This is a genomic window from Rhodoferax sp. GW821-FHT09E07 (assembly GCF_059416145.1).
Genome location: NZ_JBWKOP010000004.1, coordinates 1 through 57,671 on the forward strand (window position 1 = coordinate 1; position 57,671 = coordinate 57,671).

52 protein-coding genes and 1 tRNA gene (1 of these 53 running past the window's edge) are annotated in these 57,671 nt (G+C 56.6%); 18 read left to right on the forward strand and 35 right to left on the reverse strand.

Features of this window, described 5'->3' with window-relative positions; translation table 11 throughout:
* Both AC07OE_RS08265 and AC07OE_RS08270 read left to right on the forward strand, forming a co-directional pair.
* Positions 1–512 (forward strand): IS3 family transposase (locus AC07OE_RS08265; protein ID WP_495070090.1); only part of this gene is annotated, 512 nt, incomplete at its 5' end.
* A gap of 55 nt (positions 513–567) precedes the next feature.
* Positions 568–1,881 carry a diguanylate cyclase domain-containing protein gene (locus AC07OE_RS08270; RefSeq protein ID WP_495070091.1) on the forward strand — a complete coding sequence of 438 codons (1,314 nt, stop codon included), beginning with the start codon at positions 568–570 and terminating at the stop codon, positions 1,879–1,881.
* A 31-nt stretch (positions 1,882–1,912) separates the two neighbouring features.
* On the opposite strand, the gene AC07OE_RS08275 is transcribed toward AC07OE_RS08270, so the two are convergent.
* Together AC07OE_RS08275 and AC07OE_RS08280 are read right to left on the reverse strand one after the other, a co-directional pair.
* Positions 1,913–2,731 carry an FTR1 family iron permease gene (locus AC07OE_RS08275; protein ID WP_495070092.1) on the reverse strand — a complete coding sequence of 273 codons (819 nt, stop codon included), beginning with the start codon at positions 2,729–2,731 and terminating at the stop codon, positions 1,913–1,915.
* Between the two features lie 17 nt (positions 2,732–2,748).
* On the reverse strand, positions 2,749–3,078 hold the full coding sequence (locus tag AC07OE_RS08280; protein WP_495070093.1) for a cupredoxin domain-containing protein: 330 nt from the start codon (positions 3,076–3,078) through the stop codon (positions 2,749–2,751).
* Between the two features lie 128 nt (positions 3,079–3,206).
* Between AC07OE_RS08280 and AC07OE_RS08285 the strand changes: the two genes are divergently transcribed.
* Positions 3,207–3,401: a hypothetical protein gene (locus AC07OE_RS08285; RefSeq protein WP_495070094.1), complete on the forward strand. Its 195-nt coding sequence runs from the start codon at positions 3,207–3,209 to the stop codon at positions 3,399–3,401.
* A 60-nt stretch (positions 3,402–3,461) separates the two neighbouring features.
* The gene (locus tag AC07OE_RS08290) at positions 3,462–4,370 is read left to right on the forward strand and encodes a helix-turn-helix transcriptional regulator (protein ID WP_495070095.1); all 909 of its coding nucleotides are present in this window, start codon (positions 3,462–3,464) and stop codon (positions 4,368–4,370) included.
* Positions 4,371–4,932: 562 nt separating this feature from the next.
* Here AC07OE_RS08290 and AC07OE_RS08295 read toward each other — a convergent pair.
* The 23 genes from AC07OE_RS08295 to AC07OE_RS08405 form a co-directional block, all read right to left on the reverse strand.
* Complete coding sequence (locus AC07OE_RS08295) at positions 4,933–6,063, reverse strand: substrate-binding domain-containing protein (RefSeq protein ID WP_495070096.1); 1,131 nt, start codon at positions 6,061–6,063, stop codon at positions 4,933–4,935.
* A gap of 57 nt (positions 6,064–6,120) precedes the next feature.
* Positions 6,121–7,671 carry a methyl-accepting chemotaxis protein gene (locus tag AC07OE_RS08300; RefSeq protein WP_495070097.1) on the reverse strand — a complete coding sequence of 517 codons (1,551 nt, stop codon included), beginning with the start codon at positions 7,669–7,671 and terminating at the stop codon, positions 6,121–6,123.
* A gap of 62 nt (positions 7,672–7,733) precedes the next feature.
* Positions 7,734–9,170, reverse strand: coding sequence for an aldehyde dehydrogenase family protein (locus tag AC07OE_RS08305; protein ID WP_495070098.1), 1,437 nt, complete (start codon positions 9,168–9,170; stop codon positions 7,734–7,736).
* A 40-nt stretch (positions 9,171–9,210) separates the two neighbouring features.
* Positions 9,211–10,125, reverse strand: a complete 915-nt coding sequence (locus tag AC07OE_RS08310; protein WP_495070099.1) for a dihydrodipicolinate synthase family protein — start codon at positions 10,123–10,125, stop codon at positions 9,211–9,213.
* A gap of 22 nt (positions 10,126–10,147) precedes the next feature.
* Positions 10,148–11,179 carry a c-type cytochrome gene (locus AC07OE_RS08315; RefSeq protein WP_495070100.1) on the reverse strand — a complete coding sequence of 344 codons (1,032 nt, stop codon included), beginning with the start codon at positions 11,177–11,179 and terminating at the stop codon, positions 10,148–10,150.
* A 4-nt stretch (positions 11,180–11,183) separates the two neighbouring features.
* Positions 11,184–12,380 carry an L-rhamnonate dehydratase gene (locus tag AC07OE_RS08320; protein WP_495070101.1) on the reverse strand — a complete coding sequence of 399 codons (1,197 nt, stop codon included), beginning with the start codon at positions 12,378–12,380 and terminating at the stop codon, positions 11,184–11,186.
* A gap of 38 nt (positions 12,381–12,418) precedes the next feature.
* Positions 12,419–13,453, reverse strand: coding sequence for a 4-hydroxythreonine-4-phosphate dehydrogenase PdxA (locus AC07OE_RS08325; RefSeq protein WP_495070102.1), 1,035 nt, complete (start codon positions 13,451–13,453; stop codon positions 12,419–12,421).
* 61 nt (positions 13,454–13,514) lie between these two features.
* Entirely contained in the window at positions 13,515–14,624 is a 1,110-nt protein-coding gene (locus tag AC07OE_RS08330; RefSeq protein ID WP_495070103.1) for an ABC transporter substrate-binding protein, read from the reverse strand.
* 46 nt (positions 14,625–14,670) lie between these two features.
* Positions 14,671–15,771: an ABC transporter permease gene (locus AC07OE_RS08335; protein ID WP_495070104.1), complete on the reverse strand. Its 1,101-nt coding sequence runs from the start codon at positions 15,769–15,771 to the stop codon at positions 14,671–14,673.
* A complete protein-coding gene (locus AC07OE_RS08340) occupies positions 15,768–17,303 on the reverse strand; it encodes a sugar ABC transporter ATP-binding protein (RefSeq protein ID WP_495070105.1) in 1,536 nt (511 codons plus the stop codon). Before AC07OE_RS08340 ends, AC07OE_RS08335 begins: the two co-directional genes overlap by 4 nt.
* Complete coding sequence (locus AC07OE_RS08345; protein WP_495070106.1) at positions 17,303–18,232, reverse strand: YncE family protein; 930 nt, start codon at positions 18,230–18,232, stop codon at positions 17,303–17,305. The genes AC07OE_RS08340 and AC07OE_RS08345 overlap by 1 nt, the downstream gene beginning before the upstream one ends.
* A gap of 8 nt (positions 18,233–18,240) precedes the next feature.
* On the reverse strand, positions 18,241–19,167 hold the full coding sequence (locus AC07OE_RS08350; protein WP_495070107.1) for an SMP-30/gluconolactonase/LRE family protein: 927 nt from the start codon (positions 19,165–19,167) through the stop codon (positions 18,241–18,243).
* Positions 19,168–19,169: 2 nt separating this feature from the next.
* Positions 19,170–19,892, reverse strand: coding sequence for a FadR/GntR family transcriptional regulator (locus AC07OE_RS08355; protein ID WP_495070108.1), 723 nt, complete (start codon positions 19,890–19,892; stop codon positions 19,170–19,172).
* A 502-nt stretch (positions 19,893–20,394) separates the two neighbouring features.
* Complete coding sequence (locus AC07OE_RS08360; protein ID WP_495070109.1) at positions 20,395–21,075, reverse strand: HAD family hydrolase; 681 nt, start codon at positions 21,073–21,075, stop codon at positions 20,395–20,397.
* A gap of 89 nt (positions 21,076–21,164) precedes the next feature.
* Positions 21,165–22,328, reverse strand: coding sequence for a porin (locus tag AC07OE_RS08365; protein ID WP_495070110.1), 1,164 nt, complete (start codon positions 22,326–22,328; stop codon positions 21,165–21,167).
* 1,263 nt (positions 22,329–23,591) lie between these two features.
* A complete protein-coding gene (locus tag AC07OE_RS08370) occupies positions 23,592–25,175 on the reverse strand; it encodes a methyl-accepting chemotaxis protein (protein WP_495070111.1) in 1,584 nt (527 codons plus the stop codon).
* A gap of 16 nt (positions 25,176–25,191) precedes the next feature.
* Positions 25,192–26,211, reverse strand: a complete 1,020-nt coding sequence (gene phnD, locus AC07OE_RS08375) for a phosphate/phosphite/phosphonate ABC transporter substrate-binding protein (protein ID WP_495070112.1) — start codon at positions 26,209–26,211, stop codon at positions 25,192–25,194.
* A gap of 28 nt (positions 26,212–26,239) precedes the next feature.
* Positions 26,240–27,286 carry an ABC transporter ATP-binding protein gene (locus tag AC07OE_RS08380; protein ID WP_495070113.1) on the reverse strand — a complete coding sequence of 349 codons (1,047 nt, stop codon included), beginning with the start codon at positions 27,284–27,286 and terminating at the stop codon, positions 26,240–26,242.
* 11 nt (positions 27,287–27,297) lie between these two features.
* Positions 27,298–29,508 carry an ABC transporter permease gene (locus tag AC07OE_RS08385; RefSeq protein WP_495070114.1) on the reverse strand — a complete coding sequence of 737 codons (2,211 nt, stop codon included), beginning with the start codon at positions 29,506–29,508 and terminating at the stop codon, positions 27,298–27,300.
* 33 nt (positions 29,509–29,541) lie between these two features.
* The gene (locus AC07OE_RS08390; RefSeq protein WP_495070115.1) at positions 29,542–30,564 is read right to left on the reverse strand and encodes an ABC transporter substrate-binding protein; all 1,023 of its coding nucleotides are present in this window, start codon (positions 30,562–30,564) and stop codon (positions 29,542–29,544) included.
* A 63-nt stretch (positions 30,565–30,627) separates the two neighbouring features.
* Positions 30,628–31,683 carry an ABC transporter ATP-binding protein gene (locus AC07OE_RS08395; RefSeq protein WP_495070116.1) on the reverse strand — a complete coding sequence of 352 codons (1,056 nt, stop codon included), beginning with the start codon at positions 31,681–31,683 and terminating at the stop codon, positions 30,628–30,630.
* Positions 31,676–32,848: a sensor histidine kinase gene (locus AC07OE_RS08400; RefSeq protein WP_495070117.1), complete on the reverse strand. Its 1,173-nt coding sequence runs from the start codon at positions 32,846–32,848 to the stop codon at positions 31,676–31,678. The genes AC07OE_RS08395 and AC07OE_RS08400 overlap by 8 nt, the downstream gene beginning before the upstream one ends.
* 2 nt (positions 32,849–32,850) lie before the next feature.
* On the reverse strand, positions 32,851–33,531 hold the full coding sequence (locus AC07OE_RS08405) for a response regulator transcription factor (RefSeq protein WP_495070118.1): 681 nt from the start codon (positions 33,529–33,531) through the stop codon (positions 32,851–32,853).
* A gap of 617 nt (positions 33,532–34,148) precedes the next feature.
* Here AC07OE_RS08405 and AC07OE_RS08410 point away from each other — a divergent pair.
* Together AC07OE_RS08410 and AC07OE_RS08415 are read left to right on the forward strand one after the other, a co-directional pair.
* Positions 34,149–34,457, forward strand: coding sequence for a hypothetical protein (locus AC07OE_RS08410; RefSeq protein ID WP_495070119.1), 309 nt, complete (start codon positions 34,149–34,151; stop codon positions 34,455–34,457).
* Positions 34,458–34,503: 46 nt separating this feature from the next.
* Complete coding sequence (locus AC07OE_RS08415) at positions 34,504–35,670, forward strand: hypothetical protein (RefSeq protein WP_495070120.1); 1,167 nt, start codon at positions 34,504–34,506, stop codon at positions 35,668–35,670.
* A 14-nt stretch (positions 35,671–35,684) separates the two neighbouring features.
* Here the strand turns inward: AC07OE_RS08415 and AC07OE_RS08420 are convergent, their stop codons facing one another.
* From AC07OE_RS08420 to AC07OE_RS08450, 7 genes are all read right to left on the reverse strand, one after another.
* Positions 35,685–36,266, reverse strand: a complete 582-nt coding sequence (locus AC07OE_RS08420) for an AbiJ-NTD4 domain-containing protein (RefSeq protein WP_495070121.1) — start codon at positions 36,264–36,266, stop codon at positions 35,685–35,687.
* Positions 36,248–36,424 (reverse strand): AbiJ-NTD4 domain-containing protein, encoded by a 177-nt coding sequence (locus AC07OE_RS08425; RefSeq protein ID WP_495070122.1) that lies wholly within the window; start codon positions 36,422–36,424, stop codon positions 36,248–36,250. Before AC07OE_RS08425 ends, AC07OE_RS08420 begins: the two co-directional genes overlap by 19 nt.
* Positions 36,425–36,566: 142 nt before the next feature.
* Positions 36,567–36,656, reverse strand: a tRNA-Ser gene (locus AC07OE_RS08430).
* An 84-nt stretch (positions 36,657–36,740) separates the two neighbouring features.
* Positions 36,741–37,934 (reverse strand): branched-chain amino acid ABC transporter substrate-binding protein, encoded by a 1,194-nt coding sequence (locus AC07OE_RS08435; RefSeq protein ID WP_495070123.1) that lies wholly within the window; start codon positions 37,932–37,934, stop codon positions 36,741–36,743.
* Positions 37,935–37,986: 52 nt separating this feature from the next.
* Complete coding sequence (locus AC07OE_RS08440) at positions 37,987–38,289, reverse strand: hypothetical protein (protein ID WP_495070124.1); 303 nt, start codon at positions 38,287–38,289, stop codon at positions 37,987–37,989.
* Positions 38,289–38,720 carry a DNA polymerase III subunit chi gene (locus AC07OE_RS08445; protein WP_495070125.1) on the reverse strand — a complete coding sequence of 144 codons (432 nt, stop codon included), beginning with the start codon at positions 38,718–38,720 and terminating at the stop codon, positions 38,289–38,291. The genes AC07OE_RS08440 and AC07OE_RS08445 overlap by 1 nt, the downstream gene beginning before the upstream one ends.
* Entirely contained in the window at positions 38,717–40,162 is a 1,446-nt protein-coding gene (locus AC07OE_RS08450; protein ID WP_495070126.1) for a leucyl aminopeptidase, read from the reverse strand. The genes AC07OE_RS08445 and AC07OE_RS08450 overlap by 4 nt, the downstream gene beginning before the upstream one ends.
* 23 nt (positions 40,163–40,185) lie before the next feature.
* Between AC07OE_RS08450 and lptF the strand changes: the two genes are divergently transcribed.
* The 7 genes from lptF to AC07OE_RS08485 all read left to right on the forward strand — a co-directional run bounded on the left by lptF (position 40,186) and on the right by AC07OE_RS08485 (position 46,458).
* Positions 40,186–41,301, forward strand: coding sequence for an LPS export ABC transporter permease LptF (gene lptF / locus AC07OE_RS08455; RefSeq protein WP_495070127.1), 1,116 nt, complete (start codon positions 40,186–40,188; stop codon positions 41,299–41,301).
* Entirely contained in the window at positions 41,298–42,404 is a 1,107-nt protein-coding gene (gene lptG / locus AC07OE_RS08460; protein WP_495070128.1) for an LPS export ABC transporter permease LptG, read from the forward strand. The genes lptF and lptG overlap by 4 nt, the downstream gene beginning before the upstream one ends.
* Positions 42,401–42,778 (forward strand): sirohydrochlorin chelatase, encoded by a 378-nt coding sequence (locus tag AC07OE_RS08465; protein ID WP_495070129.1) that lies wholly within the window; start codon positions 42,401–42,403, stop codon positions 42,776–42,778. Before lptG ends, AC07OE_RS08465 begins: the two co-directional genes overlap by 4 nt.
* A 50-nt stretch (positions 42,779–42,828) precedes the next feature.
* Positions 42,829–43,794 carry a CysB family HTH-type transcriptional regulator gene (locus AC07OE_RS08470; RefSeq protein WP_495070130.1) on the forward strand — a complete coding sequence of 322 codons (966 nt, stop codon included), beginning with the start codon at positions 42,829–42,831 and terminating at the stop codon, positions 43,792–43,794.
* Positions 43,784–44,953 carry a pyridoxal phosphate-dependent aminotransferase gene (locus AC07OE_RS08475; protein ID WP_495070131.1) on the forward strand — a complete coding sequence of 390 codons (1,170 nt, stop codon included), beginning with the start codon at positions 43,784–43,786 and terminating at the stop codon, positions 44,951–44,953. Before AC07OE_RS08470 ends, AC07OE_RS08475 begins: the two co-directional genes overlap by 11 nt.
* 162 nt (positions 44,954–45,115) lie before the next feature.
* Complete coding sequence (locus AC07OE_RS08480) at positions 45,116–45,640, forward strand: hypothetical protein (RefSeq protein ID WP_495070132.1); 525 nt, start codon at positions 45,116–45,118, stop codon at positions 45,638–45,640.
* 80 nt (positions 45,641–45,720) lie between these two features.
* The gene (locus tag AC07OE_RS08485; RefSeq protein ID WP_495070133.1) at positions 45,721–46,458 is read left to right on the forward strand and encodes a DUF1223 domain-containing protein; all 738 of its coding nucleotides are present in this window, start codon (positions 45,721–45,723) and stop codon (positions 46,456–46,458) included.
* Here the strand turns inward: AC07OE_RS08485 and AC07OE_RS08490 are convergent.
* Together AC07OE_RS08490 and hrpA are read right to left on the reverse strand one after the other, a co-directional pair.
* Complete coding sequence (locus AC07OE_RS08490) at positions 46,455–47,954, reverse strand: C13 family peptidase (protein WP_495070134.1); 1,500 nt, start codon at positions 47,952–47,954, stop codon at positions 46,455–46,457. The two genes, AC07OE_RS08485 and AC07OE_RS08490, sit on opposite strands and share 4 nt — an antisense overlap.
* Positions 47,955–47,967: 13 nt before the next feature.
* Positions 47,968–51,951 (reverse strand): ATP-dependent RNA helicase HrpA, encoded by a 3,984-nt coding sequence (gene hrpA, locus AC07OE_RS08495; RefSeq protein ID WP_495070479.1) that lies wholly within the window; start codon positions 51,949–51,951, stop codon positions 47,968–47,970.
* A 138-nt stretch (positions 51,952–52,089) separates the two neighbouring features.
* Between hrpA and argA the strand changes: the two genes are divergently transcribed.
* On the forward strand, positions 52,090–53,439 hold the full coding sequence (argA, locus tag AC07OE_RS08500; RefSeq protein WP_495070135.1) for an amino-acid N-acetyltransferase: 1,350 nt from the start codon (positions 52,090–52,092) through the stop codon (positions 53,437–53,439).
* 67 nt (positions 53,440–53,506) lie between these two features.
* Positions 53,507–54,160, forward strand: coding sequence for a DNA-3-methyladenine glycosylase I (locus AC07OE_RS08505; protein ID WP_495070136.1), 654 nt, complete (start codon positions 53,507–53,509; stop codon positions 54,158–54,160).
* A gap of 11 nt (positions 54,161–54,171) precedes the next feature.
* Here AC07OE_RS08505 and AC07OE_RS08510 read toward each other — a convergent pair whose 3' ends face one another.
* Complete coding sequence (locus tag AC07OE_RS08510) at positions 54,172–55,236, reverse strand: DMT family transporter (RefSeq protein ID WP_495070137.1); 1,065 nt, start codon at positions 55,234–55,236, stop codon at positions 54,172–54,174.
* 90 nt (positions 55,237–55,326) lie between these two features.
* On the opposite strand from AC07OE_RS08510, the gene AC07OE_RS08515 reads away from it, so the two are divergent.
* The 3 genes in view from AC07OE_RS08515 to AC07OE_RS08525 are tightly spaced (at most 8 nt apart) and all read left to right on the forward strand, a layout consistent with a single transcriptional unit that may run on beyond the window.
* Entirely contained in the window at positions 55,327–56,271 is a 945-nt protein-coding gene (locus AC07OE_RS08515; protein WP_495070138.1) for a chromate resistance protein ChrB domain-containing protein, read from the forward strand.
* Entirely contained in the window at positions 56,268–57,623 is a 1,356-nt protein-coding gene (gene chrA, locus AC07OE_RS08520) for a chromate efflux transporter (RefSeq protein WP_495070139.1), read from the forward strand. Before AC07OE_RS08515 ends, chrA begins: the two co-directional genes overlap by 4 nt.
* An 8-nt stretch (positions 57,624–57,631) precedes the next feature.
* On the forward strand, positions 57,632–57,671 hold the 5' portion of the coding sequence (locus AC07OE_RS08525; RefSeq protein ID WP_495070140.1) for a rhodanese-like domain-containing protein. The gene runs 608 nt beyond the window's last position; the window shows 40 of its 648 coding nt (coding positions 1–40); the start codon lies at positions 57,632–57,634; its stop codon lies beyond the right edge, outside the window.

The window sequence follows — 57,671 nt, forward strand, 5'->3', positions numbered from 1 at the left end:
TCCAGGCTGCGGTGCCCAACGAGAAGTGGCTCACGGACATTACAGAATTCCAGATCCCTGCGGGCAAGGTGTACCTGTCACCCATGATCGATTGCTTCGACGGGATGGTGGTGAGCTGGACTATTGGAACCAGCCCAGACGCGGAGCTCGTCAACACGATGCTGGATGCTGCCATCGAGACGGTGGCAGAAACCACCGACCGGCCTGTGGTCCATTCAGATCGTGGTGGCCACTACCGCTGGCCAGGCTGGCTATCAAGAATGAGTGATGCGAACCTCACTCGATCGATGTCGCGCAAAGCCTGCTCTCCTGACAACGCGGCATGCGAAGGCTTCTTCGGTCGACTGAAGACCGAACTGTTCTATCCTCGGGACTGGAAGGGCACCACCGTTGATCAGTTCATTGAGGTGGTTGATTCCTACATCCGCTGGTACAACGAGAAGCGGATCAAGATCTCTCTGGGCTCTCTCAGTCCCATCGAATACCGAGAGAGCCTTGGACTCACGGCATAAATCCAGTCCAAGTTTTTATCCGCACCCCCGAGATGCACAAGGAAATGCGACCCGTGTGCTGGGCACCAACTACGACATCACAGAGCGCAAAGCCGTTGAGCGCGCCTTGCAACAAAGCGAGCAGAGTCTCCGCACCATTGCCAACAACCTGCCGATCCTGATTTCCCACATCGATACAGACTATCGCTACACATTCACCAACAACAACTACCAGACCTGGTACTCACTGGCAGAGTCCCCTGAAGGTAAAACGGTGAAGGAGGTGTTCGGAGAGAAGTCCTTCGCGCAGGTGCAACCGCGAATGGCCGAGGCGATGGCGGGTAAGCATGTTTCCTTCGAACTGGTCAGCAAGGTTGCCAATTCCCCTCCCAACCTGTTGATTCACTACGTTCCCAACATGGATGCCCAAGGCCAGGTTCATGGCATTTTTGGGATGATGCTGGACCGTACAGAGCAACACTTGGCACAAACGCGGCTTGCGGCCAGTGAACGGCAATTACGCGCCGTGGCGGACAACCTCCCAGTCCTTATCTACTACGTCGACACGCAAGAGCGCCTGGGGTTTCTCAATGCAACGTTTGGCGAATGGCTGGGGGTGGACCTGAAGTGGGCGATAGGAAGAGCACTAAAGGAGGTCATCGGAGACACGCTGTACGAACAACGCCGTGAACCGATCCTCCGTGCCATGCGTGGCGAGCGTGTGGAGTTTGAAGTTGAATCCGTGTTCAACGGAAAACGGCGTTACTTGCAGACGACCTATATTCCCGATGTTTGGGCAGACGGCTCCATCCATGGAATCTTTGCGCTCAGTACCGACGTTACAGAACTCAAGGATATTGAACTGGAACTACGACATTTGGTCCGCATTGACTCCCTCACCGGGCTCCCCAACCGTCGACATTTTGAAGACAAGCTACAGAAGGCGATAGCACGCAGTCGTCGAACGGGAAGCACCATGGCTTTGATGTTCCTGGATATCGACCACTTCAAGTCCATCAACGACTCTCTGGGTCACGGCGCTGGCGACCAAGTGCTTTGCGAGTTTGCGACCCGTATCCGATCAGCCCTGAGGATCTCCGACATGGCTGCACGCTTGGCTGGAGACGAGTTCGTCATTATTGTGGAAGATGTAACCACGAGTCAGGAAGCAGAGGTTGTTGCCAGCAAGGTGCTTGAAACCGTAAGACGCCCTGTACACGTTGCGGGCATTGAGATCGTTGTAACGACCAGCATTGGTATTGCGGTCAACAAAGCAGAAGACATCTCTGCCGAGGCCTTGATTGAGAAAGCAGACCGATCGCTTTACCGCGCCAAGGCTGCGGGCCGGGACACCTTCGCCATGGAGGCGAATCTGGGCTCCTCCGACTGATCCTCTTTCGAAGGCAGTGCGAGTCTATCGGCTACTGAGCAGGCCGCATCCGCCTTGAGACCAGTCGCATAGCGGTCGCAATGGTCGCAAGAACCAACACATAGGCGAGCACCTGCATGCCGGCTGGCTGCGCTTCATAGCCGACCAACCCATGAAGGATGGTTCCCACTGCGGTATTTTGGGAGAGAAGTCCAGAGGTGTCCCACAATGGCATGGCCAAGCTGGGGAGCAGATCAGCCTGTATCAGCAAGCGTGCAGCTTGCGATGCCATGCTGGCCGCAAGCAACAAAACCAATGCACTGGTGACAGTAAAAAACCAACGCACGGGGATACGAAGCAATCCTGCGTACAAGAGCGCAGCGACCACGGCCCCTAAGGCCAAGCCTATAAAGCCTCCCATCAATGTATCGCGAACACCGCTCTCTCCACCGGTGGCAACACCGTAGAGGAATAGGACCGTTTCCGATCCCTCGCGCAGTACAGCAAGGGCAACGACCAGCAAGATCACAGAACGCTCACGCTGACCATCAGTGACGGCACGCGCCGCCTTGGAAATTTGCTGTGCCAGCTCTTTGCCATGCACGGACATCCAGATGTTGTGCCAAGCCAGCATGCCAATGGCTGCAATCAAGATGGCGACATTGAAAAGTTCTTGTCCAACACCATCGGCAAGGTTGGCAATCATTTCCATGCTGGAGGCAACCACTACGGACCCCAGAATACCCAGCAAAACACCACCCCATACCCACCGCCCCCGCGAGGGGATGCCCCGCGTAGCGGCCATCATGATGCTGATGATCAGGGAAGCTTCGAGTGACTCACGGAACACAATGATGGCGGCAGCAAACATGGCGTTATCTCATGCAGTTATTCTGCGACGATCGTGCCCTGGGCTGCGGCTTCTGTTTCGTGATATTCCTCGACAAACCCATAGCGACCGGGTTTGAGAGGCCCAAGATTGATCGAGACTTTGGCCTTGCCTGGGACGACTTTTTCACGTCCAAGCGGTTTGCTTTCAAATTCGGCAGGTGTCGCGTCTTCGTTGACGACCAAGACTTTTATCTTCTTTCCAGCAGGGACTTTGAGTTCCTTCGGTTCAAATGCATGATTTTTGATCGTCAATGTAAATTCATCAGATGCGGCGAACGCTTGCAGTGCTGCCAAAGACAAGATGGCCAGTGCGATTTGCTTTTTCATAAGCCCTCTACTAATAAGAATGATTCGTATTGTAGGCCTGTTTCAGATCGCGTCCGAAGTTGCAAAGCAAGAGCTGCCCAAAGAAATAGCCCATTCGACAGTCGAAACCGATAGACGAAAAAAAGCCCATGATTTACATGGGCTTTTTCCATTTTCTGGCGGAGCAGGCGCTGGCTCACCAGCTGCCTGACGCAGTGGAGCGTGCCTACCAGCGGGGCACACAATTCGCCAAACGTACAGCTCTGATGGCTGAATGGGGAGTCCACTGCTCGACAGTTAAACCTGATGCCGTGGTCAAACCCTTGCATCAGAAATCTGCCTAAGGCTGCAGTACATTGAAGTAACTATCAGTCTGACGACACCTCCCTCACAAGGAATCTCCCATGACAAAGCGCATCCTGCGGATGAAAGAATTGGCCGAGTACGTAGGTTTGGCCGAAAGCACGCTCTGGGAGCGCATCAAGGAGGACTCCAAGTACTACGACCCCGACTTCCCCAAGAAGATACGCTTGGGCAGTGGTTCTGTGGGATGGGACTCGGAGGCAGTGGATCAATGGCTAAAGATCTCTGCGGCCCAGCCCAAGGATGGGGCAATGCCTAAGAAGGTGCGCGCCACGGGAAAATCACGAGCAGCAGCTGCGGCAAAACACACACACCATACTCCAACAGTCCGAGCCGGGGCTCAGCAATCGAAACTGCACCTCGATAGCAAACAGATGAGTGAGTCAATGGCATCAAAAGGGCCGACCAAGCACCTCATCCAAATAGCACTGCCTCCTGGCGAAGCCATCCACTGTGGAGAGTTGTTGCGAATCATCGCGAAAGCAACTTACCCCACGCTGGAAACAGCGCGTGGTATCGATTGCATTATTGAAAAACTGGTGACGCGAGCTCATGTTGCACCGGACTTTGAGATGCCGTCCAAACTGACTGAGCAAGATCGCCTGGACATAACCCCGCTGCTAAGTGATTTGCCGGAATTGCATGGGCAGATGACGGAAGTGGAGGTCAATCAGTTCAACAAAGCCTATGCATTACTACCAAACCGTCTGGATTGGAGACCCTACATCGTCAGTCCAGTTTTTATCGCAAACAGAAGAGCACAGCAGTGGGACTGCCAAGCAGGGCACATGGCAATCTTGCAGAAGAAACTGCTTGCCGGAGGGATTGATATTTTCGACGAGGCGCATCGCCCTTGCCAAGTCGTTCAAGCAAACTTCTATATGTCGCGTGAAGCGGCAATTGCATATGTCAAGAGCTGCGGAATTAAGATGCATTTGAGACTGACATAGTCGAACAACTACTTCAGCCTGTTGATTTCCACTGAAACCCGGCCCACTGCGAGTCACAACAAGAACGAATCAACTCAATCAGCCTACTTGGTAAGACTGGATCTTTAATTCCAACACGGCAGCCAGAATCCGAACGAAAACTCCGGAATCTATGCTGCTGCGCAGCAAGGCCCTACTTTCTACGTTTAACGTCTTCCTCTGCATCTGGCGCTTGGAAGCCAGCGTCAATGGTGTCTGCCTCTTGTTTGCAAGGTGAATACATGAACTACCTCCAGGTAGTCCAAGATTTTGTCCGCCCCCCTCGGGTCAAGCTTCAACGCAATTCAACAGACATCACCACAATTAGACCCAAAACGTTCCTATAAAAATCAATTGCTTAGGGAACGAAAATGCACAGTTATAGGGCCTTGATATTCAAAGTCGTGTTCAGACTTGCGGCAAAGCTTGATCCGGGCGTGGAGTGGACACGGGGATTTCCACATATAAACAGTCCAAGTTTGTATCCACATCACCATTGGATTAGGGTTAAGTGGAAATCAACAGCGCTTCCCAACTCAGGCCCCTAGCGCTTGCCCCAAATCCGTCTGTATTCAGTTCGATAGCCGTTGTCTGGATCAAAATTGTTGTTCTGACCCCCATCAAACAGAATCGTCTGGGGTGTTACCAAGTGTACCGGGGTGTTGTATCCACTGGGTGGCTTCCCGGACATGGCGCGGTTGAGTTCATCCACAATTTGCCAGCCCTGCAGATTCAGCGGCTCCGGCACAGTGCCGGCTTGGAATTGGTAGGTACGGATACGTTCATACGCAGAGGTAGAACCATCGCCTGCTGACAGGTTCATGGGCCGAAAACTGGCCGCCTCCAGCGTTGGCTTCATAAAGTCAAAATAAACATCATTGATAGCGAGCGTATGGGTCCATTGCGAACCATATTTCTGCATGAGCCCTGCCGTCAGCGGCGGCATAAGCTGCGCCGCGTTTGCCATAGGTATGTTTTCAATACCCAGCAACGTACAGCCGCGGCAGTTCTTCACGACGCGGGCCATCGCGTCTGACTTTGCCAATGCGATGGAGTACGTGGAATCCGTCATGATGACAACGCCCGCGTTCCCCCGGGATTCCAACACTGCATACAAAGCCGTTGTCTCAGCTACGTCCTGCGAGTTGGTCGCCACGTTGTAAAAAAGCTCCGGCGCACCGGTCGCCGTGCTACCGGAATGCCAACCGACCACCGGTATTTTTTTTCTATTGGCTTCCTTCAGCGCAATGGACTGTTCATTTGCGTCAAAGCCCCCTAGAACGACGCCATCCACATCGGCCTTCAAGGCTTTCTGGAATGCCAAGGTTCTCATTTCAATGGACCCCTGGCCATCCAAAACCTGGCAGCGCCAACCTACCACCTGACAAGCTTCGTTGAATCCATGGGCAACCCCGGACACCCCTCCATTGCGCAGGTCAGCGGCAATGTAGATCACGGTCTTGCCCTGATTGGCGATGGGCCCCGTAGTTGGGCCATCCCATATCTTCTTTCGGGCTAGCGCACCCAGAACACGCCGTTCAACGTGCCGGGTGTACTGGTCTCGAAGAACCCCAATATTGGCAGACGCCGCCTGCGCATGAACCTGCTGCGCCGAAATGCCAAGAACCAAGACAACCCATGGGGCCAATAAAATTTTTGACGCAGGAAATTTCATAACGCTCCAATGGAGTCCTCGTACTGAGGAAAGATCAGTCTTGGCAGACGGCTGTCCTCAGACAGCAAGTGCCGGTCTGGACAATTGAAAGACGTTGGCGACTTGCAGGAGGTCCGCCGCCTGCTTGCCAGTGCTGGCCGCAGCAGAGGCCATTTCCTCCACCAACGCTGCGTTCTCTTGTGTGAACGATTCCAAGAACTTGATGGAATCCCATACCTGATTCACATCTCTGTTCTGACTGGCACCGCCCGCATTGATCTCTGAAATCAGCGCATCGAGAGAGCCAATGGATTGCGAAATGAGTTGGACTGCCTCGCCCACCTTCGCAATTTGTGCATTACCTGAATTGACGCGCAAAGTACTGTCGTCAATGAGCACACGTATGCCCTTGGCCGCATCCGCGCTTTTGCCAGCCAGAGAACGAACTTCCGAGGCGACCACCGCAAACCCACGCCCGTTCTCCCCTGCCCGCGCGGCTTCCACGGCAGCATTCAGGGCCAATATGTTGGTTTGAAATGCAATGGAATCGATCAACCCCGTGATATCGGAGATCTTCTTCGACGACTCATCGATGCTAGCCATCGTTTTGACCATCTGATTGGCGATTGCACGGCCAATTTCGGCCTGCTGATTCGCCTGTTTTGCCAAGGCTGTGGCTTCCACAGAGCTCTTCACATTGTTCGACACCGTGACCTTGAGATCCTCGATTGAAGAAGACGCCTCCTGAACGGTCGCGGCCTGACTCTCCGTACGGTTGGACAAGCTCAGATTGCCTTGTGCGATTTCAGCGGAAGCCAGAGCCACGTGTCCCGCACCCGATTGCACTGTTGTCACAATGGCAATCAGTTTCTCCTGCATGAGCCCCACTTCCTTCAAGATTTCCGCCACCTCGTCGTGACCGTTGGATACCACCGTCGAGGTCAAATCACCGGTCCCAATGCGACTGACGCAATGCTTGACTTGCAAAAGCCCGCGAACCACATACCGCGCAACACGGATACTGGTCAACAGCGAAACCAATACGCCAAGGAGCAAAATAATTCCACCTGAAAGGTATAGGCGTTGAAAGCCCTGGTTCAAGCTGTCATTGGCCTGCCGTGCCTCCTCTGCTTGCATCTCAATGAGCCGTTGCGACTTGAGATTCAACTGGTTCACGACGTCCAGGAACTTGCTCTGCAACATCTCTCTTGCGGCCCCTACGTCCCCCTCAGAGCGGAGTTTGAGCATGTCTTTCTGCAGACTCCCCCAAACCTCGACGAGCATCCCGTAGGCCTTGAACTCAGGCGCCAACTCCACAGAGATTCCCTCCGCGGCGACGGCACCCAGATGCTCATCGATCTTTTGCGCCGAACTGGCCAGATCCTGCTGGAATAGCCCCAGCACAGTACTGCCGTCGGAGAAGCCAATGGCGATGGAGCGCACCGAGTTCTGCCGAACCTCTTTCTCCAACGCGCCCAGCTTCTGCGTCAAAGAGTTAGTTTTCAAAAGACGGGCGGAAGCCTTGGACACCTGCGCAATTTCGTAGGCAGTCACGGCTGCAAAGGAAAAGAAAAAAAACAGCACCGTGCCAAACGCAAGGGCAAGTCTCTTGGCAATGGACATATGCATGGTTCCAATTCCTTGTGAAGATTGACTCGGATACGTCAGGTATTCATTCCTCGAATGAACGGTCAGGCCAGAACATAGGAAGTCTTCACCGTGGTGTAGAACTCACGAGCGTAGGCACCTTGCTCTCGGGGGCCGTAGCTGCTTCCTTTTCGTCCGCCGAAGGGCACGTGGTAGTCGACCCCCGCGGTGGGCAAATTGACCATGACCATGCCCACCTGAGCGTGACGTTTGAAGTGCGTTGCGTACTTGAGCGATGTAGTCGCAATGCCTGCCGACAAACCGAATGGTGTGTCATTCGAGACCGCCAACGCCTCTTCGTAATCTTTCACGCGGATGACGCTTGCCACAGGGCCAAAGATTTCTTCACGATTGATCCGCATGGAGTTGGTGCTTTCCGCAAAGAGCGCGGGGGCCAGAAAATAGCCCTCTGTCGCTCTCTGGAGGCGTTGTCCACCCAGCACCAGCCTTGCGCCCTCTGCCTTGCCGATCTCGATGTAAGAGAGATCCTGCTCCAACTGCGCCTGCGACACCACGGGGCCGATATCGGTGCCAGCCTCGCAAGCATCACCGACTTGGATCCGCTCCATACGCGTCTGCATCGCCTCAACAAAGCTGGGGTAAATCTTGTCGGTAACAATCAATCGGCTAGAGGCCGTACATCGCTGTCCGGTCGAATAGAAGCTGCTTTGAACGCTGAGCTCCACTGCTTGTGCCAAGTCCGCATCGTCCAGAATGACTTGGGGGTTCTTGCCCCCCATTTCCAGTTGCACTTTTTTGAGGTTTTGTGCGCAAGTCTGCGCAATACGGCTTCCCACCCCCACTGAGCCCGTAAAGCTGATCGCCGACACATCCGGGTGATTGACCAGTGCGTCTCCAATGACCCGCCCAGGACCCATTACCAAATTGAAGACTCCGGCAGGCAAGCCCGAACGGGAAATGATCTCTGCGAGTGCCCAAGCACAGCCAGGCACCTGGTCCGCGGGTTTCAGGACTACGCAGTTGCCGAACGCCAATGCTGGGGCCACTTTCCAGGCAGGGATGGCGATGGGGAAGTTCCATGGCGTGATCAGCCCGACAACACCCACAGGCTCTCTGGTCATTTCAACGCCGATATGGGGACGAACAGAGGGCAGCGTCTCGCCAGCCAAACGAAGGCACTCACCCGCAAAGAACTTGAAGATATGCCCTGCCCTGGTCACCTCTCCAATACCTTCTGGCTTGGTCTTGCCTTCTTCGCGCGCAAGCAACGTTCCCAACTCTTCTTTGCGTGCCAAGATTTCACTGCCGATTTTGTCGAGCGCATCTGAGCGCGCCTGGATACCGCCATGGCTCCACGCAGGAAAGGCCGCAAGGGCTGCTGCGACCGCAACATTCACATCGTCCGCATCCCCTTGGGTGAACTCTCCGATCAGATCGGACAAATTGCTGGGGTTGAGATTCCGGCTCGTCGTGCCTCCCGCGACCCATTCACCGTTGATGTAATTTTTGAAGATAGTCATGGAGCTCTTTACTTTGTGGTTGTTTTGACGGTGTTTTGATTCACCGAGCCCAACGCAGCACCAAGGGGTCCAAGCGCTTGGCCGTGTCCAAAAGGCCGCGGCGAACCTCTGGGTGCATGGATGGAAATGGATGGCGTGGAGCCTCGGACGCAATGACCCCGCCCGCTTTCATTAGCGCTTTGGCCGTGAGAATGCCCCCCTGGCGGTTCTCATAGTTAATGAGAGGGAGCCAACGCTGATACGCTTGCGTGGCAGCCTCAACCTCGCCAGCGACCCAGGCATCCATGATCTGGCGAATACCGTCCGGAAATGCGCCACCCGTCATGGCTCCTGTAGCGCCTGCGTGGAGATCAGGCAAAAGGGTGATGGCCTCCTCGCCATCCCACGGTCCTTCAATCGCAGCCCCACCCAGTCGAATCAGCTCACGCAACTTGGATGCAGCGCCAGCGGTTTCAATCTTGAAATACGCGACGTTTTCAATCTCTCGGGCCATGCGTGCCAAAAACGCTACTGACAACGGAGTGCCACTCACAGGAGCGTCCTGGATCATGATGGGAATGTCAATGGCGTCGGAAAGACGCGCATAGAACTCATAGATCTGCTCCTCCGGGACGCGGATCGTGGCACCGTGGTACGGCGGCATCACCATCACCATGGCTGCACCAGCATCTCGGGCTCGCTTGCTGCGCTGGGCGCAAATCTGCGTACCAAAGTGGGTAGTTGTCACGATGACCGGCACGCGCCCCTTGACATGTTCCAGGATGGTGAATGTCAGCACTTCCCTCTCAGAATCGGAAAGCACGAACTGCTCTGAGAAGTTGGCTAGAATGCAGAGCCCGGTCGATCCCGCATCGATCATGAAGTCAACGCATCGCTTTTGACTCTCCAGGTCCAGCTCACCGGACTCGGTGAAGGTGGTGGGAACGACAGGATATACACCTCGGTAGCGAGGCATGGAATGGGAAATCATCTGCGCCTCAGTAGTTTTCATTGACGTTTTTGAATGGCCCAAACTTGGCACGCTTGTACGCCTTGGGCTGGTCTACAAAATGCTCAGGAATTGCAAAACCTTGTGGGCGTAGCGCAGCATCGGTGTACAGCTTGACGCGGTTGGGGTTTTGACCACGCGGGGTGCTGTCGTCGTTGATGTATGCAGCAATGTCCAGTGCTTGTGCTGGCGTCAACTGAGGCCTGTCTGCCTGCGTTCCAAAAGGCATTGACGCGCGTATGTACCTGGCCAACAGTGGAATGGCAAACATATGCCCCGCGTTGTCGTAGGTGTCGTTACCGGCCAAGGGGGGGAAGAGATAGCCGCCGCCTGTATCAAAGTCGGGTTTGCGTTGTCCGGTTGCATCGGCGCCATGGCAACTCTGGCACTTGCTTGCATAAAGCACTTTGCCACGCACAGGATCTGCGGCACGTGCGATGGGCTTCATGGGAAGAAGGCCCACCCCCTCCATGGCACGGTCTGGCAGTGCCTCAGAGTTCAGCCACCGCAAGTAGGCCATGATGGCCTGGAACTCCGGCTTGTCTACCGACATCTTCACAGGCGCTGAACCGAACATGCCCAGTGCACGCTGCTCCAGCGAGATAATTTTTCCCGATTTGGTGTCAAAGCGCGGATAGTCGTTCACGGCATTCACAAGCGCAAGCGCGAACTTCTTGGTGCCGGGCAAACCCGATGGCCCTGCCTGGTGACAGTTGACGCAGTTCAAACTGTTCCAGTTCAGGCGCTTGCTTTCATCGGGCGCACGGTTGCCCACACGCTGCGATGTATGCAGCATCAGGTCGATACCTTCACGTATCGCGTCCCCCTCCGGGCCCGCTGGAATCTTGGCGGGGTCCGGCTCGCGCCAAGGCTGCTGCGGCCGGCTGGCATATCTGCTCAGCAGAACCCGTGCATCTTCCGTGGACAAAGCGTCACCGACGTTGTGAGGGGACACATCATTTGCGTGGACTGTTCCCATGGCCAGCAGCAGGACACACAAACGAAACCATAGTTTGCTCATGGCGTTACTCCGTGATGGTGAAGTGTTCCAGGTACTCCGTTTTCAGCGTCAAACCGAGTCCGGGCTTGTTGTCATCCAATTGCAGGAACCCGTTCTCCGCCGCAGGATCCCCATCAAAGATGTAATAGAACAGTTCATTTCCGACCTCAACATCAAAGATCGGGAAGTACTCGCTGATCGGGCAGTTCAAACTGCTCATCGTGAGGTGGTAGTTGTGCATTTGCCCTGCGTGCGGGATAACCGGCACGCTGTAGGCCTCGCATAACGCATTGATCTTGTGCGCCATCGTGATACCGCCCACCCGGTTGGTGTCGTATTGCACGACGGACACAGCCTTGCGATCCAGCAACTGCTTGAAACCATACAGGCTGAATTCGTGCTCACCGCCGGAGATCGGAATGCTGGTGAGCTGGTTCAGTTCAGCATATCCATCGATGTCGTCGGCGATCACTGGTTCTTCCAGCCAACGGGGCTGGTACTTCTCCAGCTTGGGAAGAATTCGCTTGGCGTATTCCACATTCCAACCCATGTAGCACTCCAGCATCAGGTCGTTGTCATACCCGATGACTTCGCGCACCGCCTCTATGGACTTCAGGTTTTCAGCCACGCCCAATTGACCATGGGCTGGACCATAGCCAAAGCGCATCTTGAACGCCTTGAAGCCCTGGTCTTTGAACTTCTGCGCTTCTGCCTGCATTTCCTTCAAGTCGGTGCGGTACAGCTTGCTGTAGTAGCAAGGAATTTTCTCCTTGGTACGCCCCCCCAACAGCTTGAAAACAGGCTTGCCCACAGATTTGCCCAGGATGTCCCATATGGCAATATCGATGGCAGAAATCGCCGCCATCCCCACGCCTTTGCGCCCCCAAGCCTGGGTTGCGCGGTACATGCGCTGGTTAAGGTATTCGTAATCCCAGGGGTCCTGCCCGATCACAAGAGGCGTCAGGTATTCGTCGATGATGGCCTTTGCAATGCGAGGCGCCAGGGCCACATTGCCCAAACCCACAATGCCGTCGTCTGTCTCCACCTCCACGACTGTCCAGCAGTGAAAGCGGAATGTGTTCATGGTGTCAGCCCCAGCCGCATGCTGGTTCGCTTTGTTGTCGTACACCAGATCCATGGCGTTGGAACAGAAATTTCCTTGGGGAGGAACGGTCTTGCCCTTCCATTCATAAACGCGTGCACGTACAGATTTGATTTTCATGAGAACCCTGATTGAAAGTTGAAAAGATTGGGAGCGCTTTAGGCTGCGACCTGCTCTTGCAGGCGAGCCAGGCCCATGCGACAGGCGATCTTGAAAGCATTGGCCGTGGCGTCTACGCTGGCTTTGCCCCTGCCAGAGATATCAAATGCAGTACCGTGCGCAGGAGTCGTAATGGGTATCGGTAGACCACCCTGAACCGTTACGCCTTGCGAGAACCCCATTAACTTGATCGCGATCTGCCCTTGGTCGTGGTACATCGTCACGATTGCATCCAGCTCACCATCCCGCGCTTTGAGGAAAATGGTGTCGGCAGGAAATGGACCTTGCACAGGGATGCCCATGTCTGCGAGCGCAGCGACAGCCGGCGCGATGATGTCGATTTCCTCGCGTCCGCATGTCCCGCCATCCCCGTTGTGGGGGTTGAATCCGGCAACTGCAACACGGGGCGTGTGATTGCCGTTCCGTTGTAGCGATTTGTAGATCAATGAAGCGGCATCGACGATGCGCTGTTTGTCCAGGTATTTGGGAACGTCCTTGAGAGGGACATGCGAAGAGATTCGCGAAGTCCACAAGCCGTTTAGCGTGTTGAATTCACAGAAATAGCTTTTGACGCCCAGGTGTTCTGCAAAGTGATGCAGCTCATCTTCATGCTTGAGCCCCCCCAGTTTCATGGAGTGCTTGTTCAGAGGCGCGAACGTGATCGCATCGATGTGGCCTGCCAAGGTCGCGTCCATGCAGCGGTCCAGCACAGACAACACCGACGCGCCTGCAGCAGCGCCTGGCTGGGACCTCGTCACCTGCGAGGCTTGGACCGTGTTCATCTCCAAAAATGCGGGTACGGACAGTATGGTCCGGTCACGCACCTCCGAGAAGTCAACCACAGGCGCAGTTGGAACCTTGATACAAGCGATGGCCTGCCCCTCTTCCCAAAGCCACCTGTCACCCACCAATACGACGTTGGCCAGGCGCATTAAATCTGCACGGGAGAGCAGCTTGGCCACCAATTCAGGGCCAATGCCAGCGGGATCCCCCAATGTCACGGCGACTACGGGTTTGAGAGCGGTTTCTGTCATATCAGTCTTCTTGTGAGTTAGAAAATCGGGCTGCAACCGGGCGCGCTGCAGCCCGCCTGGGTTACTTCGCCCAGATTTTTTTGTATTCGTTGCGATAGCCGTTGTCCGGATCGAACAAGTTCTTAGGACCACCGTCTTTACCGACGTTCTCAGCAGTCACCAAATGCACTTTGGGGATATATCCGGACCAGTTCACCTTGTTGAACGCACGGTTCAACTCATCCACAATCTGCCAGCCCTGCATATTGAGCGGCTCAGGCACTGTGCCGGCTTGATAACGTTTGCTGCGAATGCGTTGGTACGCAGCCTCAGAACCGTCGCCTGCCGAAACCGCTTTGGGAGCACCGTCGCCTTTCTTGCCCGCCGCAGCGAGGGAGCTGCCCATGAAATCAAAGTACAAATCGTTGATCGCAAGGGAGTGTGTCCACTTGTCGCCAAAGCGCTGCAGCAGCGAAGTGGTCAATTGCGGCATGCGGGTAGAGCTCTCCGCAATAGGGCTGTCCTCAAAACTCAGAACGGTACATCCACCGCACTTTTTGATCACCGCTTCCATGGCACGGGCTTTGTAGACCGCAATGGCGTACTGTGAGTCGGTGAAAATCACCACACCTGCCTTGCCACCAGAATCCGCTACAGCAGACAGTGCGGCGACTTCAGACACGTCATCTGCCGTGGTTGTAACGTTGGTGAACAAGCCGGCCGCCGTGTTGGGACCGGGTTTTTCTCCAGAATGCCATCCCACCAGCGGGATACCCGCTTTAGACGCATTTTCAAATGCCGTTTTTTGTTCTGTGGTGTCAAAACCCCCAACCACAATGCCGGCGGGCTTCAAGGCAAGTGCTTGATTCAATGCCGCCGTACGCGCGCTGACAGAACCTTGGCCATCGAGAACGCGAACACTCCAGCCAATGGCGGCCGCGGCTTCTTCAACGCCTTTGGAAACGCCCAAGATGCCGCCATTTTTCAAATCTGCAGCGACGAATACGATGGTCTTGCCAACGGAAGCTTTGGGGCCTGTTGTAGGTCCATCCCACACATTCTTGGACATGGTGGCCACTTCGACTTTTTTCTTTGCGGCATCCAGGAAATCGTCGGCCATAACGTGGCTGGCGAAACTGGCGGCGATCAGTGCAATCGCAATCGATCCAAGGCGGACATTGAGTCTTTTCATTGTTGTCTCCAAAATAGTCTTTGTTTCAAGGGAAAGTGAATGCCGCTTACCCAGCGGCGGAGGGGGAACTGGGGACAGCGGCGGGAGCCGCGTCATTGAGTTGGCGTTCTGCGATACGCCGTTTGATGGATTGGTTGCGGCGCTGCTGTGCCCAGCCGGCAATGCCAATCGACACCAGCAATGTCAAGCCATTGAACAAAGGCTCAACAAAGAATGCTCCGCCGAACTGTTGAATGCCGGAGATGCCAATGGCCAGGATGGCAACACCGACGAGAGTGCCCCACACGTTGACACGACCGGGACGAATCGTGGTGGAACCCAAAAATGCGCCAACCAAAGCGGGAAGCAAGAACTCCAGACCCACGCTTGCCTGACCAATCTGCAATCGGGATGCCAGCAATACGCCTGCAAAACCAGAAAGTGCACCTGATGCAACAAACGCTCCCATCACGTGCTTGCGCACTGCAATGCCATTGAGCTGTGCGGCCTTGGGGTTCGCTCCAATCACATACAACGCCCGGCCCAGTGGGGTGAACTCAGTGACTAGCCATATCACAACACTTACGGCCAGCACGTAGAAGGCGCCAATCGGCAAACCCAGGAAGTTGCCACCCGCGATATCGACGAACCCTTCGGGCAGCTCACCCACAACCTGCCGGCCACCGCTGTGCCACATCGCTACGGCGTAGACAACGGTTCCCGTGCCGAGGGTTGCGATAAAGGAGTCGATTTGGGCCATCTCCACTAGCAGCCCATTCAACACGCCAAACAGCCCTGCACAAACAATGACAATCGACACGGCAACAGGCCACGGCACGCCAAATTTGGTTTGCAAACTAATGGCCAGGATGTGCCACAGCACGATCCCATATCCGACCGTAAGGTCGATCTTCCCGGTGATCATCGGAATCGTCGCAGCAAGGGCCAGGATTGCAATGACGGACTTGTCCGCCAAAATGGCTCGAAGGTTGAAGAGCGTGGGAAACGTCTCCGGCAACATCACAGAGAAAATTGCTGCCAGAAGAACGGTCAAAACGACCAAGCCATAGACAGGCATGGCACGCGTAAATCGCTGCACCAGAGTGGCTGCGTCACCGTCCAAAGCGTTGTCCGGCTCTAGCGCGGTGGATTGAATTGAGGTTGTCATTTTTCTGTCTCCATTTCTGTAATCTCGTGCTCACTACTCTGCGCAGATCCACCTGCGGCCAACGTCAGTAAACTTTCCACTGTGATGGAATCGCCTTTGAGCTCTGCGGCAATCAAGCCATTTCTGAAAACGAGCACACGCGTGCATACCGTGGCAACCTCCTCAAAGTCAGTCGACACCACGGCAATCGCAGTCCCCCTGTCGGCGTGCTCCCGAAGAATTTCGTAGATTTGACGCTTGGCACCAACGTCCACTCCAGCGGTGGGCTCTTCCAGGACGACCAAGTCCTTGTCCAGGTTGAACCATCGGGCCAAGACCACCTTTTGCTGGTTACCACCAGAGAGTTGCTGGGCCTCCGCCATGGGTGCAGGCGGGTTCACATCAAACAGTTTGATGAGGCGCATGGCATGGGCCGCCTCGCGCTTGCGCCTGTCAAACGCCAACCCCCTCTCGCCAGTGAGCGTTGGGTTGGGAAAGAGGTTCTCCAACACACTCATGGCAGGAGCCAGGTTCTCGTCGAGACGCTCACTTGCGACATATGCAATGCCCGCCGCAATGGCGTCAGCGCTGGTCTTGAAAATGACATGCTTACCGGATAACTTCATCCTTCCGGCCGAGAGAGGTTCGCGCCCGAACATCGCGCGACTGATCGCTTCGTGCCCCGCGCCGCGCAGACCGATCAAACCGACAACCTCGCCCTTGTGGATGGAGAAGCTCAAGGGGCCCGCATTGCCGCTGGCCGCGTTCTCCATTTCAAGAACGGCAGCGCCAGTGCCGTCCGATTGGGCCTTACGCACAGACTTGGACAACGATTTGCCAACAATCAGTTGAACCAGTTCATTGGTATCGGTTGTGGCTGTTTCCTTGATGTCGACCAACTTGCCGTCTCGCATCACCGCTGCGCGGTCCGAGATGGCCATCACCTCGTCCAGACGATGGGACACATAGATCATGGCCATGCCCTGCTGGCGCAGTTCTCGCAGCACACCAAAGAGCCGTTCAACGTCAGACATGGGCAGACTGGCCGACGGCTCATCCAGCACGAGCACCTTCGCTTGCACCTCAAGCGCCCGGCCAATAGCCAACAAAGATTTCTCGGCACGTGTCAGCGAGAAAATTCGACGGCTGGGATCAATGTTGCATCCCACACGCTGCATCACGCGCCGAGCCCGTTCGTCGGCGGCCTTCCAGTCAATCAATCCAAATTTCTTGGCGTAGCCCATTCCCAAAGCCACGTTCTCGGTCACAGTCATCCATTCCACCAACCCCAGGTCCTGGTGAATGAAAGCGACGGGTTGCTTGGATCGGTCGTTGCTTCTCCAGCGAGATTGAGGCCGTCCGTCAAACAGAATCTCACCACTGTCTGAAGGGTAGATGCCGGCGAGCAATTTGATGAGCGTTGATTTTCCTGCTCCGTTCTCACCTAACAAGGCGAGGATTTCCCCCTCGCGTACATCGAAGGAAATGTTGCTGACCGCTTGAGTACCCCCAAATCGTTTGTTCAGCGCTTGAAACTCCAGAATCTTGGCCATCACAGCACCACGACCTTCGAGACATCAGGTTCCTTCTGCGTGGCGATGAACCGCAGAATCTTCAAGCTGTTGATGTCCAGAACAGCCACACGATCGGAATCAAGGGAGATGAAGGCAATTGGCTGGGAGGGGTGAAATGTCAACGCAATAGCTCTACCATCGAGCTTCAAATACGCAGTCTCTTGCAGCGTCTTCGGGTCAACGACCGAAATACTTCTGTCGCCGTAGTTGCTGGTAAATAGGCGCCCATCTGTCGATCGGTAGATGCGGGTCACGTCCTCGCGCGATGGCGTGGAGTAGCGGACCGCCATGGTGTCGGTATCGATGGCACTGAGTGTGTTGCTCCAGCGATTGCTCACAAACAGCGTTTTCTCGTCCGCACTCAGACAGTAGCCCTCTGGCTTTTGCCCTGGATGACAGGCTACCGGTGCAAATAGGGGATCCCAAGGTTTGACCTTCGTTACCGTGTGGCTCAGCAAGTTCATGCAGAACGCCGTCTGGCCGTCTTGCGTGAGTGCAAAAAGGTGACTCTTGATGCCGCCGGAGGGAACTGCTCTGCGTGCGGCGGTATCTGTCGCTGGCTGCTCCAACACCAGCAGCGTGGACTTCTCTTCACTCAATGCATACAGCCTGTCCTGATCATCCATCTGCAATCCATGAATGCGATTGAAGGGCGACAGGTCTATAGACCGTACCAGTTCAGACGAACGAATATCGATCTGGAGCAGGGAATGGCCTCCTTCGCCAACATGACCGGACGTCTCAACACCGTAGTGGCCCACATAGGCGTAGCGCTCCGCACGGTCAGTGACAAATTCGTGCGGAAAATTGGGGAGCTGCACAGAACGCAGCCGCTCTCCACTGGCAATGTCGTACCAGCTAAAGCAGTGCGAACATTTTTCGACCAACAACAGGGTATCTCGGGCCATAAAATTCCTCAGGGAGTTTGAATACCACTTGTGTTCAAGTGGATGCGATACAAAGAAGTGCTAGCGCAGATATAAAGTTCGTTGCGCGTGGATCCACCAAACGTCAGATTGCCGACCTTTTCGGGAACATGGAGTTTGGCGAGTAGCGTTCCATCGGGATGGATCACCTGCACGCCATCGGCACTGCTGGTGAATATCCAACCCTGGCGATCCAGGCGAAAACCGTCCGAAAAACCCGGTGAAATCTCCACCAACACGTCTGGATTGCGCAGTTCTTTCCCATTAACCACGTCGAAGCGAACGATGTGGTGATTGCCGCCGCCATCCTCGCGCAACGCTGCAGAGGTGTCAGAGACATAGAGGACCGACTCATCTGGTGAGAACGCCAAACCATTGGGTTCTTCTACAAAGTCCGTTGCAATTGAAAGCACGCCACTGCTCGGTTCAAACCGAAACACGTAGTTGTCTCCCAACTCAGAATCTGCCTGATGCCCTTCATGGTCAGACGCAATGCCGTAGGGCGGGTCGCTAAACCAAATGCTGCCGTCACGTTTTACGACCACATCATTGGGGGAATTCAGGCGTCGCCCATTGAAACGATCCACCACCACTTCATCGACCGCTTTGCCAGGCCCAACCGGTGAGCGGGTTCGGATAATGGCCCTATGCCCATGAGAGCAATGCAGCAGTGATCCATCAGCCTCACGGTAGTGGCCGTTGGTGTATTCGACGTGATCTCGCCATACCGACAGCCCTTCCGTGGGGTGCCACCGCAGCATCCGGTTGTTGGGAATATCGCTCCATAGGACACTCTGATCCTCATACATCCACACTGGCCCTTCACTCCAGGCCGCGCCGGAGGCAAGCCTTTCTAATTGGGCGTTAACTGGCACCAAAGCTCGGGCCCGATCGTCAAATATTTCTGCGCAGTTCATTGTCAGCTCGCCATTTCCTTCATGGTCGTCTTCTGAACCTGATCCAGATGGCCACGCATCGCCGCCACGGCTGCATCGGGACTGCGCGTTTTCAGCGCCTCAACGATCTCTTTGTGGTCTTGAACGCTGTGTTTAATTGCTCCTGGCCGTTGCAACGCTCTGCGGCGGTACTCAAGTGCATAGTCGTAGAAGTCGGAGACAACATCTACGAGCAGAGAATTTCCGCAGCTCTTGTAGAGAGTGGTATGAAATTCGCGGTCTGAGATTTGGAATCCCACAGGATCCTTCAGCATTAGTTCTTGCTCTTTGACCAAAGACGATAAGCGCGCAAGCTCGTTGTCTGTAATCCTCTGGGCGGAGAGCCATATCACCTGGAGTTCCACCGCAGCACGCGCCTCGGCAACTTCTTCGAAACTGCGATCTTTGAGATTCCCCAAAGTACTGACCGACTCATGCATTGGAAGCAGACCGGGCCCAACCACCTTGGTTCGTGCGCCTTGGCTCACCTCCACCATCCGGCGAGCATGCAAGACACCAATCGCAGCTCTTACCGTTTCCCGCGAGACCTCTAATGTTGTGGCGAGTGTGCGCTCCGAAGGCAACTCATCTCCAGCGCGCAGCAATCCTGAGTGGATCATGTAGGCGAGCTTGTCGCTGATCTGATCCTTGACCGTGCGCTTGCTAACGCGGCCATGCTCTCCCGGGATTCGATCAATGAGTTCCATATTTGAAATTTGTCAGACAAGTGGTCAACTGGTAGATCCATCGTACCAGTTTGAATGCAATTCAATTTCAGGGTTTTCCCTAGATTTGACGTGTTTGAGCTGCCCCGTCAGACCACTGGTTGTTGATTTCCGCGGAAATCGGACCCACGCAGGACCTACCCTGCCAGTTTTCTGAAGCAGGGAGAATTTAGGAGTGATAGACGTGACAAAATTGAATGGCATCAGGCGTTGGGCATTGCGAGAAAGCATGTCCATCAGCGAGATTTCCAGGCGTACAGACATAGCTCGCAACACTGTAAAGAAGCACCAGCGATCCGATGAGACGGAACCCGCATATGCAAAGCGAGCGAACTCCAGCAAGCACGATCCCTCTGCCGACAGGCTCTCTACATGGTTGACCGCAATTGGAGGCAACCAATTCTCGAAAGCAGCGGCGCAATCTGCAACAGGTCTACACAGTTAGGTCAACCGGAATACACATAAAACCATGGATTGGCTAGATCTAGGTTGAGAGCAGTCCAAATGTTCTTAGGTTCCGAGACAAGGCTTCGACGTCATTTTTCTCATCGTCGTGAAATACCGTCTTAATTCCTAGAGCGGCTGGCACGATAAGATTCTCCCTGCTATTGTCAATAAAGACTGCTTCGTCGGCTCTTACACCAGCAAGTCTTAGTGCATGCAAGAATATCTCATCGCCTCTTTTGTCTACACCGACCTCAGCTGAGACAACTATAGGGCTGAAAAGAGATTCCAATTTTTGGCTTCTTTTAAGGCAATCGATCCTGTCCTTCTTGTTGTCAGTAATGATTCCAACCAGCGTTCTTTCTTTTAGCTTTCGAGCAAGAGAGAACATCGCTGTATTCACAGGCGTACTCTCAAATGATTCGAAGAGCAATCGAATATCTAGCTCTTGTCCCAAAGCGCTGCAGATCTTGTGCCAAACCTTGATGTGCGTGGTCTTGCCGAGGGTCAAATCTCTGTTGTACCTACCAAACGCAATCTTTAACACCGTCAGGTCAATGTTTGTAGCTTTGCTCAGATACCGGGTTGTTGTAAGTGAGCCGGTCTTGTCGGTTGTTAAAACACCGTCGTAGTCGAAGAACACCGCTTTGATCAAACCGCTCCTTGGGTTTTTCCACGACAGATACATCGCGTCGTCAATTGCCAATGGCGAGATATGCACGCAAGCTCCACGAAAAGATATGAACTCTTCTATGACCAAAAAAAGCAAGTTTCGCGCGGAGCAGAGAACTGCTCCGCTGCTATCTAAAGTTAGAAGGTTGCGCGAATCCCAGCACCAATTGCTGTCAAAGTAGCGCCCGCACCTGGCGAAATTGCTGCTCCGTCAAAATCGTACTTCGCACGTGACTTGTTGCGGACTTGAGAAAGGAATCCTTCAAACATCACCTGCTTATTGATTTGGTACTGATAGCCAAATACAACTTGATTGCCTGCAGTATCTGCCCCATCGCATGCGGTGTTGTTCCCCAACTCGCAGGTAATGTCGTTGGCTGAACCATAGCTTCCGAAATATGTATTTTTTCCGTTGACATAGCGAATGCTGGATATCCAGCCTGTTCGAGAGAGGGATTTCCGAGCGGTACCTGTGGCACCGCTGTCCGTCAACGTCATGGAGTCCATGCCATACGCGATTGTTGTGCTGGGTGTCAAGGCGTATCTGATTCCTAAGCGGTAGTCGAAGTCGGTCGTATTCCGGTTTGTCGTCGCGTTCAGAGTTCCTTTGTCATAGCGTTGCTCCACGGACAGACGAACATCCCACCCTTTGTCCAGATATTGACCTCCAACGCTCAGAGTAGAGTCATTCAAATAAGCACCAGCTACGCCGTCATTGCTCTTCCCTTCGTTCGCACCATAGTACGCACGAACAGAGAAACCGTTGAAGCTCTCGCTCTCGAAGCCCACAGCGTTGTCAATGCGACTGTTGAATTGTGGGTTGGAACCAGAAAGACCTGCCGCCATTGTCAACATGGCTTGATTGTCCTGCGATCCGGCGCCAGCCGCAGAGAAGTCGGCCGTGCCGGAGCTCCAGCGAGCAGCGCCGGTCAGGCGCCCCAACTTCAGAGTCCCCACGCCAGTCTTTCCCAAGCCCACAAAGATGTCTTTGTTGCTTCCAAAGATTCCCGTACCTGCGTCTGGATTCAGTCCTGAAGCATATTGAACTTGCGCGTTCAATCCGTCTCCAAGATCGAACAATTTCTTGAAGCCCAGATCAGAGCTGACGTTGCTTACACGCTGACGTGCTTGCTTATTGTCACCGGGGGCAGTGGCCTGAGTAGCTTCCACAGTTTCGAACTGCAGATGTGCTGTTCCAAAAATCTGCAGATCAGTTTTTGCCGGCTCTGTCTGCGCCATTGCAGCACCTGTGCATGAAAGTGCCAGGCCAGCAAGCAGGCTTAGTTGCAAATCTCTCTTCATCTCTATCTCCTAAGTGCAAGTCTTGAAATGCCAACGACTCGTGGCCTTCTCAACTTATTGATATGTCGCCATTCGACAGTCACTAGTCTCTCTAGGAGGAAGATGATTCTGCAGAGGCATATCCCTTGGAATTGATGTAAGAACTTTGAGAGAAAGATAAATAAATATCTAGGTAAAAGCAAAAGGAATGCAACTCGAAATATCAACAAGGTTCAGCCTCTAAGTTGAGGCACTAGCAACAAAGCGTCTATCGAAAGTTCAAGAGATCCCCAGAGAACTGATGAACCCGCTCCAGAGACCGATGCACATCCAAGATGTGTGGGCGGAAGCAACGAGTCCAACGTATTCAACCTACCTGCGGCCGTAGATTGATTCAGCTTTTTTCTCAGCCTTGGAAGGATGCTGGCGGGGTAGAGCATCCAATCCGCCAAGCAGTTCCACCAGAATTTCTTCGCTACATTTTTTTGCTTGTTCATGGCCCTATTGGGATTGGAACATTCAACAAACTTTTGGCCGCGTCTAAGCCAGAATCCGTCCGCCTCGAAATCCATCCCAACTGTCACGATCTTGGGGAAATAGCGAGATGGAAATACTGCAAGCGTTGTTAGGACGCCTGCTCGTCAGGCCAAGACGCGGTGCCTCATCAACTCGAATTAGCGCCCAGCTGATACCACTCAAAGTTCTCTTAATATGCGGCAGGTCAGTGAGTACTTTTGAAGAAGATATAGGGATATCCACACTAACCTGCAGCCCGCACTGGACTGCCTCCTGTACAACAGATTCACACTGCTCAATGGCTTCCGTTTGCGGGAGGTAGAACACGACGTGTACTGCACGGCCCAATAAAGTAGATTCAGATCGGAATAGAACGCGGAGTGCGTTTGAATCGATTTCCAATGCTCGGGAAACCATTGGTATTAAATGTCCGGAGGAATGGTTTTATCGCCTACTAATTCTTTCTCCATCAATCGAAATTTGAACTCCGGAGTTCAGTAGCCCACTCTGATCCTGCGCGCTCTGCGATTGAGTCGCCGATGTGGAAACCCAGGTGACGGAAGCGCCATGACGTGCCGCAGCGATGGCGACTTCCAGTGCCCTTCTGCGCGCAAAACCAGCGCTCTCGAAACCCGCCGATAGGACCGTGCTTTCGAGCACGTGCAACTCCGACGGCATACCATGACACCCATTACTTGTGTTCTTTATCAATCTCCACGAATCCGTAGCCTTTCAACACGAAAGATCTATGGTTTAAATGCGAAGTTGCTACCCGGAAATTCGTATGGATGACATAGGCTCCTCCAACGTGAAGTACTTTGTCTTCATGGTTAGTTGTAACGACTGGTCTTTCAAGGCGCTTGCCGCGGCGGCTGACTCTTCAACCAGTGCAGCGTTCTGTTGCGTGGCATCCTCAATACTCGAAATGGAGGAAGACACTTCCGTGAGTTCACGCGACTGTCGCATGCCAGATTCTTGAATTCTCTTTACAAGAGTTCCTAGTTTCTCCACGGCGTTGAACACTTCATGCATCGACTTTCCAGCTCGATCGACAACTTCCGATCCATCTCTTGTACAAGCGGCAGAAGTTTCTATGAGTTGCCGAATTTGCTTAGCAGCATCTCCCGCCCTACTTGCTAGCAATCTGACTTCACCCGCAACGACGGCAAATCCACGCCCATGCTCCCCCGCCCTCGCCGCCTCAACAGCGGCGTTCAGCGCCAAGATATTCGTTTGGAACGCAATTCCATCAATCACCGATGTGATGGCGGAAATTTGTTTAGCGTTCTTGCTGATGTCTTGCATCTTCTGAATCGCTGAAACCACCAGGGTTTCACCCGTCCTTGCTATGTCCGTCGCGGACATCGAGAGATCCTGTGCTTCCGTGGAGACTTGCGAAGTCTCATTCACTACTTCGACTAGACCGGTGAGCCAAGCATTGGCTTTTTCAATACTTGCTGCAGATGCCTCCGTTCTCGCGTTCAGGTCTATATTTCCCACAGATACCTCGGCAGCAGCATTCTGAATGTAGTCTGCAGTAACTCCAATATCTGCAACCAATGAGGTCAATTGCTCACGCATGCTTTCAAGGGCCATTAGCATGTGGCCGACTTCGTCCATTGAATGTAGGTAGGCTTTGCTTCTCAAGTCCCCAGCTGCGATGTCCTTAGCCCACTGCACCGCAATATTGATTCGACCAACAATCGAGCGCGTCATCTTCCAGGAGGCCAGCAATGCGATCCATAGCGAGCCAAAAAACGTACCCACTAGCACAGCGTAGATAAGGAACTTCAACTCTTCTGATCTTTTTACCGCGATCCCCGTTAAGCGATCTTGCAGGGCAACAAACTCCTCAAACTGGCTTATCAGTTTCTGTTCATCCCCCCGCATTTCCATCGTGAGTGTCGTGACTGCTCCCGTACTATCACCGGAGGCGCCCAACTGGATCGCTTTGTCCAGACTGCCCAGGACGACTTGGGCGAGTCCCATGATCGCCCTGTGGGTGGCGATTTCCTCTTGTTCGGAACCAAGACGCGTAGCGTTGTCTGAAATGTCCTGAAGTGTTTGACCAAACCGCTTCCGTTCGATCTGATACGCGGCCACTTCCGCGTCGATTTGTTTGAGATCACTCAGTATTGCTGCATTTCTGGCGTACTGACCTAGCATGGAGTAGCTCTTTCTAAGATCCCGCGCTGCACTGGCTCGAAATGACGTCTTCTGGGTAATCGTGTCTATGGTTTCGGCGAATTTCCACAATCCAATACCGCTAACCAGGACAGAGACCAACATCAGCAACAGTACGCCACCAAATGTAGCTCCCAGTTTTGCCGCCAAAGATTGACTGAATTTCATGACACTTCTCCCGTGGTCATTTGCCGGCCGCATCGCGGCTCAACTTCAACTTCAACTCCAACTTGGATCCACGCTCGATGGCCTGGATGATCTTTTCAGTTCGTTGAGCCTCTGAAAACGTCTGGTCACTGTTGATGGCCCGTCGCAACTTGAACATCTCCAAGTCGGCAATGGGAACCAGCTGGCGATTGCTAGAAGGCCTGAATCTGGAAAGCCCATTGACCGCACGGAGAATTTCTCTTTCTTCAGCGGTCTTGCCGAACTCCGTGATGAATTCCGCAATTCTGTTTTTTAAATTGGGACTGAGCTTGTCGCGGACAATCAGAGGAGACTGAGGAATAACCGGTGATTCCCAAATGACTTTCAGCTGCTCAGAAAGCGGCTTGTGGTCATTGGTGAAGAACCTGAGTTCTTCGGTGTTGGCAACGCCAACGTCGATTTTTCCGGCGGCAACTTTGTAGAGGTTTTCTTGGTGTGATGCGATCTCGACCACTTTGAATACCTGGGCCACGTTCTCCACGCCATTTTTCTGAAACGCATAGTAGCTAGGCACCAGATTTCCCGAAGTACTCTTGCTGTCGCCATAGCTGAAAGAGAGTGTCTGGGATCTAAGCAACACATCGCCGAGTGATTTCAGGCTCGACGACTTGTTGACCACCAAAACAGATTTGTAGCCCACGCTGCCGTCTGCAGGCACCATTTGCGCGAATACCGAACCCGCACCGGCTTCAACGACTGCAAGCGCGGGAGAGTTTCCCATCCATGCCAGGTCGATCTTCTCGTCGACAAAGTCGCGGACGATGACGCCTTGGTCCGCATATATTTTTATCTCGGACTTCCGAGACAAGTGCTTCGACAGGCGATCAATGAGCGGCCTCCAGTTCTGCAATGTTTCCTCTGAACTGCGTGGCGAAATAAGTCCAAAGACAAGAGGCTCAGCCAGATCGCCGGGTGCTGCATTGCAAAGTAGCGCGTGGAATACGAGTGCTATCCCAAACCCAAGGCGAGTTACGCCCTTCGCAAGTACAGCGAACATTTTTCATCCTTCAGTGTGAATGGGAGTTCTAGGCCGGTACTACAGAGACACCTCTAGCGGGCAACCTCAGCGTGACGTTGTCTCCGACGCCGTACTGAGAATCCATCTGGTCCGTCACAATGAAAATCGAGCCGAGACCCGTATCCACCGTGATTTCATTGATGCTTCCCAGATAGGCTCTCTTGGAGACGATGCCATGGATTCCTTCGTCCGCCTGTCCACCGATTTGCCAAGCTTCGGGACGGATGGCTACTTTGACAGGGCCGGTCTTCGTAGGCGTAATTGGGCGGAATCGCAGTGGCCCAAGCAGCACCGTGCCATCTGGCAATGCCTCCCCGGGAAACAGCATGGCCTCTCCCATAAATCCGGCCACAAACTCACTGGTGGGACGTTCATAGAGTTCATGGGGAGTGCCCGCCTGCGCAATGAGGCCTTGATCCATGACAATAATTTGATCACTGACGGCCAGGGCCTCACTTTGATCATGGGTCACATATGCCACCGTCAATCCAAGGCGCTGCTGGAGGGTCCTGATCTCTTCTCGCATTGAACGCCTCAACCGCGCGTCGAGATTGGAAAGTGGCTCGTCAAATAGCAGCACAGACGGCTCCAAGACTAGTGCCCTGGCCACTGCAACCCGCTGTTGTTGGCCACCGGAGAGCTCACTGGGAAGGCGTGCGTCATAGCCCTTTAACCCTACTGCATTCATGGCAACATGCGCCCGCTCGATGGCCTCCCCGAGCTTCACCTTACTCACACTGAGTCCGTAGCAGACGTTCTCAATCACCGTCATATGGGGAAACAACGCGTAGCTTTGAAACACCATGCTCACATTGCGCTCCGCCGGACCGAGATTGGTGACGTCTCTTCCGTCGATCAGAATTTGACCTCCAGACGGAGACTCCAATCCTGCGATCATGCGCAAAGTGGTTGTTTTTCCGCAGCCAGAGGGGCCTAGGATGGTGGTCAGTGTTCCGCGTTCAACGGTAAAAGAGATGCCTCGAACCACCATGGGTGATTGGCTTCCACCATATTGCTTTGCAACATTCTTGAATTCGATGCCAGGGGTTTTCATAGGGAGTACTTTCAATTACCTTTGTTTTTTTCGAGACTGCGACGACCCAGTTTTCGTTCGCCAACAAGCACCTGAATCAGCGTTGTCACAAGTGACATCAGGACTATCAACACAGTGCAGTACGCCAATGCCACACCGTAGTCACCATTGCCAACTCGTCCAATGATGTAAGTGGTTGAAAGGTCATACTCGGCGGTCACCAGAAAAATGACAGCGGATACCGTTGTCATCGAACGCACAAAACTGTAGACGAGGGATGCCACGAGCGCAGGCTTGATGAGAGGGAAAACTACTCTACGTAGAGTAGTCAGACTACTTGCGCGAAGCATTGCCGAAGCTTCATCGAGCGACCTGTCGAGTTGTTTGAATGACGCTGTCCCGGCGCGTACGCCCACTGGCAGATTTCTGAAAACAAAACACAAGACAATGACAAGACCTGTACCGGTCAATTCCACTGGAGGCACGTTGAAGGCTAGGATATAGCTCACACCGAGGACCGTACCGGGTATGGCAAACGTAAGCATTGCAGCAAACTCGAAGGCCGCTTTTCCCTTGAAATCTGTTCTAGCCAGAAGCCAGGCAATCAGTAGTCCAATTGCCGAACATATGGGTGCTGCAAGTGCGGCCAAAACGACGGTATTGATCAGAGATCCCCAAGCCGTTCCAGCCCAGACGACCCCATGTTCACCGAACTGAACATCAAATGCTGTTCGAAAGTGATTGAGCGTAAACGTGTAGTCACGCCCCCAAATTTTTACGAATCCACCGGCGAACGCAAATAGATAGACCATCAAGGTGAACGTAAGCCAGGGCCCCGACACTGCTACACACGCTCTTTTGACAATTTTTGGTAGCGCCATGGGTATCCCCGCATCACCTTTTCCTGAAACGGTGGTGAAGTTGGAATTTCCTAGAAACTTGCGTTGTACGTAAAAGACTAACAAAGCAAATGCAGTGAGCACAAGCGCCAGTGCCGCAGCCATACCTTGATCAAGTGAAGCGCCTACGATTGCGAAGTAGATCTCCGTCGATAGCACGGAGAATCCTCCCCCCAGAATGATGGGGTTACCGAAGTCCGCAATACTCTCAATAAAGCCCACCAGAAATGCGTTTGCAAGTCCTGGTGCAAGCAGTGGTAGCGTGATCGTTGCAAAGGTTTTGAGTTGGCTTGCCCGAAGAGTTTGCGCAGCCTCTTCAAGCGAGGGACTAACGCCTTGTACAACTCCCCGCATGATCATGAAGGCGATCGGAGTAAACGCAAAGAGCTGTGCCAGCCAAATTCCAAAGGCGCCATAAAACCAACGACTGGGTGGAATGTCGAAGGTCCATTCGAAGAACTGGTTTGCAATGCCAGCGCGGCCGAACAGAAGAATTAATCCCAGACCAACCACGAACGGAGGCGTAATGATTGGCAGCATCGCCAACGCATTCAAAGGTTTGGCAATCCTTTTGCTCGCTCCGCGCTCGGCCCAAAGTGCAATCATGGTTCCTAACATGGTGGTTCCCAAGGCTGTCATCCCAGCGAGAAACAGCGTGTTCCATGCCACGCCACAGTTGACGCCGCCCCCCAGACAACCCAATCCCCACACCCGTGCAGTTCCAATGCGGTCCCATAGGGCGCTCATTTGAAATACATCTGTCTCGTTGAACACGGACGCAAGAAGCGATTTTCCGACCGGGTAGATGACAAACAGACCGAGCAATGCGGAGCACCCAGTCACCGTCGCGGACACAAAGACGTCGCCCTTGAAGTAGCCCATCCGTGCAATGCCTGAGCCCAGGAGCATGACTAAGCAGGTGATGGTGACAAAGCCTCCCCAGCCAACGCCATATTGGCGCGTGGTAAGTTCGCCAAAGAGTCGCGTCATCCAGTTGTAAGACCAGCCTGTCGCACCGATGGCGAAGCCGCTCACGCATAGGCCCACTAAGCCGACCAAAGCACCAACGACCAACACCCTGCCCTGCTTTCTACTGGCAGGAAGCATGGCTCCAAAACCTGCAATCAGCAAACCGACGACCCCAGACCAGAGCCAAATACGCCCCTGCGTCGCGGCCTGCATCAGTCCGTTAGCGGACTCTTTCCCTGAAAAAAGCGTTGCCGTTGCGGAAAAAAGGCTTTCTCTCTGCAAAAAATACCATGGCAGTGCAACGTAGGCTGCAACACCTATGAGCACCCATGTGTAGATCGCTCTTTGCGTTCGCTCTGTGAACGTTACTGGCATAAAAATACTCGGTTCTATTCTTGACGTTCTTATTTATTTGGATTGATTGAAGACCTTGCGTTCCCAGTTCAGAATCAGCTGTTTTCGAACATCCGCTTTCCCGTACTTGGCATAGTCGTAATCAATCATCTTGACTTTCTTGAAGTCTGGGATACGTGGATCGGACGGAGTCGACTTGTTGGAAGGGAGTTGGAATTGCTTTGCCGCGGCACCAAATTGCTGGACATTCGGGAGTAGTGCCCACTCGTAGAACGCCTTGGCGTTCTCCAGATTGCGAGCGCCTTTGACAATAGACATAGAGCCAATTTCAGCTCCCGTCCCATCGCTGGGCGTCAGGGCCTCAACTGGAAAGCCTTGCAGCTTCTCTCCTGGGGCATCATGTACAAAGCTGATCGAAACTGCGGCTTCACCTCGTGACACTGCCTTGATAGGCCCCACACCAGAGCGTGGATAAGAACTGATGTTCTTGTGCAAGGCAGCCATATAGTCAAAGGCCTTGTCTTCACCCATCAGCTGAACAAGCGTTGCGATCATCGTGTAGGCGGTTCCACTTGCACGAGGGTCGGACACCTGGATTTCACCCTTGTATTCCGGCTTCAGCAAATCTGCCCATACCTTGGGTACAGGAAGCTTCTTCTTCGCAAGAATCTCGGTGTTGTATGCAAAGCCAAGTGGCCCGGAATAGATACCTACCGTCCGGAAGCCAGATTGTTCCGCTTGGCGTTGCGCCCACGCGTGCAGTTGTGGCAATGTCGGCGACTTGTATTCCTTGGTCACGCCCTGTTCACCTGCAAGCAGATGCGGATCGCCCGTACCGCCGAACCACAAGTCAGTTTTCGGGTTCGCACGTTCTGCGACTAGTTGGGCTAACGCTTCTCCAGATCCCTTCAACGTCATGTTGACCTTGATTCCGCGAGTGCGCGTGAAGGTGGTCTGCAGTAAGTTGCACCAATCCGCTTGCGCCGAACAAATGACGTTGAGCTCGCCTTCCTCCGCTCTGGCTCCGAATGCGGCACATACGGCCATGGATACGACTAACAATTTGATTTTTTTCATACTTTTCCTTTGGTGTGAATGGGGCAATGGACTTGCACATCGCGCTGTGCAAATAAACGGAATTTAAAAATGAGCTTCCTCTCCATTTGAGAGAACAATGGATACGCCGCGTGTAATGAGATAGAGACTGACCGGGGAGTCGACTTCGCGCTGAACTGCGTCACCACGGTCAAACACATAGATGAGACCGATTCCTGTCTCAACCAGGTACTCTGTGGTTCTCCCCAAGTAAGTTCTGCGAACGACTCGCCCCGCCAATCCAGTCGATGTGGCGTAACCCATTCGCCAGGCATTCGGTCGGACAAATAGTCTTGCGCGCGTGACAGCCGATCGCTTGACGTCCGTGAGCACCTTCAGGCCGCAGAGATCAACCACACCATCGCGGTCTACTTCCACATCAAAGATGGAAACGTCGCCCATGAATCGCGCAACGAACTCAGAATTTGGGCTTTCATAGACCTGTTCTGGAGATCCGGATTGGACAACCCGCCCCTCATTCATCACGATCAGATGGTCGCTTACTGCCATGGCTTCGTTTTGGTCGTGGGTGACGTAGAGGACCGTCAGTTTTCTTTCCACTTGCAGTTTTCTAATGTCGTCACGGATATGTCTACGCCAAGCAGCATCTAGATTAGAAAGAGGTTCGTCCAAGAGGAGGATTCGAGGCTTCAAGACCAGGGCCCGTGCCAGCGCAACCCGCTGCTGTTGCCCACCTGAAAGCGTGGAGATGTCCGCATTCTCTTTTCCGGACAGTCCGATATCCTTCAATACACTCCTAGCCAATTCCAACGCTGCAGAGTCACCCGTCATCCTCAGACCGTAAGCGACATTCCCAAGTACGTCCATGTGGGGAAACAAGGCATAGCTTTGGAAAACCATACCTACAGGGCGATGCTCAAAATGGTCTCCATCGCAATCTCTTCCATCTATGAGCAGCTGCCCGGTGGTCTGTGGCTCAAGTCCGGCAATGATCCGGAGCAAAGTTGTCTTCCCACAACCGGATGGACCTAGTACCGATGTCAATTTCTCACCCGGAATAACCAAGTTGGTGTCATGCAATGCGATGAACCCCGACGAATACTGTTTCGAGATTCCCTTGAGTTCAAGCACTTCACTCATTGGGATTCACCGCACCATTGGCCGCCGTGCGACCGATGTTCTTCCAAAAATTGGCGTCAAATTCTTTTTTTCCGTACAGGTATTCCTTCAGGGTGTTTTCTTCTTCCGCGGAGGGCTGTAACGTCCTCTTTTTGGGCCAGCGAACAACGGCATCGACACCCACTACTCCGTTCTCTCCGATGCGGTTGTAGAGGCCAATCTCTGCATTCATCGACACGGCAATTTGCTTGCAAATTGACAGCCCCAGACCTACGCCTTTGGCACCGGAAGCAGAAACAAAGGGCTCAAACAGACGCGCTTGCACTTCGGCGTTCACTCCACCCCCGTTGTCCCAAACTATCAACTCATACGCACTCGGTAGCTCTCTGATCAGAATTCCCAGCGCACTGCCCTTTTGGCTATGGTGAATGGCATTCGACAACAAGTTTTTTATCAACTCGGTAAGAAGCCATGGATCTGTTGCGAGAACCGCTTGAGCGGCCTCTAAAGAAAGATCGAGATGTTTTCTCGCCACGATGGGCGACATTTCAATGACGACCTCTTGTACAACGCTCTCGATATCGACTGGCACCCAGTTCTCAGCTCGCTTCAACTGCTCGACCTTTTCAATGGCAAGCAGCTGCCGCAGGAGATCGCTGCTCTTATCAACGGTTCCCAACATCTTGGGAAGCGTCGCTTTGCTCTCAAGTTGGCCCGACATCAGTCCTTGAATTTGTGTCTTTAAGACAGCAAAGGGAGTTCGCAATTGATGCGAGGCGTCTGCCAAGAAGCGTCTTTGGCGATGGATGGAATCCTGCTGCGCTGCAATCAATGCGTTGATCGCGACGATCAAACGAGAGACTTCGCTAAAGTGACGTCCATCGATGGGTGCCAAATCGCTGGGACGACGCTTTGACAAGAGATCGCCAAGGCGAATCATTGAAGAGAATCCAATGCTCACCAGGATCCATGCACTGATGGCAATCAGAGTTACTTCGAGTGCGTGCGCTACGAACGCTCCGTCAAAGCCGGTCCAGGCATTGAGCCCAATCAACCAAAAAACGACTTTGATCGCGGCGGAGACAACGGTGGTCCAGACTACTAGGAAGGCGCGAAGCGACCCCATCATCCCGAATGGCCGGGACTGCAGCGTCGTAACACCAGGCTCGGGTTCATGGGAGTGCATGTTCAGGCCTCGGCTTCGCTTTGATATTCATCAATGAGGTAGTAGCCCACACCTCGAACGGTTACAAGCATGGCGCCCGTCCCATGAAGGCGTCTACGCAGACGATGAACTAGCACTTCCAGAGCGTCTGAGCCCTTCTGCAAGTCAGTCCCAAAAACGACCTGATGCAGGTTCTCACGGGATACAGCACGCCCCAGCCGAACCATCAAGGCACGCAAGAGCTTGAGTTCTCTTGGTGGCACGTCCATTGGGAGAGCACCCTTGTATACGTAGCCACTTTCATCCACGATACGGATGGTTCCGCATTTGTACTCTTCTACGCCTTGCGATCTCCTAACCAGGGCCTTTAACCGAGCGTATAGTTCTTCTACATCGAACGGCTTTACCAAATAGTCGTCAGCACCGGAATTGAGACCCAGTACACGGTCTTCGACCGCAGCGCGTGCCGTCATTACCAGTACGGGTGTTTTGGAGCCGGTATCACGGAGGTGCTCCAACCAGGTGAGCCCATCCATCCCCGGGAGATTCAAATCGAGCAGAACTACGTCGAAGGTTTTGCGTCGTGCCAGGAGTAGTGCCTCTCCTGAGTCGATGCAGCATATGACCTGAAAACCCCTGGCCGCGAGCTGACGGCTCAGTGCATCCAGCAGATTTAGATCATCTTCGACGAGAAGGATATTCATAGACCAATGATCCGCCTTGGCTGAAAGTCCTGCATCAGAGGAAACTCTATGGGGCTTTGAAAGAAAGGCGTAAGGAGATCCAGTTCAGGCAATTTTTCAAGATACTGCGAGCTAGGCCTGTCCGTCCGGAAGTCTTTCCAACGGACATTTCTCCTCATAGTCCTCAGTGATTGGCGACATTTAATTGCGTTTGGTTTGAACCCTTTTGGGAGAGGGCTGCGTATTTCAGCCACCCTGTACAGAGAATCCAACTACCTATTCACCAAGAGCGACTATTTTTCCCGAGAACGAAGCTTTCAACCAATTTCATTAGCCGGATATCAAAATACACAGCCCCCCGACAACTGCCGACAAACAACACGGGCTTGGCTGGCTTGGGCCAGAACCGGCCGTTGGTGAATGTCTGCTTCTAGGCAGCAGGCCTATTCGCCAAAATACTCAAAGCATGGCCCTGGGTGCTTCAGCTTTCCACAGGCGGGGCAATGTTCTATGGGTAAATGCAGGCGCATAGCGGTTACCCACCTTTGAATAGCCTGATCAAAAAGTGCAGCGTTGGACGCGTTTGCTGGAAGCCAATCGTCAAATCGCCCCATTCCACCGAGAGGCACTGAGCGAAAGTGTTTCGCCGCAACTCCAAGATATTCGCCCAAATCTACGACGGCACGTTGTGCACGCATGGGCCTTGGGAGGCACTGGTCACGTTCCAGCAGCTGCTGGTGTTGGCCGATCAGGACGGCGTCGTGGATATGACAGCCGGCGCGATCGCCAGGCGCACCACGATCCCGCTGGAGATCATCGAGAAGGGGCTGACAGCGCTGCTGCAGCCAGATCCTGAAAGCCGGACCCCCACCGAAGACGGCAAGCGGATTATTCCGCTGCCATATCGACCGGCTCAGTATCCCGTGAGGGCTCCATGTTGGTCTTGAAAGCAATGCAATCAAAATTTGAATTGCGCACTTTCAGGAGATCTCCATGGACATCAAGTTCGAGCGCCCAGCGCTCTATGAAGAAATCTGGTCCGTACCACTGACCAGGTTGGCGGCTAAATATGGCATTTCCGACAATGGCCTCCGGAAGGTCTGCAAGGCAATGAACATCCCGCTGCCTGGCATCGGATACTGGGCCAAACATGCCGCTGGCCAGATGGTGATGCGGACACCGTTGCCCGCTGAATCCGACAGAGCATATTTCATCAGTCGATTGAGTGACCGACCCGCGAAAGAATTTACTGAGCCGGACGATCAGCGATGGCTGGAAGAGCGCATTGCCTTTGAACAGGATCCTGAAAACCTCATCATCGTTTCACGACCTACCAGGTGGCATTCAAAGCTGGCCTATATACGCCAAGAGATAAAGGAGGCCGCATCCAATTTTGTCCACAACGAGAGAATGCTCCAAGCTGAGCAAACTAAGCGGTCAAAGCAATTTAACCCGGGACCCAATTATTCATTTTTGAAGTACAGGAACAACGCAGGCGGCATGCTCTTCGATCGTCACAAGGCCGTTCCATTTCGCGTCACCGCACTGACCCAGAACAGAGCATTGACCATTGCCAACACCTTGTTTTATGCGGCCGGCGCACGGGCATGCAAAGTGATCTTCGATGAGGGCGACAGCAGTTTCCGGATCTCGCTTGAAGACGCCCAATTCTTCATGGCAATTCGGGAGCGGCAGATTAACGACAGGCCTACTGACAAGCTAGCACTGGTCGTCAGCAGGTATCCAGGTGGCGCATTTGAACTTACTGACAAGGATGATCGCCGCTTGGAAGACACGTTGAATGAACTGTTCATTCGTCTGTACCGCACTGTGGTGGAGGCACGGATTGCACGCCGGGTAGCCGCAGAAACTGCAAAGCAGAAAGCCATTGAGCAAGCTGCTCAAGACGTTATTGCGAAACAACTTGCGAGCGAAGAGGCAGCCAGAGCGGCCGAAGCGCAAAGACGCAGCCAATTGGCCTCCGAGGCGATCAAGTGGCACAAAGCCCAGCGAATCCATGCCTATGTCGCACACATCATGGCGCAGCCTGGTACTCACTTGGTCCCCGAAGCGGTTGCGTGGGAAAATTGGGCGCGCGAGGTTGCTGATTCATTTGACCCAACTGTTTCCAGAGTCACCGCGCTGCAGGCTAAAAACTGATTGCGAAGCGCTGCTTACCGTTCAGTCTGAATAGTTCGAAAGTAGTTGGTCAATGCGGAACAGGACACAAGCATAAATTTTGCGTCGGCATAGGTCGGCTTCACGCCCTCCTCCGTCATTGCATGCCGAATCCCTCCAGAGTCACTCGTGAAGCCGTACAGCTTCGTCAAAGACTGTTCAAACGCCGGGTGGATCGGATGCTTTTGCTTTATTGCACCAAGACATTGACCAAGGGTGGCACCCGGCTTACCCGTGATGTCTTGGCACACCGCCTCAACAGCACTGATGGATTCCTTAATCGAATTGCGATAGTCAGGCGCCTTGCGATCTGTCAGAAGTTCGAGCGCACGCTTCAGGTGTGATTTGACGGACTTCGCACCAGTATTTACGCCCTCTTCCACTGCATTGATTTCGTTTTCATCGGTCGTTTCGATGAAGTGCAAGTCGACCATGCGGTATGCCGAATTTTCACTCTTCAGCACATTGTTCAGAAACTCGACCAAATTGCCGCGCCATGCACTCGGTATGTATTGAACTATTGACTCCACCAAGTCGAACACTTCGTGCCAGTCACCAGTCAGAACAATCTGACGCAACACCTGGGCATGGAGTAGGCATCAGGTACTGGTTCCCATAGATCCCAAATTCGCAACTTCAGTACGTTCCAGATCTTCGCGCGCAAATCTTCATCGATCGATTCACGCTGTACGAGCTTTCCGACGGGCTTCAAGCCCATTCTTTGCGAGAACAGCATTTCCCCCTCCGTTTATTGATCCTGCAAAAAACCAACACACAAAGAAAAAAAGCGACTGCACTGCAATCGCTTTTTTCTTGGGTGGGTTTTTGGGTGGGTCGTGGAAAAGACCCTCTTGAAACCCGCATAAACACTGACTATCTGGCGGAGCAGGCGGGATTCGAACCCGCGGTGGGTTTTACCCCACGCACGCTTTCCAGGCGTGTGACTTAAACCGCTCATCCACCGCTCCAGAGCCTCGTATTCTAACCTGCCTTTTGCGGCTGTTTTTGCTCGCGACCCACAAAGTGCGCAAAAAGCGCCAAGGAATGGGCATTTAGCGGATCACAGCCAGGGTTTCGAGCTTGCCCGCGCGCACGGTCTTCAGGGTCAGCGCGCCGTTCTTGATGTCCCCTTTCGCATCGAACGAAATGGGCCCCGTCACGCCCTTGAAATCGGTCGTGGCAGCCAACACTGGCAGGAACTTGGCGGGATCCGAAGAGCCTGCCTTGACCATGGCGGCCACCATCAGCTTTACCGAGTCGTACACATAGGGCGCATACACCTGCACATCGGCGTTGAACTTGGCCTTGAATTTGGTTTTGAAGGCTTCCATGCCGACCTTGGCCTCTCCTTCCACGCCGCCGGCTTCCGCACAGAACACTTGGTCGTCCACAATTGCGTCACCACCCAGCTTCACCAGCTCCGTAGTGCAAATTCCGTCACCGCCCATGAATTTGGCGTTGAGCCCCAGGGACTTCATTTGCTTGAGCATGGGTCCTGCCACGGCATCCATGCCGCCGAAGAAAACCACATCCGGCTTTTTGCCCTTGATCGAGGTCAGGATAGCGCTGAAGTCAGTCGCCTTGTCGGTGGTGAATTCCTTGATCACCACCTTGCCACCAGCGCCGTCCACTGCTTTGGCAAATTCTTCGGCCACACCCTGTCCATACGCGGTGCGGTCGTCGATCACGGCGATGGCCTTGCCTTTGAGCGAGCCCACGGCGTATTTGCCCAGGGTGCTACCCAGCTGCGTGTCATCGGCCACCACACGAAAGGCTGTTTTGAAGCCTTGCCGGGTGTACTTCGGATTGGTGGCCGAGGGAGATATCTGGGGAATGCCAGCGTCGCTATAAATCTTGGATGCGGGAATGGTGGTGCCTGAATTCAGGTGCCCCACGACGCCGGCGACTTTGGAGTCCACCAGCTTTTGCGCAACCGCCGTACCTTGCTTGGGGTCCGCGGCATCGTCTTCAGCGATCAATTCCAAAGTAACCTTGTGTCCCCCGATCGTCACGCCAGCCTCGTTCAGCTCTTCAATGGCAAGGCGGGCGCCATTTTCATTGTCCTTCCCCAAATGGGCGATCGCACCGCTGGTCGGGCCCACATGACCGATTCTCACTACAGTCCCGGTATCTGCAGAAGACGCCGCGGGCGCAGCGGGGACAACCACCTCGTCCTTTTTGCCGCAAGCACCCAGCAGGACGGCAGCCGCGACCACGGTCAATGTACTTTTCACTCGAAAATGCATAGGAACTCCCAAAATTGTGGTTGGCGCTTGGCGCGAGCGACGAACCACCGCTTTACGCACCGGATGGCGGCAAGTCGTCCAGGGCCCCCATCACGGCGGCACGCACCACCACTTCAAGGTCATGCTGGATCCGTGGAGTGAGCTCGCGCAGCTGCTCCTGCACCACATCGGTCACCAATTCACGCAACTGGTTTTCAATATGCGGAGCAACGGACAGCATCACCCGGTCCACCAGCGCATCCACGTCAATGGACGCTGGCGGATCAGCCCGCGGAGGGACGGCCTGAACATTGCGCGGCTGCACCACCTCCGTCAGCGTAGGCAGAAAGCGGGGCGTGGTCTTGGGTGACCCCATCAACCCGCTCCTTTGAGGTTCAGATCGTGTTTCTGGATGGCAATACCCTGCTGGGCATACTGACGCCAACGCCCCCTTGCCACACTGCGGTCAGCTTCGTCGGTACTGACCACCTCAATCACCCGCTCAAACTGCGCAAAACCCTCGGGCACGGCGTCCGTCAGGTTCACCAGCACGCCGTGCGCCGCCAGTCCTGCATGCAGTGCAGTGGTCAATACCACCGGGCTGCGTGCCTGTAAGGCACCGCCATCCTGGCTATGGGCAAGAAAATCGGTGGGAGACAGAGCCCAGAGTTTGGCATCCAGCTGTTGCATCTGGTTTTGCGGGCCCAACACCACCACCTTGGCGCCCCGGCCTGTGGCCTTGCGCAACAAGCGGCACACGTAGTCCAGCTTGTCCGGCGCACCAAAATGGAAGGCAACCTCTGTCACTTGGACGCAGCCTTGGCCATTAAAAACTCCACCAACAGGCCAACAGGGCGTCCCGTTGCGCCCTTGGCACCACCGCTTTTCCAGGCGGTGCCCGCGATGTCCAGATGCGCCCAAGGAAACTTCTCGGTAAAGCGCTGCAGAAATTTGGCTGCGGTGATGGCACCGCCGGCACGCCCCGCCACATTGGCCACATCAGCAAAATTGGTCTTTAGGCCTTCTGCATAGTCCTCATCCAATGGCAGCTTCCAGCACAGGTCGGCACTGGCCTCACCCGCAGCGAACAGGGCATCGCCCAAGGCTTCGTTGGTAGAGAACAAACCGCTGCGCACCCCACCCAGGGCCACCACACAGGCGCCTGTCAGAGTGGCGATATCCACCACGGCCGCGGGCTTGAAACGTTCAGCGTAAGTCAGGGCATCGCACAGCACCAAGCGGCCTTCGGCGTCGGTGTTGAGGATTTCGATGGTCTGGCCACTCATGCTGGTCACCACGTCGCCCGGCTTGACCGCATGGCCGTTGATCAGGTTTTCGCAAGAGGGAATCAGGCCCACCACATTGATGGACGGTTTCAGTTGGGCCAGCGCGCGGAACACGCCCAGCACACTTGCCGCACCAGACATGTCGAACTTCATTTCATCCATTTCGGCCGCAGGCTTGATGGAGATGCCACCGCTATCAAAAGTAATGCCCTTGCCCACCAGCACTGTGGGCGCCTGGGACTTGGCGGCACCGTCGTAGCGCAGCACGATGAAGCGTAGCGGCTCGTCCGAGCCCTTGGCGACCGCCATGAACGAGCCCATTCCCAGTTTGGCCACTTCTTTGGGGCCCAATACCTCGCAGGAAATTTTGGCGAATTTGGCGAGGCTCTGGGCGGCCTGGCCCAGAAGTGTGGGTGTGGCATGGTTGGCCGGGCGGTTGGCCCACTCCTTGGCCATTTCCATGCCTAGCACTGTGCCCACGGCACAGTCAAAGGAGGCCTTGATCTCCGACGCGTTGCTGGCGACCACCAGGCACTTCTGCAAGACGCGGGGCTCGGGTTTGGATTTGGTGTGCACATAGCTGTAGGTGGCATCCGCCACGGCCACTACTGCGGCGCGCGCGGCGCTTTCCTTCGCAGGAGCGGCGAATGCAATCACCAGTTTTTTATTCGATGTTGACTTTGCAACGCCAAGGGCGGCGGCCACGGCACCACGCACCTGCTTGGAGCTGCCTTCGCCTACGCCGGCGAGCACCAAGCGCGTAGCATTCGCCTGGCCCGGCCGGTATAGCGACAGCACCTGCCCCGGCTTGCCTGCAAAGTCCCCCACCTTGACCGCTTGGGCGATCAGTTGGGACAGTTCGTCTTTGCCTGCCTTGAAGTCGGCTGGCACCAACAGTACCGCCAAGTCACATTTTTCATTGGCCACAGCCACCAGGCTCAAAGCCTTGAGTTCAAAGTTCATAATTCGGTCTTTCCTTCGCCACCATGTTATTCCATTCCTCTATCCGCAGAGAGCTTGCGCGCAGCTTTGGTGCCACCCTGGTGGTGCTGGTGACTGTGGTGATGACCATGACGCTGATCCGTACGCTGGGCGAGGCGTCACGCGGCACCTTCAATCCAGCGGACGTGATGATCATCATGGGCTACACCGTGCTCTCGGATATGCCCACCATTTTGTCCATGAGCCTGTTTATTGCGGTGCTCAGCGTGTTGACCCGTATGTACCGCGACAGCGAGATGGTCATTTGGTTTGGCAGCGGCCGCGGGCTGGCCACCTTGCTCACTCCACTGTTCCGCTTTGCCTGGCCGATTTTGGTGGTGATCCTGGCGTTGGCGTTTTTCATCCTACCCTGGGCCTTCGGGCGAATCGAAGACCTGCGCTACCGCTACGACAAGCGTGGCGACATTGCCCGCATCGAACCCGGCCAGTTCCAGGAATCTGGCAATGGTGACCGGGTGTTCTTCATAGAAAAAGACGCCAGGGGCCAGCAAACCGGCAACAACGTCTTTATCGCCACCAATGAAGCAGGCAAGGAAACCGTCACATCGGCCCGCACCGGCGCCGTGGAGGTCATTGGTCCGGACAAATTCTTGGTGCTGGACAACGGCCAGCGCCTGGAAAAAACCCATGGTAAGCAGGACATCACCATCAGCGTGTTTCAGCGCTATGGCGCTCGCGTGGGCGCTGACGATCAATCCACGCGGGACTACGCGCCGGCCAGCGCCATAAGCACGCTGGACCTGATCCGGAACCCGATCCCGTTGCACCTTGCGGAGATCGCGTGGCGAGCCGGTCTGATCCTGGCTGCGTTGAACTTTGTGGTGATTGGCCTGGCCTCAGCCGGGGTGAACCCACGCGCCGGTCGTACTGGTAATTTGGTATTCGCCTTCCTGGCCTTTGTGGTCTATTTCAATATGCTGGTGCTGGGCAAGAGCTGGATTCAAAGCGGGCAGATCAGTCTGGGGCTGTTTTTGCTGGCACTGCACGGGGGCGCCTTGCTGATGGCGCTCCTCTGGCTGGCGAAGCGGCATAACCACTGGGCATTGCGCCTGCGCCGCCGCCCAATGACCCCTGCAAGGGCATCGGGAGATCCCGCATGAAGACCTTGCGACGCCTGCTCTACGGCGAGGTGGTGATGGCCGTCTTTCTGGTCACCCTCGGGTTCATCGCGCTGTTCTTTTTCTTTGACGTCGTGGAAGAGCTGCAGTCCGTGGGTCGAGGCAAGGCCATGGGTTACCAAGTGCCACAGGCGTTGATCTACGTGGCATTGATGGTGCCCAGCCATGTGTACGAGTTGTTCCCTATCACCGTGCTCATCGGTACCATTTTTGTGATGGCGCGGCTGGCGCGCAGCTCGGAATTCACCATCCTGCGTACCAGCGGCCTGGGCCCGTGGCGGGCGCTGCGCACCCTACTGTTGCTGGGTATGGGCTTTGTGTTTTTCACTTTCGCGATGGGCGACTACGTCGCACCCTTGGCCGACAAGACCGCGCAGCTCCTCAAGTCTCGCTTCCAGGGCAAGATTACCGTGGGCAAGACCGGCGCCTGGCTGAAAGAAAAGCAGGCCTACGGTCACTACGCGGTGAACGTGGGATCGCTGGCACCGGATGCCAGCATGAAGGACATCCGCATTTTTGAGTTCAACAACCAAGGCAACCTCGTGTCTCTGACTCAGGGGAAGACTGGGCAGTTCAGCGAGCACGATTCCTGGGAGCTCAAGGATGTGGAGCGCACCGAGTTCGATACGCCAGAGGCCAAGGCGGCCCATATCGATCGCGCCCAGTTTGAAACGTTCCGGTGGCCCACCCAGATCAGTGCAGAAATGGTAGCCGCCGCGGTACTGCGCCCCGAGCGCATGGGCACCATTGACCTGTTCCAGTACATGCGCCACCTGAACGCCAACGGCCAGTCGGCGCAAAAGTATGAGATCCAGTTCTGGAAAAAAGTGTTTTACCCGCTAAGCTGCCTCGTGATGGTGGTGTTGGCACTGCCTTTTGCCTACCTGCACTTCCGCTCGGGTGGCATTGCCAGCTACACCTTTGGTGGCGTCATGGCCGGCATCAGCTTTGTGCTGCTCAACAACGTGATGAACGACCTGGGCAATCTGCAAGGCTGGCAGCCCTGGTTTACCGCGGCACTGCCGGGGCTGATTTACTCGGTCATTTCACTCACCGCCTTCGCTTGGCTGGTATTAAGACGATGAGCTTGCCCTACCCTACCGGCGTTGTACTGTTCGCCCACGGTTCACGCGACCCCCTGTGGCACCGCCCCATCGAGGCCGTGGCGGCGCAAATCCGCCAGTCCTCGCCTGAAACGCTGGTGGCCTGCGCCTATCTGGAACTGAGCACACCGGACTTACCTGCCGCTGTGGCGGATCTTGTGGCCCAGGGGGCACGCGCCGTTCGCATCGTGCCCATGTTCCTGGGGGTGGGCCGCCACGCGAGGGAAGACCTGCCCGCCCTGGTGCACGACCTGCGCGTGCAGTACCACCTGATCCCGATCCTGCTACAGGACGCCGTGGGCGAAGACCCACGCATGGTGCAGCTCCTCGCGCAAATCGCACTCGACAGTGCTTAACAATAGATGTTTTAGTGCATAATAAATTTCATCTTTAGGTGAAATTTGATATGAACTTGCACCAATTCCGTTTTGTCCAAGAGGCTGCGCGCCGCAACCTCAACCTGACCGAGGCCGCCAAGGCGCTGCACACCTCGCAGCCCGGCGTGTCCAAGGCCATCATTGAACTTGAAGAAGAACTGGGCATCGACATCTTTGCCCGTCATGGCAAACGCCTCAAGCGCATCACCGAGCCCGGCCAGCATGTCCTCAAAAGTATCGAGCTGATCCTGCGCGAGGTAGGCAATCTCAAGCGTATTGGCGAGCAATACAGCTCGCAGGACAGCGGCACGCTGTCGATTGCAACCACCCACACCCAGGCCCGCTACGTGCTGCCAGAGAAAGTAGCCAAGCTTCGCACCGCGTTTCCCAAGGTGAACGTGAGCCTGCACCAGGGCGCGCCCGACCAGGTGGCGCGCATGCTGATTGACGATGTGGCCGAGATTGGCATTGCCACCGAATCGCTGGCCAACTACTCCGAGCTGGTGACCCTGCCCTGCTACGAATGGCAACACGTGCTGGTGCTGCCCACCGACCATCCACTGGCCCAGAAAGAGCGCGTGACGCTGGAAGAAGTGGCCGCGGAACCTCTGATTACCTACCACCCCTCGTTCACCGGCCGCACCAAGATCGACCAGGCCTTTGCCGCGCGCAAGCTGGAGCCGCGCATTTCGCTCGAAGCCATCGATTCGGACGTGATCAAGACCTACGTGCGCCTGGGCCTGGGCATTGGCATTGCGGCCGAAATGGCGGTCACCGATGTAGTGGACGACATGGAAAAAAACGACAGCAAAGGCGGCCTCGTGGTGCGTCCGGCCGGCTACCTGTTTGGCCAAAATGTGACCCGCGTGGCCTTCAAGCGCAGCGCCTACCTGCGCAACTTTGTCTACACCTTTGCCGAGCTGCTCAGCAGCCGCCTGGACCGCGCCCTCATCGCCAAGGCCATGGAAGGCCATGTGAACGACTATGAACTCTGAAGTACTAGCCCGCACCCCCGCCCTCACCTCCCGCCTGCCCAAGGTGGGCACCACCATCTTCACCGTCATGTCGGCGTTGGCCGCTGAGCACAAGGCCGTGAACCTGGGCCAGGGCTTTCCCGACTTTGCCTGCGACCCAGCGCTGGTAGACGCCGTGACCACCGCCATGCAGGCCGGCCACAACCAGTACCCGCCCATGACCGGCGTGCCCGTACTACGCCAGGCCGTGGCAGCCAAGATTGCAGCGCTGCACGGCAAGCAGTACCACCCGGACCTGGAAATCAACATCACGGCCGGCGCCACCCAGGCCATCATCACCGCCATCCTGGCCGTGGTACACCCGGGCGACGAGGTCATCGTGCTGGAGCCCTGCTACGACAGCTATGTGCCCAACATCGAGCTGGCCGGTGGCGTGGTGGTGCGTGTGCCGCTCACGCCCGGTACGTTCCGGCCCGACTTTGCCAAGATCAGCGCCGCCATCACGCCCAAAACGCGCGCCCTGCTGATCAACACTCCGCACAACCCCAGCGCCACCGTTTGGTCCAAAGAAGACATGCTAGCGTTGCAGGACCTGCTGGCCCCCACCGACGTACTGTTGATCAGCGACGAGGTTTACGAGCACATGGTGTTTGACGACCAGCCGCACGAGAGCGTGTCCCGCTACCTCGGCCTCGCAGCGCGTGCCTTCGTCGTATCCAGCTTTGGCAAAACCTTCCACGTGACCGGCTGGAAAGTCGGCACCGTGGCGGCGCCCGCACCGTTGATGGCTGAGTTCCGCAAGGTGCACCAGTTCAATGTGTTCACGGTGAATACGCCGGTGCAGCACGCACTGGCCGCCTACCTGACCAACCCGGCGCCCTACATGGAGCTGCCCGCGTTTTACCAGCGCAAGCGCGACCTGTTCCGCGCGGGTCTGGCCAAGACCAAGTTCAAACTGCTGCCGAGCCAGGGCAGCTACTTCCAGTGTGTGGACATCTCTGCAGTGAGCGACCTGAACGAGGCCGACTTCTGCCAGTGGCTTACGCGCGAGGTGGGCGTGGCGGCGATTCCGCTGTCTGCCTTTTATGGCAACGGCTTTGACCAGCGCGTGGTGCGCTTCTGTTTTGCCAAGCAAGACGCGACCCTGAACGCTGCGCTGGAACGGTTGCAGAAGCTCTGATCCGCTATCAATTGAGGAGCTACTTGCGCATATTCCACGGGGGCTAGAGGCCTATATGGCTTACAGACCCCAGCCTGCGGTGGCTTGCGGCACAAAGGCGCCCGTTTCATAGCACTGTCATACGCCCGGTTTCAAATCGCCTGCTTCGTTGGAGGTGAACCTATGCGATTGGAAAAAACCGACAAAGCGCGGGCCGAGTTGCAGGGCGGCGTGCGGCGCCTGGGGCAGCGCGAGCGCTACTTGCTAATCATGGCCGATGGCCAAAAAACCACCCGGGACATTGACTACCTGTTCAGCGGCCAAGCGCAGGTACTGGCCCAAGAGCTCATGCGCGAGGGCTACCTGGTGGGCATTGACCTGGGGAGTGTCGATCACAAGCCCACCGCAATGCCTGCGCCACCAGCCCCCACCGCCGCGGCGTCAACCGGTGCGGTAGACACCTTTGCAGGCAAGCGCTCCCTGGCGACCACCCGCATGTTCCTGTTTGATATTTGTGAACGCATGTTTGTGCGCCGCGCCCCGGCGCAGGCCGAAGCCTTCCGCGACGCCTTGCGCAATGCCAAGGACCGCGAGTCCATGCTGGCTGCGGCACGCGAGATGATTGCCGCCGTCGAAGCCATTGCAGGCCCTGAACGTGCGGACTCCATCAGCGAGCGGATTGCCATGTTGTTGCCACCAGAAGACTGAGCGCGCATCTGGGCTGGGCCGTTGTAAGAAGTTCGGGGTGCTGGACGACTAAGCTTTACCCAAGCAAACCCCGGCCCACCATGCGCACCCTATTCACCACCGTTCTCATCCCCCTGCTCAGTTGCACGACCACCGCCGCACTGGCGGCCGCGCCAGCCTGCGAAGCGCACACGGGAGAAAAGCTCACACCCGTGATTGAGCTGTACACCTCGGAGGGCTGCAGCTCCTGCCCACCCGCAGACCAGTGGCTCTCCACGTTCAAGGGCAAGCCGGTGGTGGCGCAGGCCTTCCATGTGGGCTACTGGGACTACATCGGCTGGGTGGACCGCTTTGCCAACTCCGCACACACCCAGCGCCAGCGCGAAGTGGCACAGGCCAACCACCTAAGCAGCATCTACACCCCGCAGCTGGTGCGCAACGGCCAGGATTGGCGAGACTGGCGCCGCCCCACGATCGACAGCACCGAGCCAGCACGCGCCAGCATTGCCGTGCAACGGGCCGCCGACGGCAGCGTAACCGCCCAGGTGGCGCCGGCCGCCGGTGTGGCGCAGTGGAGCGCCTACTGGACGGTCACAGAAGACGGCTACAGCTCCAAGGTCAAGGCCGGGGAAAACGCAGGCGAACTGCTGCAACATGACTTCGTGGTGCGCCAGTACGTGCCCCTGGGCCGCTACCAGGGCGCGCAAACCCTGCGCCTGGCGGCCATCGCGCCCACGCCGGGGCATGCCCAACACATCAATTTGGTGGTGTCCGACGCCCAAAACCTGGCTCCGCTGCAGGCACTGAGCCTGTCTTGCCCGCTGGCTGCAGGGTCCTAGGGTTTGGGCGGTGCGCCTGCCGCCTGCTCTGCGGCCCAGGCTTGCAGTACCTTTCGGATGCCTTCACCCACCGCAATTTGCGGATTGGAGAAACCATCGCTCTTGCGGCCTTCGATTTCGCGCTGCTGGATGACGGGCACCGCGGCTTGGAAGGCGTCTTCAAACGACAGCGTCTTGCGCAACTGCTCGTCAAACACCGCGCGGCCAAAGAAGGTCAATTCGGACTTGCTGCCACATCCGTAGGACGTGTGGTCCCTGTCGGCGGCCGTCATCACCAGCGTGGTGTCACCCTGCAGGGGTTCGATCCAGCCGCCCGAATAGCAGGCCGACACGGCCACCACCCGGTTGCGGATGCCCAGACGGTCCAATGTCTCGCGCAGCTGCGATGCGGTCAGGTCTTCCACCTCCAGCGGCCAGTGCTGGGCGGCCAGCCGGAAGTCCGCACCACCATGTGAGGTGAGGTAGACAACCAGCACATCACGCTCCTTGTCCATGGCCTGCGCCAACGCCGCCAAGCCGTGCTCGAGGTTGCGGTTGGTGGCCCAGGGAATATCAGTGGCCGTGGTGGCATGGTTTACCAAGCGCAGCACCCGGCCTTCGGCGCCAAAGCGCTGCTCCAGCACGCCTTGCACCATGGTGCTTTCGCGCAGAAACACGTCTTGCGCATAGGGCGCATAGACCAAGCCAAACACCTGAATCGGGCCCGGCGTGGCGGGACGCAAAGCATCCAGTGCGTCATCCAGCAGGTCCTGTTGGGCTTCGAACACCTCCTGGCTCAACTGCAAGGTCGCGGGCTCTGCGGCATCACTTTCTGTGTAGCTGGGCTGCCAGGCACGCACCTGCAGGACCCATGTATCCAGCCCCTGGAGCGCCAGAACGCAGAACACCAGTGCCGCCGCTACCCAACGCGAGCGGTTTACCGCGGCGGTGATGCGCAGCGCCGCCAGCGCCATCCACAGCCAGAACACGCCAAACACCACCCAGCCCCACCAGACGGATTCCAGCAACCAGCCTGGCAACCATTCCCGCGCGGCCGCGGCGGCCAGGGCCACTGCCACCAAGCTGATGGGCGTGGTCGCCACCCAATACAACAGCAGCCAAGCCGCTACGGGCGTGTCATGCGCCGCCTGTGTGCGGCCCCAGTTCAGCACCAGCCATACAGCAAATATCAGCAAGGCCGTAGACGCCCAACTGAACAGCCAGTTGCGCACCAGAAAATCTGCCGGGCCCGCAATCTCCAGGCATCCTGCGGCGGTGATCAGCGCGGTGGACAGCCCCGCAATCAGTAACATTTGCCACGCGGTCGGTCCCGCAGGCAGCCCGCGTACCGGGCACAGTGCCGCGGCGCGCAGACCTTGGACTAGCCATTGCCACCCTGAAGAAGCGGCATGGCCCGCAGGTGTCGGCTCTGGTGCCCGAAACTCCAGAGGAACCAGCGTGGTGGGCTCGGTGTATGGAGCGTCGGGCTGTTCCGTCGCGTCGGGGGTGGGGTTCATAGGGCTCCCTGGTTCAATTGCCAATCTGTGCCCAGGCCTTGTCCAGGCGCTTCACACTCACCGGCTGCGGGGTGCGCAACTCCTGGGCAAAAAAGCTCACACGCAGCTCTTCCAGCAACCAGCGGAATTCGGCCATGCGGTCGTCCACCGCACCCTTGCGCTCGGCCACCAGGCGCCAATAGCGCTGCTCCTGTGGGCGCAACTCGGCCAAGCGGGCCGCGTCACGCGCGGGGTCTGCGCGGTATTTGTCCAACCGCAGTGTGATGGCCTTGAGGTAGCGCGCCAGGTGTTGCAGCCGGTCCCACGGCGTGGCCTGCAAAAACTTCTTGGGGATCAGGCGGTTGAGCTGCTGCTGGGCGTCCGCGGTCGCATCCGGCGCATTCTTGGTGTCCTTGATCTTGCGTGCCGCCGCAGCGTACTCCAGCAGGATCACACTGGCCATGCGCGCCACCTCGTTGGCGATCAGGGTCAGGCGTCCACGCCCTTCGTCTATGCGGCGCTTGAAGGCGAACTCGTCGGTGGGCAGCGGGTCTAGCAAAAAGGCGCGGTCCAGCGCCACGGCGATGATTTGCTCGCGCAGCTCTTCCACCGTGCCCCCGCCACTGCCGTTGTCTGTCTTGCCCACGTTCATGTAGGCCACGGCCATCTTCTGCAGATCGGGGATGTTCTTTTCCAGGTACTTGAGCGCGTCCTTGATCTGGATGGCAAACAGGCGGCGCAGGCCGGCGCGGTGTTTGGCGGCTGCCACTTCGGGTTCGTCAAACACCTCCACCGTGACCGCGTCACCCGCGTCAATGAGCGCGGGGAAGCCAATCAGCGTCTGCCCGCCCTTGCGGATTTCCAGTAGCTCGGGCAGCTCGCCGAAGGTCCAGGCGGTGAAGCGGCCATCCAGAATGCTAGGTTTTGCTACGTTTTCGGTAGCTGCTCGCGCAGATTTGGCGAGGGCTGGGAGCCGATTCGGCAGCGCATTCTGCTCCGTGTCCTCCGCCCGCTGTGCGGGCTCCCCCTTTACCTGCGCAGAACGCACTGCCGAACCAGCTCCCGGCGACGCGTTTTGTGCCAGTTTGATCGACGCCAACGCCTGGAACGCACCACGGGCTTGGCTGCCCAGCTCGGCCTTGAGCGCGCCCAGGTTGCGCCCCTGCCCCAGCTGGCGACCATGCTCGTCCACCACGCGGAAGTTCATGAAAAAGTGCGGGCTCAGCATGTCGACCTTGATGTCAGCCTTAACGATGTCCAGGCTGGTCGCCTCACGCACCAGCTTGAGTACGGCCTCCACCAGCCCACCGGTGCCAAACTTCTCGGGCGCGTTCAGCGCCTCGGCAAACTTGCTGGCCGTATCGGGCAGTGGCACCAGCCGGCTGCGCGGGCGCTGGTGCAGGGTTTTGAGCAGCGCCTGCACCTTGTCCTTCAGCATGCCGGGCACCAGCCACTCGCAACGCTCGTCGTTCACCTGGTTCAGCACAAACAGCGGCACCGTCACGGTCAGGCCGTCGCGCGCGTCGCCGGGTTCATGCAAATAGGTCGCCACGCAGTCCACGCCACCCAGGCGTATGGTCTTGGGGAAGGACGCCGTGGTAATGCCTGCGGCCTCATGTCGCATCAGCTCTTCGCGCGTCAGCTTCAGCAAGTCCGGCTGCTTCTTCACCTCTTCGCGGTACCAGCGCTCAAAGCTGTAGCCGCTGTACACGTCAGCGGGCAGCTGCTGGTCGTAAAACGCGTAGATCAGCTCATCGTCTACCAGCACGTCTTGCCGGCGCGCCTTGTGTTCCAGGTCTTCCACCTGCTTGATGAGCTTCTGGTTGGCCGCCAAAAACGGCAGCGTGGTCTCCCATTCCTTGCCCACCAGCGCTTCACGGATAAAGATTTCGCGTGCGCCATGCAGGTCCACGCGGCCGTAGTTCACCTTGCGTCCGCTATAGACCACGATGCCATACAGCGTGGCCCGCTCCAGGGCCACCACCTCCGCGGCCTTCTTTTCCCAGTGCGGGTCCAGCAGCTGCTTCTTGAGCAAATGTCCGCCCACGTTTTCCAGCCACTGCGGCTCGATATGCGCAATGCCACGGCCAAACAGGCGGGTGGTCTCTACCAGCTCCGACGCCACGATCCACTTGCCGGGCTTCTTGGTCAGGTGGGCGCCGGGGTGAGCAAAGAACTTGATGCTGCGCGCGCCCAGGTATTCGCCGTTCTGCCCTTCCTCCAGCTTGCAGCCAATATTGCCCAGCAGGCCAGAGAGCATGGACAGGTGCAACTGCTCGTAGCTGGCAGGCTTGGTGTTCAGGCGCCACTTGTGCTCGGCCACCACGGTGTGCAGTTGGCTGTGGATGTCTTTCCACTCGCGCACGCGGCGCATGTTGACGAAGTTTTGGCGCAGCAGCTGTTCGTATTGCCGGTTAGACAGCTTGTGTGAAGCCGCCGGCGTCGTGGGCCGGGCTGCGGAGGGGGACGAAATTGAGCTTTGCGACGAGGAGCCCCCCGCAGTTCGGCTCGCGGCGCTGGCGGCTTCACCGCCACCGCGCGCGTCGTGAATCCACTTCCACAGCTTCAGGTAGCCCGTGAACTCACTCTTCTCATCGTCAAACTTCTGGTGCGCCGCATCGGCCTGCTGCTGCGCCTCCATCGGCCGGTCGCGCACATCCTGCACGCTCAGCGCAGACGCAATGACCAGAGCCTCATCCAGCGCCTCACGCGATCGCGCTTCCAGCAACATGCGTCCCACGCGCGGGTCCAAGGGCAAGCGGCTCAGTTCCGTGCCAAGTGGCGTCAGCTCATTCGCATCGTCCACGGCGCCCAACTCATTGAGCAACTGGTAACCATCGGCAATCGCACGACCGCTGGGTCGCTCCAGAAATGGAAAATCTTCCACGATGCCCAGATGCAGCGACTTCATGCGCAAGATGACGCCCGCCAAGGAGGACCGCAGGATTTCGGGGTCGGTAAACCGCGGCCGCCCGTCAAAGTCTTTCTGGTCGTACAGACGAATGCAAATGCCGTTCGCCACCCGCCCGCAGCGCCCGGCACGCTGGTTGGCCGAGCTTTGGCTGATGGGTTCCACCAGCAACTGCTCCACCTTGCTACGGAAACTGTAGCGCTTGATACGCGCCGTACCTGCGTCAATGACGTATCGGGTACCAGGAACCGTCAGAGAGGTTTCGGCCACGTTGGTCGCCAACACAATGCGCCGCCCGGTATGACCGTCAAAAATCCGGTCCTGCTCGGCGGGGCTCAAGCGCGCAAACAGCGGCAACACCTCGGCCCCGCGCATCACCGGCTGGTGACTCAAGTGCTTGCGCAGGTGGTCCGCCGCCTCACGAATCTCACGCTCGCCAGGCAGAAAGACCAGGATGTCGCCCTGGTTGTGCGGGTCGCGCCAGAGCTCGTCCACACCATCGGCAATTGCGTTGTTCAGATCGTACTCACGCGACTCTTCAAACGGCCGATAGCGCTGTTCCACCGGGAACATGCGACCCGACACCATGATCACGGGCGCCGGGCCCTTGCTGGACTTGAAATGGTCAGCAAAGCGCTGTGCGTCAATCGTGGCCGAGGTCACGATGATCTTCAGGTCAGGCCTGCGCGGCAGGATCTGGCGCAGATAGCCCAGCAGAAAGTCGATGTTCAGAGAGCGCTCATGCGCCTCGTCAATGATGATGGTGTCGTAGGCGTTGAGCAGCGGATCGGTCTGCGTCTCGGCCAGCAAAATACCGTCGGTCATCAGCTTGACCGAAGCGTCCTTGCTCAAACGGTCCTGGAACCGCACCTTGAACCCCACCACGTCGCCCAGCGGCGTCTTCAGCTCTTCCGCAATGCGTTTGGCCACGTTGGAGGCGGCAATCCGCCGCGGCTGCGTGTGCCCAATCAGCTTGCCGCGCTGACCTGCCGGGTAGTTGAGCTTGCCCCGCCCCATGGCCAGGGCGATCTTGGGCAGCTGTGTGGTCTTGCCCGAACCGGTTTCCCCGCAGACGATGACCACCTGGTGCGCCGCAATGGCGTCCATGATTTCGTCGCGTTTGCCCGACACCGGGAGCGACTCAGGAAATTCGATTTTTAACGTGCTGGCGGTCAAAGGGCGGTCTTCGTAGAGAATTGCGGATTATCCCTGCCCTGACACCCCTAGCCGACCGCCCCATCCGCAATGACCTCTGTCTTCAATTTCACCTTTGTGCCCTGGTTCCGGTCGGTCGCGCCTTATATCCACAAATTCCGCAACCAGACCTTTGTGGTGGGCATTGCCGGGGAGGCCATTGCGGCGGGCAAACTGCCCTCCCTGGCCCAGGATCTGGCCATGATCCAAAGCATGGGCGTAAAGATCGTGTTGGTGCATGGCTTTCGCCCGCAGGTGAACGAGCAGCTCAAGGCTAAGGGCCATACCGCCAAATACAGCCACGGCATCCGCATTACCGATGAGGTGGCGCTGGACTGCGCCCAGGAAGCTGCGGGCCAGCTGCGTTATGAAATCGAGGCTGCATTCAGCCAGGGCCTGCCCAACACCCCCATGGCCGACTCCACGGTGCGCGTGATTTCTGGCAACTTTATCACTGCGCGCCCCGTGGGCATTGTGGACGGGGTGGATTTTCAGCACAGCGGCCTGGTCCGCAAGGTGGACATTGCCGGCATCACCAAGACGCTGGACATGGGTGCCATGGTGTTGCTGTCGCCGTTTGGTTTTTCGCCGACCGGCGAAGCGTTCAACCTGGCCATGGAAGAGGTCGCCACCAGCGTGGCCACCGCGCTGCAGGCCGACAAGTTGATCTTTCTGACTGAAGTGCCCGGCGTGCGCATGGACCCAACCCAACCCGCCAGCGAAGACAACCCCATCGACACCGAGCTGCCGCTCGCTGCGGCCGAAAAGCTGCTCAAGGCCCTGCCCGCAGCCAACCAGCCCAGCGATGTCGCTTTCTACCTGCAGCACTGCGTGAAAGCCTGCAAGGCTGGCGTGGAGCGCAGCCACATCATTCCGTTTTCGGTGGATGGCGCCATCCTGCTGGAGGTCTATGTGCACGACGGCATTGGCACCATGGTGGTGGACGAAAAGCTCGAAGAACTGCGCGAAGCCACCGAAGAAGATGTAGGCGGCATCCTGCAGCTGATCGAACCGTTCGAGCGGGACGGCACGCTGGTCAAGCGCAGCCGCACCGAGATCGAACGCGACGCCGGCAACTACACCATCATCGAACACGACGGCGTGATCTTCGCCTGCGCAGCACTCTATCCCTACCCCGAAGCCAAGACAGCGGAGATGGCGGCGCTGACCGTGTCCCCCGACGTGCAAGGCCAAGGCGATGGCGAACGCGTGCTGAAACGTGTGGAGCAGCGCGCCAAGGCGGCCGGACTCGACAGCATTTTCGTGTTGACCACGCGCACCATGCATTGGTTCATCAAGCGTGGCTTTGTGCAGGTGGACCCGGAATGGCTGCCCGAGGCGCGCAAGCGCAAGTACAACTGGGACCGCAAGAGCCAGGTGTTGGTGAAGAAGCTGCTGTAACGCTGGCGGCGTTGCAGAACCCCGTATACTGTTAATAACAACAGTATTCAAGATACGGGAGCGTTCCATGCTTGACGAGACCACGGTGCCCGCGGGCCTATTTGCCGACGACAGCCAAACCCTGCGCTGCGTGTGGTGCCGCGCCACTCCCCATTACCAGCACTACCACGACCAGGAATGGGGCCTCCCCGTCAGTGATGACACCCGCCTGTTCGAGAAGATTTGTCTGGAAGGCTTTCAGGCAGGCCTGAGCTGGCTCACCATCCTGAACAAGCGTGAGGCTTTTCGCCAGGCCTTTGCCGGGTTTGACATGGACAAGGTGGCCAAGTTTGACGAGTCCGATGTGAAGCGCCTGGTGCTGGATGCCGGCATCGTGCGCCACAGTGGCAAGATCGCCTCCACCATCAACAACGCCCAGCGCGCCCAGGAATTGCGCAAGGAGTTCGGATCGCTGGCCGCCTACTTCTGGCAGTTTGAACCCGAATCCGCCAGCCGGCCCGGCACCATCACGCAGCAGACGCTGAGCGGCGTGACCACCTCACCCGAGTCAATTGCCTTGTCCAAGGACCTGCGCAAGCGTGGTTGGAGCTTTGTGGGGCCCACAACCATGTACGCCCTGATGCAGGCCATGGGTTTGGTCAATGATCACTTGGAAGGCTGCGCCGCGCGCGAACGGGCATTGGCCGCGCGCGCAGCTTTCAAGCCACCCGTCAAGGCCTGAGCCCGACCGCATCAGTGCGGGTGTAGATGCCGGTGGTGGATATCGGGGTAATGCACATGCTGGTGCGTCAGCGGCGCATGGGCGTGGGGATGGACATGGGGCTTGGCCATATCCCATGGAAACGCATGGCTGTGCTGGTGGTGTTCATCATGCCGATGCCGATGGCTGTGCGCCAGTGGCTCGTGGGTATGCAGGTGCGTGTGCCGTTCCCGCACATGCAGCCAGATGCCCAAGGCCATCAGCGCGGCGGCACACCAAAAGAGGGGGCCTGGCAAGGCAGGCCACAGCACCAGAGAAATCACCACCCCAAATAGCGGTGCAACAGAAAAATAGGCCCCGGTGCGGGCTGTACCGAGCGTGCGCAAGGCCACCACGAACAGCGTCAGGCTCAGGCCATACCCAAAAAACCCTACCACCATGCTGGCCCCTACCGTGGGCACAGAAGGGAGCGCCGCACCACCGGCCAGTGCCAGTGCCGTATTGCTGAGGCCCGCCAGCAGCCCCCTGAGCCCCGCTACCAACATGGCGTCGTGCGTGGAAACCTTGCGGGTCAGGTTGTTGTCCACCGCCCAGCAGAAGCAAGCCCCCACGATCAATACAGCCCCCGGCGAGAACATAGTCCCGGCAGGCTGCCAGGACAACAAGAGGCCCCCCACCACAATAACCGCCATACCCAGCACCAGCTGGCGGTCTGCGTTTTCCTTGAACACCACCCAGGCGATCAGAGCCGTCAACACACCTTCCATGTTGAGCAGCAATGAGGCTGAAGCACCATCTGTCTGCGTCAGCCCTCCCATCAACAGGGCAGGCCCCAGAAGACCACCAAACACAATCGCCCCTAGCAGCCATGGCACGTCGGCACGGGGAATTTTGAGGCTCTCAAGGGCGTGACCCTGCAGGCGCCGCCGCGCAACGCGCGCCAGCAACAGCAAAGACAACCCCAAGCCGCTCCCCAGGTACAGCAGGCCGGCCAGCAGCAGCGGCGGAACATCGCCAACCAGCAGTTTGGCCAAGGGCGTACTGGCGCCGAACAACAGGGCTGCGGCCAAAGCAGGAAATGCCGGACGAAGATACATGTTGGAAGTAAAACACAGCCGCATAACGATGCGCATTAAGTAGTTGAAAAATATATTGTGTCATTCATCACAATATGAGATATTTGCTACATGAACACATGGCTATTGCTGACCGCCACCTTGCCCACCCACCCCAGCGCCCTGCGTGTTCGGGTGTGGCGTGCACTCAAGGCCACCGGGGCCGGCACGCTGCGTGAAGGGGTGTACCTGTTGCCCACTACCGCCTCCACAGCCCAGGCGCTGTGGGAGATTGAAAGACTGATCCACGACAGTGGGGCTGATGCACACATGCTGCAGGTCAGCGCGCGGGACGCCATGCAGGAAGCGACTTTCGTGTCCCTGTTTGATCGCAGCGACCTGTATGCAGAACTGCTGCAGTCCATCAAGGAGACCCGCAAGCAGATCAAAACTGGCACAGAGAGTGAATTGCACAAAAGCCTGCGTGGGCTGGAGCAGCAACTCCACGCCATTCAGGCCACGGACTTCTTTCCCGGCAAACCGGGCGAAAAAGCCGGCGAAGCACTGCTTGTCCTTCGCCAAGAAGTCGCACAAAAGCTGTCACCCGGCGAACCCAATGCCCGCACCGAGGCCATCCCGCGCTTGGCCTTGGCCGACTTTCAGGGGAAAACCTGGGCCACACGCAAACGCCCGTGGATGGACCGCCTGGCCACGGCCTGGCTGGTCGCACGCTTTATCGACACAACGCCCCGTTTTGTGTGGCTGGACGATCCCAAGAAATGCCCCAAAACCGCCCTGGGCTTTGACTTTGACGGTGCCCGCTTCACCCATGTGGGCGACCTGGTGACATTTGAGGTAGTGGCTCGCAGCTTTGGCCTGGACGCTGACCTGGGCCTGCAGCGCCTGGGCCAGTTGGTGCACTACATCGACGTGGGCGGCATACCGGTGGACGAGGCCGCTGGCATCGAAACCCTGGTGCGTGGCCTGCAAGCCCAGCACCCCCAGGACGATGCCCTGCTGGCTGCCGCCTTTCCTTTTTTTGACACCTTGTACACCGCGCTGGCGGCCCGACCATGACGGACATTACTTCTGCAACGCCTCCAACCCGTCTCAGCTTTGGCGAGGCCTTTGTCTATTGGCTCAAGCTGGGCTTCATCAGCTTTGGTGGCCCCGCGGGGCAAATTGCCATCATGCACGAGGATCTGGTGGAACGCCGTCGCTGGATCTCGGAAAACCGTTTTCTGCATGCACTGAACTACTGCATGCTGCTGCCCGGCCCCGAGGCCCAGCAGTTGGCCATTTATATTGGCTGGCTGCTGCACCGCACCTGGGGTGGCATTGTGGCTGGCGTGCTGTTTGTGCTGCCTTCGCTATTCATCCTGATCGGACTGTCATGGGTATACATGGCCTATGGCCATGTGCCCGCCATTGCCGGCGTGTTCTACGGTATCAAGCCCGCCGTGACCGCGTTGGTGGTGCATGCGGCCTACCGCGTTGGCTCCCGCTCCTTAAAAAACGCCTGGCTCTGGGGCATTGCCGTGGCAGCGTTTGTTGCCATCTTTGCACTGCAATTGCCGTTCCCTGCCATCGTATTGGCCGCTGGCGTCATTGGCTACCTGGGCGGGCGCTACGCACCTGCCAAATTCACCGCAGGCGGCGGCCACGGAGCGGCCGCCAAGTCCTTGGGCCCTGCCCTGATCGACGATGACACGCCAACCCCGCCGCACGCCCTGTTTACCTGGGCACGCTTTGCCCGCGTGCTGCTCGTGAGCCTGGCCATCTGGTTGGCCGGTATGGGGCTGCTGGTGGCAGCCTATGGCTGGGACTCGGTGCTGGCACAAATGGGCTGGTTCTTCACCAAGGCCGCACTCATGACTTTTGGCGGCGCCTACGCAGTGCTGCCCTATGTCTTCCAGGGCGCAGTGGAGCACTACCAGTGGCTGACAGCGCCGCAAATGATCGATGGTTTGGCGCTGGGAGAAACCACGCCGGGTCCGCTCATCATGGTGGTGTCCTTTGTGGGCTTTGTGGGCGGCTGGACCAAGGCAATTTTTGGTGCTGACTCGCTGCTGCTCTCTGGCGCCATTGCCGCCAGCGTGGTCACCTTCTTCACTTTCCTGCCGTCATTCATGTTCATCCTGCTGGGTGGCCCTTTCATCGAATCCACCCATGGGAACCTGAAGTTCACCGCACCGCTGAGCGGTATTACCGCCGCGGTGGTGGGTGTCATCGTCAATCTGGCCGTCTTCTTCGCCTACCACGTGCTCTGGCCCCAAGGCTTGGGCGGGCATTTTGAGTGGGCCTCACTGACTATTGGTGCCATGGCTGCGCTGGCGCTGTTTCGCTTCAAGGTCGGCGTGATTCCTGTGGTCCTGACCTCCGGCATAGCTGGGCTGGTCTTGACCTTTCTGCAACCCCTCCCCGTCTGAGGACCACGATGCAAAACCCATCCACCATGACACCCGCCATGGAGCTGG

Excerpts from the sequence above, each read along its gene's own strand:
- lptF (WP_495070127.1), top strand. The coding sequence starts at position 40,186 with ATGTTATTCCATTCCTCTATCCGCAGAGAGCTTGCGCGCAGCTTTGGT.
- AC07OE_RS08400 (WP_495070117.1), bottom strand. The coding sequence starts at position 32,848 with ATGCACTCCCATGAACCCGAGCCTGGTGTTACGACGCTGCAGTCCCGG.
- AC07OE_RS08275 (WP_495070092.1), bottom strand. The coding sequence starts at position 2,731 with ATGTTTGCTGCCGCCATCATTGTGTTCCGTGAGTCACTCGAAGCTTCC.
- lptG (WP_495070128.1), top strand. The coding sequence starts at position 41,298 with ATGAAGACCTTGCGACGCCTGCTCTACGGCGAGGTGGTGATGGCCGTC.
- AC07OE_RS08390 (WP_495070115.1), bottom strand. The coding sequence starts at position 30,564 with ATGAAAAAAATCAAATTGTTAGTCGTATCCATGGCCGTATGTGCCGCA.
- AC07OE_RS08435 (WP_495070123.1), bottom strand. The coding sequence starts at position 37,934 with ATGCATTTTCGAGTGAAAAGTACATTGACCGTGGTCGCGGCTGCCGTC.
- AC07OE_RS08340 (WP_495070105.1), bottom strand. The coding sequence starts at position 17,303 with ATGGCCAAGATTCTGGAGTTTCAAGCGCTGAACAAACGATTTGGGGGT.
- AC07OE_RS08505 (WP_495070136.1), top strand. The coding sequence starts at position 53,507 with ATGCTTGACGAGACCACGGTGCCCGCGGGCCTATTTGCCGACGACAGC.
- AC07OE_RS08355 (WP_495070108.1), bottom strand. The coding sequence starts at position 19,892 with ATGGAACTCATTGATCGAATCCCGGGAGAGCATGGCCGCGTTAGCAAG.
- AC07OE_RS08510 (WP_495070137.1), bottom strand. The coding sequence starts at position 55,236 with ATGTATCTTCGTCCGGCATTTCCTGCTTTGGCCGCAGCCCTGTTGTTC.
- AC07OE_RS08365 (WP_495070110.1), bottom strand. The coding sequence starts at position 22,328 with ATGAAGAGAGATTTGCAACTAAGCCTGCTTGCTGGCCTGGCACTTTCA.
- AC07OE_RS08395 (WP_495070116.1), bottom strand. The coding sequence starts at position 31,683 with ATGAGTGAAGTGCTTGAACTCAAGGGAATCTCGAAACAGTATTCGTCG.
- AC07OE_RS08370 (WP_495070111.1), bottom strand. The coding sequence starts at position 25,175 with ATGAAATTCAGTCAATCTTTGGCGGCAAAACTGGGAGCTACATTTGGT.
- AC07OE_RS08350 (WP_495070107.1), bottom strand. The coding sequence starts at position 19,167 with ATGAACTGCGCAGAAATATTTGACGATCGGGCCCGAGCTTTGGTGCCA.
- AC07OE_RS08415 (WP_495070120.1), top strand. The coding sequence starts at position 34,504 with ATGGACATCAAGTTCGAGCGCCCAGCGCTCTATGAAGAAATCTGGTCC.
- AC07OE_RS08335 (WP_495070104.1), bottom strand. The coding sequence starts at position 15,771 with ATGACAACCTCAATTCAATCCACCGCGCTAGAGCCGGACAACGCTTTG.
- AC07OE_RS08485 (WP_495070133.1), top strand. The coding sequence starts at position 45,721 with ATGCGCACCCTATTCACCACCGTTCTCATCCCCCTGCTCAGTTGCACG.
- AC07OE_RS08475 (WP_495070131.1), top strand. The coding sequence starts at position 43,784 with ATGAACTCTGAAGTACTAGCCCGCACCCCCGCCCTCACCTCCCGCCTG.
- chrA (WP_495070139.1), top strand. The coding sequence starts at position 56,268 with ATGACGGACATTACTTCTGCAACGCCTCCAACCCGTCTCAGCTTTGGC.
- AC07OE_RS08425 (WP_495070122.1), bottom strand. The coding sequence starts at position 36,424 with ATGCTGTTCTCGCAAAGAATGGGCTTGAAGCCCGTCGGAAAGCTCGTA.
- AC07OE_RS08290 (WP_495070095.1), top strand. The coding sequence starts at position 3,462 with ATGACAAAGCGCATCCTGCGGATGAAAGAATTGGCCGAGTACGTAGGT.
- AC07OE_RS08310 (WP_495070099.1), bottom strand. The coding sequence starts at position 10,125 with ATGCCTCGCTACCGAGGTGTATATCCTGTCGTTCCCACCACCTTCACC.
- AC07OE_RS08405 (WP_495070118.1), bottom strand. The coding sequence starts at position 33,531 with ATGAATATCCTTCTCGTCGAAGATGATCTAAATCTGCTGGATGCACTG.
- AC07OE_RS08450 (WP_495070126.1), bottom strand. The coding sequence starts at position 40,162 with ATGAACTTTGAACTCAAGGCTTTGAGCCTGGTGGCTGTGGCCAATGAA.
- AC07OE_RS08280 (WP_495070093.1), bottom strand. The coding sequence starts at position 3,078 with ATGAAAAAGCAAATCGCACTGGCCATCTTGTCTTTGGCAGCACTGCAA.
- AC07OE_RS08380 (WP_495070113.1), bottom strand. The coding sequence starts at position 27,286 with ATGAAAACCCCTGGCATCGAATTCAAGAATGTTGCAAAGCAATATGGT.
- hrpA (WP_495070479.1), bottom strand. The coding sequence starts at position 51,951 with ATGGACGCCATTGCGGCGCACCAGGTGGTCATCGTCTGCGGGGAAACC.
- AC07OE_RS08515 (WP_495070138.1), top strand. The coding sequence starts at position 55,327 with ATGAACACATGGCTATTGCTGACCGCCACCTTGCCCACCCACCCCAGC.
- AC07OE_RS08465 (WP_495070129.1), top strand. The coding sequence starts at position 42,401 with ATGAGCTTGCCCTACCCTACCGGCGTTGTACTGTTCGCCCACGGTTCA.
- AC07OE_RS08325 (WP_495070102.1), bottom strand. The coding sequence starts at position 13,453 with ATGACAGAAACCGCTCTCAAACCCGTAGTCGCCGTGACATTGGGGGAT.
- AC07OE_RS08285 (WP_495070094.1), top strand. The coding sequence starts at position 3,207 with ATGATTTACATGGGCTTTTTCCATTTTCTGGCGGAGCAGGCGCTGGCT.
- AC07OE_RS08385 (WP_495070114.1), bottom strand. The coding sequence starts at position 29,508 with ATGCCAGTAACGTTCACAGAGCGAACGCAAAGAGCGATCTACACATGG.
- AC07OE_RS08320 (WP_495070101.1), bottom strand. The coding sequence starts at position 12,380 with ATGAAAATCAAATCTGTACGTGCACGCGTTTATGAATGGAAGGGCAAG.
- argA (WP_495070135.1), top strand. The coding sequence starts at position 52,090 with ATGACCTCTGTCTTCAATTTCACCTTTGTGCCCTGGTTCCGGTCGGTC.
- AC07OE_RS08300 (WP_495070097.1), bottom strand. The coding sequence starts at position 7,671 with ATGCATATGTCCATTGCCAAGAGACTTGCCCTTGCGTTTGGCACGGTG.
- AC07OE_RS08305 (WP_495070098.1), bottom strand. The coding sequence starts at position 9,170 with ATGACTATCTTCAAAAATTACATCAACGGTGAATGGGTCGCGGGAGGC.
- AC07OE_RS08480 (WP_495070132.1), top strand. The coding sequence starts at position 45,116 with ATGCGATTGGAAAAAACCGACAAAGCGCGGGCCGAGTTGCAGGGCGGC.
- AC07OE_RS08345 (WP_495070106.1), bottom strand. The coding sequence starts at position 18,232 with ATGGCCCGAGATACCCTGTTGTTGGTCGAAAAATGTTCGCACTGCTTT.
- phnD (WP_495070112.1), bottom strand. The coding sequence starts at position 26,211 with ATGTTCGCTGTACTTGCGAAGGGCGTAACTCGCCTTGGGTTTGGGATA.
- AC07OE_RS08330 (WP_495070103.1), bottom strand. The coding sequence starts at position 14,624 with ATGAAAAGACTCAATGTCCGCCTTGGATCGATTGCGATTGCACTGATC.
- AC07OE_RS08440 (WP_495070124.1), bottom strand. The coding sequence starts at position 38,289 with ATGGGGTCACCCAAGACCACGCCCCGCTTTCTGCCTACGCTGACGGAG.
- AC07OE_RS08490 (WP_495070134.1), bottom strand. The coding sequence starts at position 47,954 with ATGAACCCCACCCCCGACGCGACGGAACAGCCCGACGCTCCATACACC.
- AC07OE_RS08295 (WP_495070096.1), bottom strand. The coding sequence starts at position 6,063 with ATGAAATTTCCTGCGTCAAAAATTTTATTGGCCCCATGGGTTGTCTTG.
- AC07OE_RS08470 (WP_495070130.1), top strand. The coding sequence starts at position 42,829 with ATGAACTTGCACCAATTCCGTTTTGTCCAAGAGGCTGCGCGCCGCAAC.
- AC07OE_RS08315 (WP_495070100.1), bottom strand. The coding sequence starts at position 11,179 with ATGAGCAAACTATGGTTTCGTTTGTGTGTCCTGCTGCTGGCCATGGGA.